The sequence below is a fragment of the Acinetobacter sp. TYF_19 genome (assembly GCF_043105125.1).
Lineage (GTDB): Bacteria > Pseudomonadota > Gammaproteobacteria > Pseudomonadales > Moraxellaceae > Acinetobacter > Acinetobacter johnsonii.
Map to the genome: position 1 here is coordinate 1 of NZ_JBICLH010000062.1, position 57671 is coordinate 57671.

Consider the following 57671-nt stretch of genomic DNA (forward strand, 5'->3'; position numbering starts at 1 on the left):
GCTCAATTAGGGGTGCTTTGCATTTCAAATCTTTGTGCAACAAAGCCAGTTATACATAAAAATTAAAAACTGAGTGTGTATATTTTCTTTGAATCATCCTATTTTAGAATATGTTTTAACCTCAATTCTTTTGGCTTTAATTCCCTCAATTCACATAAAAAACGAATATGATTTAAATCCTATTTTTAAATAGTTTAACGTCAGACCACCCAAGACTTGATCATAAAAAGCACCATTAGCTCCCCTATGCACTTGTTTTGGTGCAACTCTAAAAACACTTAGAATCACTCAATTAAACTAAATTATTATTCTCAACAAATTGATTTATAACAATTATAACCAAAGATAAATCAAATTGATTAGATTGGCATAGATTCTGCTTTTTGTATTCCATCATGTATACAAGTTGGAATGCAAAAAATGAGTCAGAACAAATGCATTGGCTGGACACTTCAAGAATGGCAAACCGCTTATCTCGACCAAGATATTCATCTTGAAGATTTAATCGACTATGTAGCACAATTACCACAACCTGATCATGCATGGATTTCAATTGCTACGACAGAAATACTTTCCCAACAAATTGAAGCCTTAAAGCAAAAAGCAGATCAAGCCACAGACCTCAGCAAAGAATTTCCTTTATACGGCATTCCGTTTGCAGTGAAAGATAACATCGATGTTGCTGGATTTATCACCACGGCCGCATGCAAGGCCCTGACAACTGTTGCTACGCAAGATGCCGAAACCATTCGCCTGCTTAAAAATGCAGGGGCCATTGTTGTGGGAAAAACCAATTTAGACCAGTTTGCAACGGGGCTTGTCGGGACACGCTCTCCTTTTGGTGCAGTCAGTAACACGTTTAACGCTGACTATGTCAGTGGTGGCTCTAGCTCTGGTTCAGCCAGTGTTGTAGCTCGTGGCTTGGTGCCCTTTGCACTCGGAACAGATACTGCAGGCTCTGGCCGTGTTCCTGCTGCATTTAACAATATTATTGGACTAAAACCGACTAAAGGCCGTTTTTCAAATCGTGGTTTATTACCAGCTTGTAAAAGCTTGGACTGTATTTCGATTTTCGCATTAACTGTAACAGACGCCGACACCATTGCCCAAATGATAGAACACTACGATGCGCTAGATAGCTATTCACGCCAGCATCCAAAGACTACACCTGCGAAACTCTCGGCTAAACCGCATTTTGCTATTCCCCAAAAACTGGAATTCTTTGGAGATGACCAAGCTAAGTATGCCTTCCAACTGGCTGTAGAACAGTTAAAAGTTCTCGGTGCTGAAATTACTGAAATTGATTTTTCGGCTTTTGAACAATTAGCAGCCCAACTCTATCAAGGCTCATGGGTGGCAGAACGTACGGCGGCGGTTGCCGAATTATTGGCTCAGCAGCCTGAGGTTTTCGATCCGACAGTGCGCACAATCATTCAAAAAGGTCATGATTTTAGTGCAGTTGATGCCTATAACGCAGAGTACTTAAAGCAAGACTTGACCCGAAAAATTCAAGATACTTTGGCCCAATTTGATGCATTGATTGTTCCTACCTCCCCAACCATTCATACCCTTGTAGAAATGGAACAATCACCGATTAGTCTGAACTCTGAGTTTGGGACTTATACCAATTTTACCAACCTCGCCGATTTAAGTGCTCTCGCCCTACCCGCAGGTTTCCGCACCGACGGTTTACCTTTCGGCATCAGCCTAATTGCACCTGCATGGTATGACCAAGCTCTGATTGAATTCGGAAAAATTTGGCAGACGCATTTGAACTTAAAGCTGGGGGCTTTAGACCGCTATGCACCCATTCCAAGGCTACAGAACTCAGTCTCTCCACATCATATCCGTGTTGCGGTGGTTGGAGCACACTTGACTGGAATGCCGTTGAACTTCCAATTGCTCACACGTGATGCTGTGCTTGTGGAAACCACGTATACCGCTGAGCACTATGCCCTGTTTGCACTGAATGGCACGATCCCACCTAAACCCGGTCTAGCCCGAGTCGATGAACACGGTCAGCAGATCATTGTTGAACTGTGGGATGTACCCACCGCTCGCTTTGGAGAATTTGTCGCAGAGATTCCGACACCACTGGGCATGGGCAATGTCGAACTGGCAGACGGTCGATGGGTTAAAGGTTTCATTTGCGAACCTTATGGCTTGAACGATGCCGAAAATATCAGTCACTTTGGCGGTTGGCGCACCTATATCCAACACTGTAACAATTCAAAAGTAGAACAAGCTTAGTCAAATTTAGGAATTATAAAATGTTTAAAACTGTATTGATTGCAAACCGTGGCGAAATTGCCGTACGTGCAATTCGCACTTTAAAAAAACTGGGGCTGACCAGTGTAGCGGTATATTCAGATAGTGACCGTTACGCACAACATGTCAAAGATGCAGACATTGCCATTGCTTTAGACGGCTTAAAACCATCCGACACTTATTTAAGCATTGAAAAATTGATTGAAGCTGCACAAAAAACGGGGGCAGAAGCTATTTTCCCAGGCTATGGCTTTTTATCAGAAAGTGCTGAATTTTCAGAGGCTTGTGAAAAAAATAATATTGCTTTTATGGGGCCAACCGCGACACAAATTTTAGAGTTTGGTTTAAAACACCGTGCGCGTGAACTGGCGGCGGCTGCACAGGTTCCTATGACACCGGGTACAGGCTTACTTGAAAGCTTAGATGAGGCAATTTCTGCAGCTACAGAGATTGGTTATCCCATCATGCTGAAAAGTACCGCAGGCGGTGGTGGTATTGGTCTCACCCGCTGTGATAACGAACAAGCCTTAGTTGAAGCTTATGAAAGCGTCAAACGTTTAGGCGCACAATTTTTTAAAGATTCGGGCGTATTTTTAGAACGATTTATTGACCGTGCACGCCATGTCGAAGTTCAGATTTTTGGTGATGGTCAAGGTCAAGTGGTTGCATTGGGCGAACGCGACTGTTCATTGCAACGTCGTAACCAAAAGGTAGTGGAAGAAACCCCTGCGGCTCATCTGCCCGAAGCCACACGTCAAAAACTACACCAAGCAGCAGTTGAACTAGGCAAATCGGTCAATTACCGCAGCGCAGGTACGGTCGAATTTATTTATGATGCTGCACGTGATGAATTTTACTTCCTTGAGGTCAATACCCGACTACAAGTAGAACATCCTGTCACTGAGATGGTAACGGGTTTAGACCTGATTGAATGCATGCTTAAAGTCGCTGCGGGCGATGCACTGGATTGGACTGCGCTTAGCAACATCCAACCGCAAGGTGCGGCGATTGAAGTGCGTATTTATGCAGAAGATCCAGTTAAGAACTTCCAACCCAGCCCAGGTGTACTGACCGAAGTTGTATTTCCAGACAATTGTCGTGTTGATACATGGGTTTCAACAGGAACAGAAATTTCGCAATATTTTGACCCGATGATTGCCAAAATCATCGTACATGCGGACACCCGTGAACAAGCCATTGAGCAACTAAAAAGTGTGCTCTCTCAAACTCGTTTAAATGGCATCAGCACCAATTTAGACTATGCACATAGCGTGATCTCTGATGAACGCTTTGCACAAATGCAAATCTGGACACGCTTGCTAGATGACTTTGACTACGTACCGAATGTGATTGAAGTACTCCAAGCTGGCACACAAAGCTCGATTCAGGACTTTCCGGGACGTGTTGGCTATTGGGATATTGGTGTACCACCATCGGGTCCTATGGATGACTATGCTTTTCAATTGGCCAATCAAATTGTAGGGAATGATGCTAGCGCAGCAGGTTTCGAGTTCACCCTGCAAGGCCCAAGCCTCAAGTTCCACCAAGACAGTGTGATTGCACTGACAGGTGCACCATGCCCTGCGCAACTGGATGATAAGCCCGTGACCTTTTGGCAGCCGATTCACATTCGCGCAGGTCAAGTACTCAGCTTAGGACAAGTCGAATCTGGTTGCCGTAGCTATTTAGCCGTTCGTCATGGACTCGATGTCCCCCTATATTTGGGCAGTCGTTCGACTTTTGCTTTAGGTAACTTTGGCGGGCATGCAGGACGTGTACTTCGTGCAGGTGACATGATCAAACTCGTCAACACAACCCATCCAAATAGCGATACACCTTTAGCCACGCAAGAACCACAAGCTCTATCTCCTGCACTCATTCCAAGCTACGGCAGAGAATGGAAAATTGGCGTTCTGTATGGACCACATGGTGCACCTGACTTTTTTAAACCCGAATATATTGAAGATTTTTTTGCTTCCGAATGGACCGTACACTTCAATTCCAACCGTCTAGGCATCCGACTGTCAGGGCCAACACCAAGCTGGGCACGTGAAAATGGAGGTGAAGCAGGACTCCACCCATCCAATGTCCATGACTGTGAATATGCCATTGGTGCAATTAACTTCACAGGTGACTTCCCTGTCATTTTAGCCAAAGATGGGCCAAGTCTGGGGGGCTTCGTTTGCCCTGTAACCATTGCCAAAGCTGAACTTTGGAAAGTGGGTCAACTTAAAGCCGATGATAAAATCAGCTTTTATCCTTTAACCGTTGAACAAGCCAATACCTTAGAACAACAACAAATTGAACGGATCGAAAATTTTGCTCATGCAGCCCTTAATTCTGAGCCACCAAGCAGTAACATTCCACCATCCGCAATTCTTGCCAGCTTAGAGGCAACTGATGTGTCCCCACGCACGGTATACCGCCAAGCAGGTGACAGTTATATCTTACTGGAGTACGGTGACAACGTTTTAGACTTGGCGCTACGCTTACGCGTTCATCAGCTCATGCAACTCATTCGCGCAGCCAATATTAAAGGCATATTGGAGCTGTCTCCCGGTGTACGTTCGCTGCAAATCAAATACGATGGACTCACGCTTCCACAGCATCAATTGATCGAATTTCTACTCAAGCTTGAACAGCAAATGGGTGATTTAAGCCAAATCAAGATTCCGTCACGGATCATTCATCTCCCAATGGCATTTGAAGACAGTGCAACTTTAGGTGCTGTTGAACGCTATCAAGAAAGTGTCTGTGCCAAAGCACCTTGGCTACCAAACAATGTCGATTTTATTCAACGCATAAATGGTTTAGACAGCCGTGAGCAAGTCAAAGAAATTATTTTCAATGCCCATTACCTCATTTTAGGCCTTGGTGATGTCTACCTCACCGCTCCATGTGCAGTACCGATTGACCCACGCCACCGCCTATTAAGCTCGAAATACAACCCTGCACGTACTTTTACCGCTGAAGGCACCGTAGGCATTGGCGGCATGTATATGTGTATATACGGTATGGATTCCCCAGGCGGCTACCAATTGGTTGGGCGCACCCTACCCATCTGGAATAAATTTAAAAAGAACAAACAGTTTGGTGACAAACAATGGTTCCTAAACTTCTTTGATCAAATCAAATACTTCCCCGTATCTGAGTCAGAGTTAGAGCAATGGCGTGCCGATTTTGAAAATGGTCAAGCACAAATTCGCATTGAAGACACTGAATTTGACTATGCAGCGTATTTACAACTACTTGAAGATGAAAAAGACAGCATTGCCGAGTTTAGAGCACAACAACAACACGCTTTCAGTGCTGAAGTCGGCTTATGGAAAGAAAGTGTTGATCATCAAGAACATCTGATTGCAGAAATACCTGATGAGACTGACTACAGCGCCTATGCAGCACTACATGCTTCGATGACCGGTAATATTTGGAAAATATTAGTAGAACAAGGTCAGATTGTGAAAAAAGGGGAAACCATTGCTATTATTGAAGCCATGAAAATGGAATTACCGGTGTACGCTGCGGATGATGGTACTGTCAAAGCCATTATTTGTCGGGCTGGACAAACCGTTCATAGCGGTGAGCCTTTGGTTTATATGGAATAACGCATGCCCAATACGACACGTGCAGGTTCAAGTTCAGACAATTTGTCTGAACTGGTTTACCAGCAAATAAAAAACGATATTTTTGATTTCAAATTGATGCCAGGTGAACGTTTTACCGAATCGGAAATCGCCTTAAACTATCAGGTCAGTCGTACGCCTGCACGGCAGGCGCTATATCGATTGCAACAAGAAGGCTATGTAGAGGTGGCATTTCGTAGTGGCTGGACTGTCCGTCCGTTGAACTTGCAATACTACGATGAGCTGTATGAGTTACGCATCATGATTGAGCAGTATGCAATTCGAAAGTTATGCAGCAGTGCATCTCAGCCATCGAAGGAAATGAAACACCTACACAAAATTTGGATGGTTGCACCGGAGCAGTATCTGTCAAGTTTAAAAGCCATGGCAAAAATTGATGAAGATTTTCACTGTGCATTGGTTCGTGCCATTGGCAATCAAGAAATGATCAAAATTCACCAAGAGATCAGTGAAAAAATTCGCATTATTCGTCGCCTCGATTTTTCAAAAACAGATCGGATTGCAGCCACCTATGCGGAGCATCAAGCCATTTTGAATTATATAGCACAGCAACAGACAGAGCTTGCCGTTGAAAAGATCAGCGCTCACATTCAACAAAGTCGGGATGAAGTAAAAAAAATTACCTTAGGTATGCTCAGTCAGCATGCTGTTGTGAAAGCAAGTCGCTAAGCACTCGATCAACATTCCACACTCAAATAAAAAAGGCGCTTCATGCGCCTTTTCTTCAACCTTTTAACTTAAGCAGGAATACGTAGGACTTGGCCTGGGAAAATATCATCTGCATCTTTCAATAGCGGACGGTTGGCCTCAAAAATTTTATTGTACTGGTTGGCATCACCATAAAATGTTTTGGAAATTTTCGATAAGTTATCCCCCGATTTAACCGTGTAGAACTTACTTTCAGGTTCAGGGCTCGCCACAGTGAGTTGATCATCGACTTGCGCCACATGGTCAATATTACCGACGGCTAAAACAATCTTTTCTTTGTCGGCTTGAGTCTGAACTTGCCCTTTCACGGTCGCCAAATCCGTGGTGGAGTTATAGCTGACTGAAAGTCCCGTCACAGGTAAGCCCAATGCTTTGATATGACCCAATAACTTGTTGGCAATTTCTTGAGCCGATGGCTCTGCTGGTGTGCTTGGTGCGGCTTGAGGCTCGGCTGCGGCTGTGTTTTTCTTACCAATGCCTTTAACAAAATCAAAAAGACCCATGTGTATGCTCCATCTTGTTATATCAGTGTTGTTATATTGAATGCTCAAAAATGAGACACCCTTTTTTATACCCAAAAAAGACAACAGATTTGGTAGCGAATAGTCCTCTTAAAGTAAAACTTTGTAAGTTACCCCAGTAAATAAAAGATTTTAAAGATGGGTTAAGCACTTTGCGTTTTTTGAAAGGCATAAAAAAGCCACCCAAATGGGTGGCTTTTCCATTCAGCAAAGCTGAAACAATATGTATTAACCTAGTTTCTTAGAAACGTAGTCAATCGCAGATTGTACAGTTGTGATTTCGTTAGAATCTTCATCTGGGATTGTGATGTCAAAGTCGTTTTCGAAAGACATAACAAGCTCAACAAGGTCTAAAGAGTCAGCACCCAAGTCATCCATGAAAGATGCTTCGTTTTTGATTTCTTCAGCCTTAAGACCAAGTTGTTCTGCAACTGCTTGCTTGATGCGTTGTTCGATATCGCTCACAGGAATTCTCCTCATTGCTTGTGGCGTTTTTAATGCCGTTAGTTTAATTGAATCTTTAAAATTTTGAAAGTTTATCCATCAGCCAATTAGCTCATGTATAGACCACCATTTACATGCATTACCGTACCAGTAATGTAATTCGCTTTGTCTGATGCCAAGAAGCTCACCGCATTTGCAATATCTTGTGGATCACCTAAACGGTTTAAGGCCACTTGATCGCTCATTTTTTTACGGATGTCTTCGCTTAATTGCTCAGTCATTTCTGTTGCAATAAAACCAGGCGCCACTGAGTTTACAGTGATTTGACGGCTGCCCATTTCTTTTGCAAGGCTGCGGCTAAATGCTTCAATACCAGCTTTCGCTGCTGAATAGTTGGCCTGACCTGGGTTGGCAAAATGCGCAACCACAGAACTAATATTAATAATTCGTCCAAAACGCGCTTTGGTCATACCTTTTAAAACGCGTTTCGACAAACGGTAAACTGCTTTTAAATGGATATTTAAAATGTCATCCCAGTCATCTTCTGACATACGAAGTAACAAATTATCTTTGGTAATCCCAGCATTGTTCACCAAAACCAACACAGGACCATAGTTTTGTTCAATGTCAGTGACCAGCGCATCAATGGCAGCACCATCACGAACATCGAGCACTTTACCTGCACCGTGTTCACCGAAGCTTACAGCAAGTTTTTCTGCACCTGACTCAGATGTCGCAGTACCCACAACAAAATAACCGTCTTGAATAAGTTGCTGAGCGATGGCAGCACCAATCCCTCGACTTGCACCTGTCACGAGTGCAATTTTGCGTTCCTGTGTCATGCAATTTTTCCTTCAGCCACTAAAATGGCATTTAGTGCATCTTCCAAGCGTGATTTACTATCGAGTGGAAATGCTTTTTCAATATTAGGTAGACGTTTTGCCAAGTTTGCCAAAACATTGCCTGGACCACACTCTGCAACATATTGGATCCCTTGATCCTGAATAAACTGCATTGTTTTGGTCCACTGTACAGACTCATATAACTGAGCGGTAAGTGCTTGGCGGACTTGTGCTACATCTGTAGCAATTTCCGCGCCCACATTTTGTATTACAGGTATGCTAGGCAGCTCAATGGCAGTTTGTTCCAAAGCTTGTGCGAACTGTTCTGCAGCAGGCTTCATCAATGAACAATGCGATGGAACAGAAACTGGGAGTGCAATCGCTTTGCCGCTGTTTTCTTTGGCTAAAGCCATCACTGCTTCAACTGCTGCTTTTTCACCAGCAATCACCACTTGACCTTGAGCATTGTAGTTAGCCGCTTCAACTGAACCTTCAGCTTGATTCGAAACTTGTTGGCATAAAGCAACAACTTGCGCATCATCTAAACCTAAGATGGCTGCCATTGCACCCTTACCTTGAGGTACAGCACTTTGCATCAACTTACCACGCAAATTTACCAGCTTGACTGCATCACCTAAGCTTAGGCTTCCTGCTGCAACCAACGCACTGTATTCACCAAGTGAGTGTCCCGCCAAATACTTCGGTGCAACACCACCAAGTTCTAACCATACACGCCACAAAGCAATACTGGCAGTTAACAATACTGGTTGGGTAAATTCAGTTTGGTCTAAACCTTCACCAGATTGTGCAATGTGCCACAAATCGAATCCAACCGCTTTAGAGGCTTCTGCAAATGTTGCTTCAACACTGGCAAATTGTTCTGCCAATTCAGCCAACATGCCAACCTTTTGTGAACCCTGACCGGGAAATACAAAAGCTGTTTTTGTTGCCTGAGCGACTTGATCAAGTTGTTTCGCAGACATAAAAAAGTCCTTTCTTGTCTTTGCTCTCGTTTATGGAGCGAAAATTTAACACTTAATTTAGGTCGATGTAATTGCCAAATACAACAAAAACAGCAGCGATAAAAATTCGACAACAAAAAAAGGGAGCTTTACGCTCCCCTTTTTTCGACTAAGCTCTAAGCTTAATGCTTCGACAATTATTCAGCAGATGCTTTAGCGAATAATTGACGACCACGGTAGATACCATCTTTAGATACATGGTGACGACGGTGAGTCTCGCCAGTAGCTTGGTCTACAGTTAATGCATTCTCGGTTAAAGCGTCATGTGAACGGCGCATGTCACGGCGAGAGCGACTTTTACGGTTTTGCTGAACGGCCATGATGGCTCCTTACAAATCGAAAAATATGGATCAGAACAAATTCAGTTGTCTTATACGGAAGAGTATAACACAAAAATTAGTTAAGTTTACCCTTCAAACTTGCCAAAACATCAAACGGATTATCCCGCTTTTCTTCAACAAGTTCTTCAACGGCAGGTTGGTGCTTATGTTCACAAGCGTCATGCTTAGCAGACAAAGGCATCAACAATAACAATTCATCTTCTATCAGAGACAGTAAATCAGCCGTCGCAGGCGCATCATAGCTACCTTTCGTCGTTGCTTCACTTTCACCTAAGACGATGAAATCAGCATCCTCATCCAAGCGCTCTATCAGTGACTCATCATCCACTAGAGCTAGATGAAAATCTGAAACGAGTTCAATGTTTACCGTGCCTAAACAGCGCTGGCATTCCATTGGAACGTTCGTTTCAACGTGACCATCTAGCCATACAATACGATGATACGCATCCATTGATAGCTTACAGTCTATGTTAATCAATTGATCATCAATTGATCCAACAGCTTCACGGGCTATACGAGCAAAGCGAGACAATGGCAGTGTTCCTGACCATGTAAAGCCTTGTTCGGCCCATTTAAACGGCTCAATCTGTGCCGGAAAGGTATTTGCTGACATAATTAAGGCGGCAATTCTACAAATTCATCAGTACTCTGTCAAAGATTAAGATACAATTTTGTACTTATTTAGACAGACCATTTGGGTAACTTAAGTCATGCATCTGTTGCAGCCGCAAACAGAAGTGAGTATTTCATCACTTGTGAGCACAATTTCAACTGTCGATTCTGACATTTCAAACCGCCAAGTGCAACTCTCGACGTGGGAGAATTTGTGTACAGAAGCAGAACAAGTTGATTGGCTCATCTTACACTTTAATCGTTGGTTTTCCCACCTGAATGTCAACTTGGTTAAAGGTGACTTTGAACCTGAATATTTTCCCGCGATAGACAGCACCCCTGCACGCATCCAATTTGCCCATGGTTTTTTTAATAGCGCCTTGCATGAAATCAGCCATTGGAGCATCGCAGGAGACCAACGCCGTCTACTCCCCGACTTAGGCTACTGGTATGCACCCGATGGTCGTACGGCTGAGCAACAAGCTTTATTTGAGCAGGTTGAAATTAAACCGCAAGCCATTGAATGGTTATTTGCCACAGCTTTTGGTCGGAAGTTCCGTGTTTCCTTAGACAATCTGACTGGTGAAGGTGGTGACGGCAACCGCTTCAAAGACCATGTTTTCGCTCAAGTTCAGGCTTATTTTTCAGGCCAAGCTCAATTGCCACGTGATGCGAAACACTTCATTGACTGTATTTGCCTATGTACTCGTGCTGGCAAAACATTACAGAGCGATGAATTTCAAAGAGAAATGCTCGACTAAATTTCACACGATTCACATTTTGGTCATTGAACATCACCGAGATAAAGCGCGATAATGTTGAAAAAACCATCAGGAGATAAAAACGATGCTTCATTTAAGAGTCCATCCTGATAACCCTCAAGCACGCTCCATCAGCCAAGCAGTAGAACGGATTCGTGCAGGCGATGTGGTGGTATACCCGACCGATGCCGCTTATGCCATTGGCTGCCAGATTGGGAATAAAAATGCCATGGAGCGGATTGCTCAAATTCGCGGCCTTGGGGCCAAACATCAATATGCCATCATTTGTGCAGATCTGTCCGATATTGCCACTTATGCCAAAGTGGACAATGCTATGTATCGTTTACTGAAAAACAATACACCAGCCGTGACCACCTTCATTTTGCCTGCAACCAGTGAAGTTCCAAAACGCTTGATGCATCCGAAGAAAAAAACCATTGGTCTACGTATTCCAAGTAACCCTGTGTGCCAAATGTTACTCAAAGAGTTGGGTGAACCACTACTAACCAGTACTTTAATCCTGCCGAATCAGGAAGAACCACTGGATGATCCCTATGATATAGAAATGCAACTATCAAAACGAATTGATGTGTTTATCGACAGCGGGCTGGGTACCTTGAGCACCACCAGTATTGTCGACTTATCAGGTGATCACCCTGAAGTGATTCGCCGTGGGCTTGGCGATGTCAGCGCATTTGAGTGATGCGCTGCATTTATTCGCTAGGGAAACTGAATCTCACATTCTCAAGAGATCAACATGACCCTGTTTATGGTTTTGCTCAATCTCAACCAATTTCCCGAGCAACATAATTTATATGTGCAGCGTCCTTGGACGCTTGAGTCCGAGACTTTGGTGCAACGCCATAGCTCAATCAACTGCATTATGTGGGAAAAGAATCTGTACAACTATTTCCTACCGATCTCGACCATCCAACAATATTTCAAATACCTCGAACCCAAAAATCTCTGCCTACAAGACAGCTGTCAGCGCATCATTGAATTTGCGCTACAAGCACCTGAGTAAATCTTTTCTTTGGCGTCAACTGACATTAACTTGAGCTTCATCGACTCTCTTCACTCTTTCAAACCATTTATAAAATTAAAACGTTGTCCATCACTACTCTAATCTCAATAAATCTGTATCACCCATCTAACTATCTGCAGCAAATCGATTATTTTGCAAACTACAGGACTATGCCCTAAGTGTGCCAAGTTCTCTCAAATCCACCCCATTTCTACAAATTTAGCTACGACATCAGTGGATAAAAAGCATCACAAAAATAAATACTCTCTATTTATTTACAGCTTTTTTTGTTATTTGGTCGGTTAAATCATGTATTCACACCGCAATTTGTTTTACACTAAGCCCTATTAAAATTATGTATTTTTTAAATCACCTCTACTTTTTCTCCTAAGTACTGATTCGAAAAAACATAATCATGCCTTTGAAAATTCGCGTGGCCAATAACTGTAATGAATCAATCCGTCCATAATGCCATGGAAGATCTTCCACAAATCCGTGTTATGGATGAGTGGCATGACTCCATCCCCGAGGATTTATATATTCCTCCCGCTGCATTTGAAATTCTTTTAGAGCATTTTGAAGGACCACTCGACTTTCTGATTTACCTGATTCAAAAAAACGGCTTTGACTTATTACAGTTAGATATTGCCCCGATTGCAGCGCAATACCTGTCTTATATGGATGCCATGAAGTCGCTGAACATTGAGCTGACAGCAGACTATATGGTGATGGCTGCGCTATTGGCTGATTTAAAGTCACGTTTGCTATTGCCAAAAGCACCCAATGCAATCCAAATTGAAAAAGACCCAAAACAAGAGCTGATTGACCGTTTAGAAACTTATCTCCGTATTAAACAAGCGGCTGAACGCTTGGGGCAAATGCCTATATTAGAGCGAGACACCTTCTCAACCAATGTCAGCTTAGGCCAAACTCTAGATAATAATGACGGTCATGATGTGCAACAGCTGCGTGATGCATTGTTCTGCGTGTTTAACCGACCTGAGCCGATTACCCATCAAATTGCACAAGAACCAGTTTTACTTGAAGAACGCATGGCTTTTATTGAAAGCAAAGTCGCTTCAGGTGAAGTTTTAGTTTTTGAATCTTTGCTGCGTCCCATCCAAGGTCGCATGGGCATGGTCGTGACGTTTATGGCCATTTTAGAGTTAACTCGTCAGCAACGTATTCAAATTGTGAGTTCAGGTGTTGAAGCACCACTTTCGATACAAGGAGTCAAAAAATAATGTTAGAACAAACCGCTCCTGTAACGAATGAAGACAACTTGCATGAAGTGTTGATGCAATTAGAAGCAATTATTTTTGCCAGTGATGCGCCTGTTTCACTTGCGCGATTGAAAGAATCGTTCCAAAATCAATATAGCAAACAAGATTTACGCCAGTTTTTACAACAACTTGCCATGCTACAACATGGTCGTTCGATTGAACTGATTGAAACTGCTCAAGGTTTTCGTTTTCAGGTTCGAGCAAAATACCGTCAAATCGTTGCACAAACGTGGCCAGAGCGACCAACTCGTCTCTCGCCATCGCTACTCGAAATGTTGGCCGTGGTTGCCTATCATCAACCCGTCACTCGAGCAGATATAGAACAAATTCGAGGAGTCTCAAATAACAGTCAACTGTTACGAACGTTATTTGATTGGAACTGGATTAAAGAATCTGGTTTTCGTGAACTCCCAGGAAGACCTGCGTTGTTAGTTACGACGCCCCAATTTTTAAATGCATTTGGCCTAAATTCTTTAGGTCAGTTGCCTCCCCTGCAGGATGCCAAGGAAGCTTTTATGGCGCTCGATGCGAATGCACCGAAGTCGTAAATAGGTGAACTGTTGATGATAATTTCTAAGGTTATGCTGTCATGAGTGAAAAGTTGCAAAAGGTACTCGCACGAGTTGGTTTGGGTTCTCGCCGTTATATGGAAGAAGTCATTGCCGCTGGTCGTGTGAGTGTCAACGGCCAAGTTGCCCAAGTAGGCGAACGTATTGAACCAGGTGATGAGCTTCGCATCGATGGTCGTAAAGTATCGTTCCAAATTGAAGATGAAATTCGTCGTCGTGTTCTGATTTACTATAAACCAGAAGGCGAAATTTGTTCACGTAACGACCCTGAGTCACGTCCAACGGTATTTGATCAATTACCTGCAATCGCGAATGATCGCTGGGTGATGGTGGGTCGTCTGGATATTAACTCAACAGGTCTACTATTGTTCACAAATGATGGCGAACTCGCGAATCGCTTGATGCACCCATCAAATGAAGTTGAACGTGAGTATGCTGTACGTGTTATGGGTGAAGTGACGCCTCAAATTAAGAACAACATGCTCAAAGGTGTGGTGTTAGATGATGGCCCAGCGAAGTTTGAGTCATTCTCTGAAATTGGCGGTGAAGGGATTAACCGTTGGTATCAAGTGGTGGTAAAAGAAGGTCGTAACCGCGAAGTACGTCGTATTTTTGAATCGCAAGGTTTAAAAGTCAGCCGTTTACTCCGTACACGTTATGGCACGGTTATTTTACCGCGTGAATTACGTACGGGCCGTTGGATGGAGCTGGACAAAAACGACATCGACAACTTAACCAAAGCGGTTGAGTTAAAACCACGTCAAGGCACAGGTTTGTACGGCATGGCAAAACGTCGTACTGAACGTATGCAAGAAAAACCAATGGCTGCACGTCGTGGTGGTTTCTTACGTCAACAGCGCCGTGACAATGAAGATGAAGGCCAACAACAAGCGAAGCCAGCTTTCAACCGTGAACGTCGTGAAAATCCAAATGGACATAGCCAGCGCCGTCAGGACAATGCACAAACAGGTTATGGTCAACGTGAACCACGCCAAAACTCAGGCTATGCACAACGTGACAGCCGTCCAGAGAACTTTGGCAACAAAGGCACCTATGGTCAACGCGACGCGCGTGATGAAAATGCGCCACGTAAACCTTTTGGAAATAAAAGCTTTAAGAAGTTTTAATTTTTAAAGTCCAAATTTGAGCCACTTTCGAGTGGCTCTTTTTATATGTGTTTACACTGCACAATAAGCCCTCTTTCTGTTCTAGATCAGAAAAAACTGCAAGCTCCTTATAAAAAACGCCCAACTTATTGAGCGTTTTTATTCCCCCGCCAACAGCAGCCCATTCATGCCACACTTTGCGGAATGGCGCTAAGTAAGCATTTGGTATATTCATGCTGTGGAGACTGGTACAAATCATCTGAATTGGCTATTTCCACCAAATCACCATGATTCATCACCATGATTTGATCTGAAATATATTTCACCACTGATAAATCATGTGAAATAAAGATATAACTCAGTCCAAATTCATCCTGTAAATCTTGCAGTAAATTCAGTACTTGGGCTTGTACCGAAACATCCAATGCTGATACCGACTCATCACAAATCAAAACCTCAGGTTTTAAGGTTAAGCAGCGGGCAATGGCAATACGTTGACGCTGTCCGCCTGAAAACTCATGTGGATAACGATAAAAAGCCTGTGCAGGTAAGCTCACGCGTTCCAACAAGTCCAAAGCCATCTGTTTACGTTCAGCATCATTCGCGCCGATATGATGCACCTGCATCGGTTCCATCAAAATCTGCCCGACAGTAAAACGAGGATTGAGTGATGCATAGGGATTTTGGAAAATGATTTGAATCTTGCGTTGATACCGAGCAAACTCTTTCTCTGACATGGTCAAAATATCTTGACCTTCAAACAGCGCTTTCCCCCCTGTTGCCTCCTGTAAGCGCATCAGCAATAATCCGATGGTGGTTTTCCCTGAACCAGACTCACCCACCAAGCCCAAAGTCTTGCCTTTTGCCAGTTGGAAACTCACGCCTTTGACCGCTTGAAACTCCTCTTTGCCGAATAATCCTTTACGACTATAAAATGACTTTTTAAGGTCACGCACATCTAAAATGATCTCTTCTTGGCCAGTTAAGCCGCGAGATCTTTGTTGAAGTGACTCGACATCGATGCTATGCGTTTCAATATAGTCATCACCCTTTTGCTGCATGAAATCACTGATCATGGGCAAACGCATGGGACGTTTGGACAATTGTGGACGGCAGTGTAACAACGCTTTGGTATAGACATCTTGAGGACGTTCAAGTACAGCTTTAACCCAGCCTTGTTCACGAATTTGACCATGCCGCATCACGATTACCTGATCGGCAATTTCCCCGACCAAAGCCAAATCATGGGTAATAAACAGCATCGACATTTGATGCTTCTTCCGCAAAGACTCCAACAAATCTAAAATTTGCTTTTGAATAGTGACATCCAACGCTGTCGTCGGTTCATCGGCAATCAATAGTTTTGGCTTACACGCAATTGCCATAGCAATCATGACCCGCTGCTGCTGACCACCCGACAACTGCCCTGGATAAGCATCAATCTTGGTTTCAGCAGATGGAATCCCAACTTCTATCAATAGTTCCAAAGCACGTGCACGCGCCTGCTTACGACTCATGCCCAAATGTAACTGCAAAATTTCTGCAATTTGTGAACCTACCGTAAACACAGGATTTAAGGATGACATCGGTTCCTGAAAAATCATGGCAATATCTTTACCACACTTTTTCCGCATTTCACGGCGTGGTAAATCGAGTAGGTTTTTCCCCTCAAACAAAATTTTACTGTCCGAAGCAATTTGACTGCTTTCAGTAGGTAACAGCCCCATGGTGGCTAGCGATGTAACCGACTTTCCACTCCCTGACTCCCCAACCAAGGCTACAGTGGTATTCACTGGAATACTAAAACTGATGCCTTTGACCGTTTCAATGTACTGCTTTTCTTCATTTTTAAAGCTAACACGCAAGTTTTCCACCTGAAGTAAGGCTGGCGCTGTCATATGATTAAGTTCAGACATTCTCATGCTCCTATTTCAGTTTTGGGTCTAATGCATCACGCAGTGCATCGGTAAACATTGAAAATGCAGTGACCAGAATAGCCATCGCCACAGAAGCGGCCGCTAACTGCCACCACTTACCTAAAATCAACTCACTTTGTGCTTCATTCAACATGCTGCCCCATGACACCACACCGACAGGGACACCAAAACCAAGGAAGCTCAAAATCACTTCTGACTTAATAAAGGCCACCACCAAAATTGACATTTGAACCAGTGCGATATGACTGACATTGGGAAATATATGCACAAAAATACGTCGGCTATGACTCACCCCAATTGCTTTTGCCGCCAACACATATTCCCGCGAAGTATGCTTCATATATTCGGCACGAATTAAACGATATACTCCCGTCCACCCCGTTAAACCCAAAATCAAAACAATCGATAAAACGCCTTTTTGTTGCAGTACCGCAGCAATCGCTAGCACCAAAAGCAAATAAGGAATCGAGGTGAAAATGTTATAAAACCAGTTCAAGACATCATCGACCCAGCCACCAAAGTAGCCCGAAATAGCACCTAAAACTGTGCCAATCACCACGGCAAGAAAAGCTGCGACCAAGCCAACAATAATTGATGTTTCTGCACCTTTAATGGTTTTCAGTAAAACACTTTGTCCCCATTTGTCGGCACCTAAAACCAAGCTTTGCTTGAGTTCCGCTTGCTGATCCAACAAATGCCCATCCAACGCTTGATCAATCGCTTTCATATCTTCGGCTAAAGGATCAACAACCCCATAGTAATCAATTGCCCCCCCCACACCCTGTTCAGCAGCAATTTCTGTGTTGAGCTCACGAATCACATCTTTTAAAGGATCAACAGGGTTCTCAGGCACAGCCGCTTCGACTTTTCGTGTTTCACTTTGCGTAGCAGGTATCGCTGCTGCACCGATAAACGTAGGTGGTGCATAACTCACAGCGACTTCTTTATTCCAGTCTTTTGCAATCAATCCTGTAGATGACAAAATTAACAGCACCAAATAAAACAGTACGATTAGGAGAGAAAACATGGCGATTCGATCGCGTTTTAAACGGCGCATGGCGAGTTGCCATAGTCCTGTAGACGCTGTTGTAGGTTCAGCAGTATCTGGTTTTCTTTTAGTGAGAACACTGAGCATAATTCACCTACTTCAACTGTACACGTGGATCGACCCATTTATAAATCAAATCGGCAATCAAGTTGAAAAACATCGTTGCGAGGGCAACGTACACGGTAATGGCTTTAATTACGGGAAAATCACTACGCTCTACCGCAATAATTACTTCACGACCAATGCCCGGAATACCAAAGAAACGCTCAATCAAAAATGCACCAATCAACAAAGCAGGTAAACTTGCCATCACGTCTGTAATAATCGGGATTGAGGCATTACGTAGCACATGCACGCCTAAAATGCGCCGTTCACCCATCCCTTTGGCACGTGCAGTACGAACATAGTCTTGATTGACTTCATCCAAAACAAAACTACGATACAACCGTAAAGTCGGGGCAATACTGACCACTAACATGATCAGAATAGGTAATAAAGCATACTTAAACAGGTTCTCACTAAAGCTATCGCTCCAGCCTTGTACTGGAAACCAGCTCAGCTGATAGGCAAAGACATACTGAAAAACAATGATATACACCAAGATACTGATCGACATGCCAATCGTACACAGCATCATCACCATACGATCTGTTAAACTGCCACGCACCGCTGCCACCGCCAAAGCCAAAATAATAGAAATAATGGTTTGTAAGATCGTCAGTGGAATGAGCAAAGTCAGTGAAGGCCCAAGTCGTGTCATGATGATTTGCGATACTGACTCCCCTGTACTCCAACTCAGCCCATAATCAAAAGTCAGAATCTGTTTGATGAAAATCCACAGTTGCACATAATAGGGCTGATCGACCCCAAGCTGCTGTCGGATATTTTCAATCTGTTCAGGGTTCGACATTTTCCCTGCCAAAATATAGGCAGGGTCGCCACCGACCCAGTTAAACAAGAAGAAAATCAGCAGCACCACCCCAAGCATGGTCGGGATCATTTGCCAAATTCGACGAATAATATATGCCAGCATAAAAATGCCCCTTATTTCACCCGTTGACCAGTAATTTCATCGAAAAAGGCTTTGTTATCAGGTTCACGACCCAAAAAGTCTTTGACCAATGCTTTGGCAGGTTTTTGACCGCCTTGGGACAAAATCGTTTGACGATAGTGCTGTCCCACTTCAGGGTTATTTAAGTTATCACCAAAGGCTGAAAGCATGTCCAACGCCATCACTTCTGACCACATATAGCCGTAGTACCCCACTTGATAACCACCCATGATGTGACCAAACTGCCCTGGAAACTCGGTGGTTGGAACATAGCCCAAGGCCGTTGCGACTTCCATTTTTTCCCAAACCTTTAAGGGCTGAACCTCTCGTGCATCACTGCCATGTAGCGCCATGTCATACTGTGCATACAACGTCTGACGAGCATAATGCAAACCGCGCCCATAACTATGCACGGCATTGAGTTTAGTAATCAATGCATCATCCACGCGTGGACAGTCAGGTTTACAGTAATCTGCCACCTTTGACAAAGTCTCTTTACGTCGTGCCCATTCTTCATACATTTGTGACGGTGCTTCGACAAAGTCTCGCTCAACTGAAGTTCCTGACTGAGACGAAAAGCGTGTGTTGGATAAAATGCCATGCAGTGCATGACCAAACTCATGTACAAAAGTTTCTAACTCATCGCTATTTAAACCATTGCGGTTAAAGTTAGTGACCAGTGCTGAAATCGGTTTGCGTCCAGTTAGGCTACTGCCGCCATAAACACCCCACACAGCAGCATGTCCATATTTACCTTTACGTGGAAATTTATCCATATATAAGCCGCCGAGCAGTTGCCCTGTTTTGGCATCGGTCACATCGTAATATTCCACTTCATCTTGCCAAACCTCGACTTTGGCAGGCTTAAACTTGATGCCATACAGGTTTTCAGAAATGGCAAATAGCCAGTCTTGAGAGGCTTGCGTTGGAAAATACTGTCGTAGCTGTTCTTGGTCGACCTGATACTTGGCTTTGCGTAATTTTTCACTCCAATATGCTTCGCTCCAACGCTCAATACTGGCTTGCTCAACAGGGATATTCAAACTTTGCGCTTTAAACTCGCGTAGAGTTTGGACTTCCTTTTTCTCTAGGGGTGCTACGGTAGCATGTACCTCTGCCAAGAATTTATTCACGGTTTCAGGCGTTTTCGCCATCCGGCTTTGCAGTACCCATTCGGCATAACTGGACTTACCAAACAGTTGTGCTAACTCATAACGTAAGTCCATGGCTTGCTTCAGCAGCGCCAGATTTTTCTCGCCACCACGTCGGGTAAATGCAATTTGATAACGCTTACGTGCGTCATCGTTATCTGCCAACTCCATAAAAGGACGATAATCGGGATACTCAAAACCGAGTAAATAATTGCCTTTATCATTTTTCTTTAAGCCATCGATATAACTTTGTGGCAGGCCTTTTAGCTCATCAGGGGTAAATTCGAGTTTTTCAGGATTATCACGGACATTACGCGCATACTCTTGTTCAATTTTTGCCAGTTCATCAAAAATCGCTTTTAAGCGTGCTTGTTTATCTGCTGAAAGCTGTATCCCTGTTTTTTCAAAACCCTCCAAAATATCTTCACGGAACTTGGCTTCAATTGGATCAGCAATTTTTATTTTCTTAATTTGTTGATATAGCTTTGGATTCTGATAAACATCGGTTTGGAATTGGCTAATTTTAATTTCACAGTCTTCAGCCGCTTTACGCAGTGCTTCATCTGGGTCAACATTGCTATACAGACCAATCGGGCCGTAAAAATCTTCAAATGATGCAAAAATACGATCCCATTCAGCCAATACAGGCGCTGCTGCCGTTTCGTTTTTAAGGGGCTTATTTTCAAACGTTTTAAGTTGCTTTTTCACATCAGCAATTTTGGCATTACACATTGCAGGGATGTCTTTGGCTTGAAAGCTGGGTAATGTTTGGCGCTGTGCTGTTTCCGCCAAAGCCATCTGACTCATCCCTAGGCCCAACATGCACAATGCGGTGAATTTAAAATGTTGCTTTTTCATCATGACTCCAGTTTTGTTTAATTTCTATTTCTTCAAATCAATATCGATATACATCCACTCTGCGGGCAGTATGGGATGCTTTTTAAAACCAATTACACGCGGTTGTGCCAAGATATTGCGGTAACGCGCCCCAATCACTTGTACAGGCATATACACCTCTAGCAAACGTGACATTTTGGCGTAGATTACATCGCGCTCTGGACTCGGTATCATCTTTTGGGCTTGTTCATATAGGCGGTCATATTCAGGAATTTTGGCGCAGCCATTGTTAGTAATCTTGATGTTCTTGCCATAAAACAGCTGCATAAAGTTATCTGCATCTGGGTAGTCTGCAATCCATGCCGATGTCTTAAACATGGTTTTACATTGTTTTTCTAATTTCAAAGCCTCAGCAAAAGGCATCGCCTTGGTGGTCATTCTGATTTTGATACTGTCTAAAGTTTTCTTCCAAAACTCGGCCTGTTGTTGACTGCGTAAATTATTGCCCGAAAGCGTCATCTCAATCACCAAAGGTTTCCCATTCGGCTGAGTACGCCAACCATCTGCAGCTACTTTATAGTGATAACGATCTAACAATAAATTTGCCGCTTTGACTGAGTAAGGAATACTGCTTCGATAATTGGGATCATAGCCCACCACACCACTTGGAATCGGTGCTTGCAGTTTTTGCGAATCGCCTTTTTGTAAAATATTGATGTAGTTATCGGCTGAAAATGCCATCGCCATGGCACGGCGCAGGGCGATTTTATCTTTACTCAAACCACCAACGACTGGGTTTTGCATATTCCAATAATGATAGTCAATCGAAGGATCGGTAATCCGTGACAGCTGTACACCTTTCTTAACCAATTCAGGTTTTAACTTTCCATCTTGCAAGGCTTGAACCGTCAGCTCACCATCTAAGGCAAACAAATCCACTTCATCTTTAATAAAGGACAACCAGCGTGATTGCCCCTCTTCCATTACCTGAATATCAATCTCGCCAATTTGCGGCATTTTTTTGCCTTGCATGGCTTTGACGATCTTTTGATCCTCAGGCGTACTGGCCTTAAAGTTCCAAACAAAACTTCGGAAATCAGGGTTGGCCTTTAAAATGATCCGCGAACCCGGCGTCCAACGACTGAGCATATACGGCCCCGTTCCTATTGGATGCCCCATCACAAAACCCGCTTTGTCACGATATTTTTCGATGACTTCCCGTGCAACTGCACCTGCAGGCTGATGCGCAAGCAACATTGGAAAGTTCTGATCAGGGTTGGTCAGGCGAATAACCAAGGTATAACGGTCTGGTGTTTGCAAGCCCGCGACAGATTGGTCGTAATTGAATTTTCCCGTTTTCTGTGCCTGTTTCAGCAAAGCCTCCATCCCTAAGATTCGCCCATCGAGCAGCCAACTGTTGGGTGAACGCAAGCTCGGATCCAGTAAGCGTTTAAAGGTATACACATAATCAGTCGAGGTCAGCTCACGCTTTTTACCTTTAAACACTGGGTCAACAGCAAAATAAATCCCCTTTTGCAAACGAATGGTGTAGGTCAATCCATCCGCACTCACCTCGGGTAAAGCCGCAGCTGTTCGTGGCACCAATTTCGCAGGTGAGGCCAAATAATCATAGGTAAACAAAGTTTCAAAAATCGAACCATTGACATGGGCTGAGTACAAGTCATGCACGCCCGCAGGATCAAAGCCTGTTTCAGCCACAGGAAAAACATAACGTAAAACTTTTTTCGGGTCGGCAGGACTTTGCGCAAAACTGGAAACTGAACTACTCAGCAGAATGCTGCCTGCCAAAATTCCCAAACCCCATCGTTTCAATTTCTGATTTAGATCTCTCATTATGTTCTACATCTCAATTATTTTTTATGGGCTGAATATCCAAATACTGCCAATTGGTGTTCATCATCGGATGTGCTTTAAAACCCTGAACTTGTGGATGTAACAACCAATTTCGAATGCGACTGTTATGAATAATCCATGGATTATCGGCTTCAATTTGACGACTGAGTTTTTCATAAAATGGCAAACGCTGAGGCGGTGGGAGCGCCATTGCTTGTGTATAAAGTGCATCATAGGCTTTGGACTGGTAGCAACTGAGATTACCCTGAGCCGAATTGGGCCCATACAGCAGTTGGGCAAAGTTTTCCCCTTCAGGATAGTCCGCAATCCAAGCCCCGCCCCAAATCATATATTTACATTGCATCGCTGCTTTTAAATTGTCAGCAAAGTTACTCACCACAAAATCGGCACGCAGACCAATCGCATCTAAATTTTTCTTCCACAGTTCAGATTGAATCACCGAACTGGAACTGTTTTCAGTCATAAACTTGAGCGTTAAAGGCTGACCATTCGGTAGTCGACGGTAACCATCTCCCCCCTTTTTATAACCGAAACGATCCAGTAATTTATTCGCCAAGAGCGGGTTATAGGCCACACTACTCCGGTAGTTGGGATTAAAGCCTTGTACCCCCTCAGGCACCAACATCTCCGACTTCACCGCCTGCCCTTTATACAGTTGTTTAATGGCTTCTGCTTGGTTATAAGCCAGACTAATCGCACGTCTTAATGCAACTTTTTCAAGCCCAAAACCGCCCACTGTAGGGTCTTGCATATTAAACATGGTAAAGGTGATTTCAGCATCTTTATTGGGGAAATGTTGAATGCCTTGCTTGACCAGTTCCGGTTTGAGTTGATTACCATTTAAAGCCTGCGGTACTGCATTGGAAGTCAGTTTGTCAAAATCGAGTTGTCCCGATTTGAACGCGAGCCAGCGAGACTGTTCTTCTTCAATAATACTGACGCTGACTTTGCCGATTTGCGGCATTTTTTTGCCTTGCATCTCCTTGACCAGACGGTTGTCCCAACTCGAACCTGTAGATTTAAAATTCCATGTAAAACCACGATATTTCGGGTTGGCCACCAGTTCAATACGACTCCGCGGTACATATTTGCTCAGTTGATAAGGCCCTGTCCCCACTGGATGCTGCGCGATTCGGTCCCCATAAAACTCCACCACTTCCCGCGCTGTTCCGCTAAATGTGGCGTAAGCCAAGATATACGGGAAATTATAGTCAGGACGGGTTAATGTGATTTGTAGTGTGTATTTATCGAGGGCTTTTAAACCCGGAATCGCGGCATCATAATTAAACTGGCCTGTTTTCTTGGCCTGAGCAATAGCAGCATCGCCACCGACAATTTTGCCCTCAATAAATGAATAGGTCGGTGAGCGATTTTTCGGATCCATAATCCGCATCATGGAATAAATATAATCCTGCGCCACCAACTCTCGCGACTTGCCTTTGAAGGCAGTGTCATCGCTAAAATAAATATTGGGCTGAATTTTAAAGGTATAGACTTTGCCCTCTTGTTCTATTTTTGGCATCGACACTGCTGTGTTTGGAACCAATTGAGCGGGGCGTGCCAAATAATCGTATTTTAAAAGCGGTTCAAAAATGGCTTGGGCAATACTGCCACTATAAAAATTATAGGTTTTAACCGTATCAAAACCATCATCAGGCGCTTCATAAGCGATATTTAATACTTTGTTTGGATCTGCAGGCGACTTTGCATAGGCAGAAAAGCCAAAACCCATCGCAAGGGATAAAGCAGCAAGCTTCAGTTTTTTTGAATTCAAGTTCATACCTATACACATCTTTTTTTTAAGCAAGGTGATCTCATGCCATCCATGTTCAATGTCAGTGTTTTATTTTTCAGACAACACTGACAAAAACTTAAAACATAAACCCATGTTTTATAAATTAAATTTTAATTATCAAAATTTAAAAAACGGTCATGGGCAAATATTCACCTCTGCAACAAAGCGAATATCATGCCACGCCTATTTTTTTATCATTCTAATTTAACATTTTGTAAGAAAAATATATGGATATTAATTAGTTATAAATGAGAGGCTCAACTCACATCGGAACATTTTGCCAATTAGTAGCTATTTTTAAACATTCAGTTTAAATAAACTATTGCACAGATTTAATACACCAATGATTCAAATTCGAACACCTAAAGAAATACAAAAAACCAAATAAAATATCTCAAGTATTTATTTATTAAAGATAAAAATTAATATTTCAGTATAATTACTAATAAGATTTTGTATTAAAAATTCAAAAATTCACGACTCATTTTTGATCACTTATTATATGAATAATCATTTTATGATTATTTTTTAATCAATTTATAAGTAATTTTTTGCCATTTTAAATTTTTAAATTCTAGAAAAATGAAAACAAGTTACTCAAATCCATCTAAATAATAAAATAAAACAATATTTTCCAATAACTTAATTCACAGTCTTTTGTCTATCCCTGAAAGTTGGCATTTGCCTTGCACTCCCTCAGCACAGCAATACCGCTAAATATAGAAAAAGAAGGGTTGAATTTACGATGCAAAAAAACAAACTTGTTCGATCTATGGGGACCCCAACCATCAGCAAATCAATACTTAAACTAAGTACCCTGACTTTAAGTATGATGTGTTTGTCTTTAGCTCATGCAGAAGAAACAGAAAGCTCAGTCTCAGCAGAACCAACTAAAAAAGTTGCTAAAGTGACTGTCACTGGCTCCTCTATCAAAGGAGTTGCAGCTCAAAGTTCTTCACCCATTACCGTCATTAAAGTTGAAGAGCTTGCGCAACAAGGCGTCACAACTGCCGAAGAAGCCTTAACCAAAATCAGTGCCAACCAAGCGGGTTACACAACCGCGCAAAACGTGGGGGCAAGTAATACCTCTGGTTCAACAGCCAACTTACGTGGCCTAGGTCCAGACAAAACCTTAGTATTATTAAATGGTCGCCGTTTGGCTTATAGCCCTTTTAGTACCTCTGAAACCAACCTCAATACGATTCCTCTAGCAATGGTTGAACGCATTGAAGTCCTCCGAGATGGTGCATCCGCAGTATATGGCGCAGATGCCATTGCTGGGGTGATTAACTTCATCACCAAAAAACAATATGAAGGTTTCGGTATCAGCAGCGGTGTACTCAAACCCGAAGAAAAAGGGGGGGAAGAATACGATGTCTCTATCTTTGGTGGCTATGGCGACTTAGACGAACAAGGTTTTAACGTATATGGCGCAATCAGCTACCAAAAGTCTAAAGAAATTATGGCCAAAGACCGTAAAGTTAGCCGTCGTGGTGGGCTTTTACCTGAATTAGGGATCGATGCTGGCTCTGCGAATGGTTTTCCTGCTAACTTCTATGACCCAACCAGTGGTGTATTAGCCAACCCTTACGGTAATGCCAACTGTAATAACACTCCTAATGTTGTTGCGGAAGATGGTCTGTGTTTTTTAAACACTCAAGCCTTGATTGGTATTCAACCCGAAACAGAAGACTTATCGGCCCTAGGGCGTGCAACGTTCAAACTCAGTGACCAATTCAACGCCATTGCTGAATATGTATATGCAAAAAATGAAGTCACTACCTCAATCGCACCCGATGTCTATAGCCGATCTGTGACGCTTCCCAAAGGAAGCCAATATTATCCAGGTGAAGGTATTACTCCTGCTGTTCCCGGTTTAAGTGATGACCCTTTACAACTCTATCTCCGCTCACAAGCGGGTAACCGTGTTTCTAAGACAACCAATGAATCACATCGTATTTTTGCAGGGATTGAAGGTGAAGCATATGGCTGGAACATCGACAGCGGCGTGACCTATGCAAAAGGTAAAGCAAAGGACAGTTTCGTTAGTGGCTATTTAAATCGTAGTCAACTGCAAGAAGGGCTAGATAACGGTACCATTAACCCCTTTGGTCCTTCAGCGGATTCAAGTGTTTGGAATTCATTAGAAGTCAGCGGTACGACCAATGATGCGACCTTAGACTCCACCACCTTTGACTTTACGATCAGCCGTCCAATTTTCACCCTTCCTGCGGGTGACGTGGGTTTTGCCTTCGGCGGTAGCTTTACCACGCAAGACTGGGAAGCAAGGGTAAACTCAGACCTTGTTCGACTTGTCCCAGGTAGTGGCATTGACCCTGACAAACCTATCAGTAAGGGTGACCGTGACATTACAGCCGTTTTCTCAGAGCTACAAATTCCGATTACTTCCACTTTAGAAGCGCAACTTGCAGCACGTTATGATGACTACAGTGACTTTGGCGACACCTTCAACCCGAAAGTGGGTTTACGCTGGGAGCCTTTAAAACAATTAATGTTCCGAAGTACTTACAGTACAGGTTTCCGTGCACCAAGCTTATATGAAATTAATGCGCCGCAAAGCCAAACTTACACGGGGGCAAAATACGATGACCCTGTGCTCTGTCCAGGTGGCGTAGCAACTTCACCTCAATATCAAACAGAATGTAATACCCAGTTTAAGCGTATGCAAGGTGGTAACTCTGAGCTTCAACCCGAAGAATCAACCACATTTACAGCAGGCTTTGTTTTTGAGCCCCTTAAGAACCTAGTCTTAGCAGTCGATTACTACAATATCGAAATTGAGAATCTTATTGGCTTAACGGGTGAAACTTCCATTTTCGAAGATCCAACCAAATATGCAGATCGCTTTGTGCGAGATGCAGACGGCCGTATCCAATACATCAATACCACTTTAATGAATACAGGTGGCATCAAAACCGAAGGGATCGACATTAGCTTAGATTACCTCACTCCTATGACATCAACAGGTCGGTTTGGCTTTGGAATTAATGGAACTTATGTCATCAAAAATGACTACCAAGAAGAAAAAGATGGAGACTGGGAGGGTTTAGTGGGCGTTTATGATGACCCTGCTGTACTGCGCTGGAAACATACCGCAAACATCAACTGGAGCTATGAAGACTGGAAATTGGTCTTTGAACAGCAATTTTTCCGAGGTTATCACGACCAAAATGCAACAGGTGAAGAAGGCTTTGATAACCACAAAGTTCCAGACTATACCCTCTACAACATTGCAGGCACCTATAAAGGTTTCAAAAACTTAACCCTAACGGGTGGCATCAAAAACCTATTTGATGAAGAACCTGCTGCATCGAATGTTCTCGATAACTTCCAATACGGCTATGACCCACGTTACAGCGACCCAACAGGACGTACTTTCTACGTAAGAGGTACATATACGTTCTAAGCGGATCTGAGCCACAGATTGAAGTATTCAATCTGTGGTGATGTTTATACATGCTCAACTTTAACCAGATATATATGGATTTTCCCAAGTGCAATCCAATGCTTTTAAAAAGTAGATTTGGCTTAAATTTTAGGAGTAATTATGGGCACTACATTTGAAGATTTAGAAAAAAACTCCGCCAAAAAACTCACAGGTATTGGCGTTGTGATTTTCTTACATGTTCTTGTTGGCTTGGTGCTAATGGCGGGCTTGGCAAAAGATATTGTCAAACCCTCAACCGAACCTGTGGAATTGGTCATTCTGCAAGATATCAAGCCACCTGAGCCTGAACCACCTAAAGAAGTTCCACCAGAGCCACCAAAAATGGTGGAAAAAGTAGCGCAGCAGCCTGACCCTAAACCTGTAGAAAAAGTAGTCCCAGTGCAAAAAACAGTTGCTACACCCGTCACTAAACCGACGATAAGCACGCCGACGCCAGTTGCATCATCGCCTTCTCCAAGCCCATCTCCAACCCCAACACCGACTGCCGCTGCTCCATCACCTGCACCCAAACCCACAGGTGTTACACGTGGAGTATCGGAAGGTGAAGTTGGATGCAAAGCTCCAAGCTATCCACGCGAAGCAGAGATGAGTGGTATTTCAGGCACCGTACTGATTTCGGTCTTTGTCGATACCAATGGTAAGGCGCAAGAAGTCAAAGTGAAACGCTCAACAGGTGACCGTACTTTAGACCGAGCAGCAACGAAAGCGTATAGCTTGTGCACATTTAAACCTGCAATGAAAGATGGCGTAGCTCAAAGCGCTTGGTTCGACATCCCATACGAATTTGTTCTCGAATAATTGAAAAAGATCAGCCGACATTAGGAGTTACACAATGCAAAAATTAAAAAACTTTACCGCAGCAAGCCTACTTGGAATGAGCACATTACTTCCTCTACAAGCTGTTTTTGCAGAAGAAACCGCTGCGCCCACTACAGCACTAACTACACCAGTCACCACGACTGAAAAAGCAGCAACACCTGTTCCCCCACCCTTAGCTGAAAAAGCACCTACTGCTTCAGAAAAAGTACATAACCCTTATGGCTTAGAAGCAATGTGGAAAGAAGGTGATCTGGTGTCTAAAGTGACGCTGTTTATTTTGGTGATTATGTCGATTGGGACATGGTACATCATCATCACCAAGTGCTTACAGCAAGGCAAAATCCGCAAACAAGGCCAACATGCCGATAAAAACTTTTGGGAAGCAACCTCTCTCGATACTGCAACTGAGGGTTTAGATGATGCCAGTGTGTATCGCTTTATTGCTGAAAAAGGCATTAAATCCACAAAAAATCATGGTGGAACATTATTAGAACGGATCGACTTTAATACTTGGGTCACTATCTCGATTCAACGTGCTATCGACAAAATTCACAGCCATTTAAGTGGTGGGCTGGCTTTTCTAGCAACTGTAGGTTCAACCGCACCTTTCGTGGGTTTATTCGGTACCGTTTGGGGAATTTACCATGCGTTAACCGCGATTGGGGTATCGGGTCAAGCATCTATTGATAAAGTCGCAGGCCCTGTGGGTGAAGCCTTAATTATGACTGCAATTGGTTTAGCCGTGGCTGTTCCAGCAGTGCTTGGTTACAACTGGTTAACCCGCCGGAATAAAGCCGTGATGGAAGAAGTCCGTACCTTTGGTTCAGACCTGCATGCGGTGCTGTTAAGTGGTGAAATCAGCACCAACAATCCTGTTAACCGTGACATGAAATAAGAACATGAGGAATCAGCCATGGGAATGACGGTAAATTCAAATGACAGCGATGATGATGTAATCGGAACCATTAATACCACACCATTGGTTGATATTATGTTGGTTTTGCTAATTATTTTTCTCATTACAGTGCCTGTTGCAGTTCATACCGTACCAGTCAATTTGCCTGAAGAAAAGAATGTGCCTTATGAAACCAAACCTGAAAATATTCAACTTGCAGTCAATAAAAATGGCGATATTTTCTGGAATGAAAGTTACATTGCCGATAAAGCAACATTACTCTCTCGTTTACAGACAGAGGCACAAAAGAGACCTCAGCCCGATGTACACATTCGTGGTGACCAACTTACGCCATACGATGCGATTGACCAAGTCATTACCACCACGCAGCAAGCGGGGATTGGCAAAATTGCCTTTGTCACCACACCACCCTCTTCACCTTAATCAAAGAAGGATTCAGCTATGGGTATGAATGTTGGTTCCAACCAAGATGATGAAGATGTGATGCTTGATGTCAACATGACGCCTTTGATTGATGTCATGTTGGTATTACTGATTATGTTCATTATCACGATTCCATTGCCAAACAACGCCATTAATATCAACCTCCCGAATGGCACACCACCACCAGTTCAGGAAAAACCACCTGAAATCGTGGAACTACGCTTAGATGCTCAAGGCAAAATGTTTTGGAATGAACAAGCTGTGGAGTCCAAACAAGCGCTCGAAGCCTTGTTTCGAACCGTTGCTCAAAAAGCAGATCAAGACCAAATTAAACTCAAAGCTGACCGCGCAACGGAATATAAATACATTGCGATGGTCATGGCCGCAGCCCAACGCCTTGATGTGAAAAAAATTGGAGTCGTGAGTAATCAATAAATAAAACCGTCAAAAAAACCGCTGACAGCTTTTGCTGTTAGCGGTTTTTTTATTTTTTTAGGGACTCTGCGAATTACTTCAACACGGGGATGTCCATCCACAAGGCTTGCGGAAAATGTGCTGCCAAATAAGCTTTTAAATAGCTCGCAGTATCTTTAGAAATGAGTTCATCTTGTGACTCATCATTTAAGTTATAGGCTAAAGCATAGAGCTCCAAACCACGACTTTTCAGTGCTTCTAAACTTAAAATGGTATGGTTAATACTGCCCAAACGCCCCGAACTCACCAAAATTACAGGCAGTTGCTTGGCTGCAATATAGTCAATACTGAGCAAATCTGTGGTTAAAGGCACCATCAAACCACCCGCACCTTCTAACAACACCACCTCATATTTTTCAGCCAGCTGCTGAGTAGCACGCTCGATTTTTGCAAAATCAATCTCACGACCATCAATTTTAGTCGCCAAATGTGGCGATGCAGGATAACTAAAAATTTCAGGCATGGTCAGCTTACTGTCATCTTCAGGAAACCAACCCATACCCATAATTTTACGGTGCTGTTCAATGTCTTCAGAAACATCAACATTGCCCGTTTGTACTAGCTTTTGGGTAATGGTTTTTTGGCCTTGCTCATTCCAAAGCTTGGCTAAGTAGCCCGTGGTATAGGTTTTCCCAATGCCTGTATCGATTCCACTGATAAAGTAAACTGATCCAGTCATGGCATTCTCCGTGCAATACAATAAATAGGGTGATAACTCAGGTAATAATGAATCTGACCTGATGTATCGAGTTGTGAAAATTGTTGATAATCTTGATAAAAGCATTCGAGCGAGTGCTTGGTCCAACGAAAGCTCGATGCAGTTGCCGTGACACCTGTGGCTTTTAAATGTTGCAGTACCTGTTTCGGTGTCGCAAAGTCTAAGTACTCAATCTGTTCAGACAAATGCAGAACTTCAAAGCCTTGGTTTTGCAATTTTTCCCGTAGTTGATCGAGGCTGACATAATCTAAACCTTGTCCCGTTAAGGTCTTAATCTCTTGTAAATTTCGCTCCCCAAAAGTGGAAAAACAAAACAACCCTTGTGCAAGCAGACTGTCATTCGCTTTCTGAAAAACAGCATCAAGATCCGTCATCCACTGCAACGCAGAGGTCGATACGATCAGTTCTAAATGAGCTGGAAAAACAAGCTGTTCAATATCGCCCAATAACCAGTCTATATTCGAATAACCCTGAAAGTGCTGCTGCACCTCGGCATATAAGTCATTCAGTAAATAGTGCTGAATTTGGAAATCTTTCAGCAATAAATGGCTTAAATTGCCTGAACCACAACCAATTTCAAACACCCGCTCAAATTGCGTTTTAGTGGTATAACCTTGGATTAAATTAAAAAGCTGGCGTGCAATTTGCTTTTGCACAACCGCATGCTCACTGTAGCTTTGTCCTGCCTGAGCAAAGCGCAATGCGACTTGTGCTTTATCAATCTCTAAATTCTTCACGACTCACTCACAACAACTGAATCAACTGATCTAAATCAGTATGGCGAACTTGAGCGGTCAAGGAAATACGTAGTCTGGAACTATGCTGCGGCACAGTCGGTGGTCGTACAGGCATAATATAAAAACCTGCTTGTTGCAAAGCTTTCGCCTTCTCCACCGTTTTGCTTGAATCACCGATGATCACAGGGACAATTTGCGAAGTTGAAGGACAATCAAAACCTTTGGCCTGAACTGCTTGCTGTAAACGCTGACTGATACTGTGTAAATGCTGACGTGAATTATTTAACTGCAAAACTTGTTGCAAGATAAAGTTACTCCACGCCATGCAGATTGGCGGTTGTGCCGTACTAAAAATCAGTGGGCGCATCGTATTGATGAGATAGTCTCGAATCACAGGATGACAAATCAGATAGCCACCAATTGAAGCCATTGCCTTACCCAAAGCGCCAACCAAAAAGTCGATCTCATCAATCACTTGGTATTGCTCGGCACAGCCCAAGCCTTGCTCACCACGCACACCGATGCCATGTGCTTCGTCGACATAGAGCATGACTTTTTCAAACTGTTTTTTGATGCGGACCAGTTCAGCCAAATCGGTTTCATCACCATCCATACTAAAAATGGACTCGGTCACCACAATGATCCGCTCAAAAGCATCATCGGTATGATACTTTTGTAAAAGTTGGGTTAAATGTGCCAAATCATTATGGCGATAACGTACAAACTTTGCTGTCGATAAACGAATACCATCAATCATGCTGGCATGGATTAATTTATCAGCCAGAATTAGGGTTTTACTGTCAGCTAGCGCAGGTAAAATACCAATATTCATGTGATAGCCGCTGTTGAATACCAAAGCCGCTCGACCATGAAAAGCTTGACTTAGGCTGGCCTCAAACTGTTCATATTCAGGAAAATTACCTGTCAATAAGCGTGAAGAGGCTGAACTCATCCAACGCTGTGTATTCGGTGTTTCATCGAAAAACTGTTCTCGTAATTCTATATTTGCAGCCAATCCTAGATAATCATTCGATGCCAAATTCAACATCTCATGATCATTGATTCGAATCATCCGCCCTTGCTGTACATTGGACGTAAATCGGCGCAAATTGCCCTGCTGTTTAAGGATATCCAACTGCTTTGCAAAATGCTCTACATGCTTCATACAACAGGCTCCTGCATCTGCACCACCACTTCAACCAATTGCTCAAGCAAAGTCTTGAGTTCCTGTGAGGTAATCACATAAGGGGGCATCACATAAACCAGTTTTCCAAAGGGTCGCACCCAAATACCACGGCGGACAAACTCTTGTTGTAAGGTCTTCATATCCACATTAAACGTCAGTTCAACTACACCGATGGCCCCCAGTACACGAACGTCATGGACATATTCAAGTGACTGTAAAGGTGTCAAAGCGGTACGAAGTTGTGTTTCGATGTGTTGAATATTGCTTTGCCAATCTTGTGAAATGAGGAGTTCTGTACTTTTCGCCGCCACCGCACACGCCAAGGGATTGGCCATAAACGTTGGACCATGCATAAATACGCCCGCTTCGCCTCGACTGATGGTTTCAGCAATATGCTTTGTGGTTAAGGTTGCAGACAAGGTCATATAGCCGCCTGTTAAACCTTTACCCATACACATAATGTCAGGTTCGACCTGTGCATGCTCCCAAGCAAAGAGTTTCCCCGTACGCCCAAAACCCGTCGCAATTTCATCAAAAATCAGTAAAACACCATATTTTTCACAGAGCAATTTAGCCTGTCGTAAGTACTCAGGATGATAAAAACGCATCCCGCCTGCACCCTGAACAATCGGCTCAATAATCAGCGCGGCGATACTTTCATGCTGTTTTGCTAAGGTGTTTTCAAGCTCACGAATGTCCTTCTGATCCCATGCTGCATCAAAGGCAACTTGCGGTGCAGGAACAAAAATACGATTGGGTAAACTTGAGCCAAAGATTTGATGCATGCCTGTGACAGGGTCACAGACCGACATCGCATTCCATGTATCACCATGGTAGCCCGAACGCGGAGTGACAAAATTGGTTTTGTCTTGTTTCCCAAGCGACGTCCAATATTGAACTGCCATCTTTAACGCCACTTCAACCGCAACAGAACCCGAGTCTGCATAGAAAATTTTATCTAAACTTGGCGGGGTAATTTGCAACAGTAATTTGCCCAGTTGAATGGCGGGATCATGGCTAAAACCACCAAACATAATATGCGACATGTTTTGCAGTTGATCCGTCACAGCCTGATTCAGTTCAGGATGATTATAGCCATGTATGGTGCACCACCACGAAGACATTCCATCAATCAACTGACGACCATCTTCTAATTCAATGGTTGAACCGAAAGCTTTTTTAACTTTAAAGGTGGGGAGCGGATTGGTCATCGAGGTATAAGGATGCCAAATATGTTCCCGATCAAATGCTAAGTCATCCAACTCAGCATCAAATTTGGCATTGATCTCAGTCATCCTTAACTCCATATCTACGACAGTTACAGCAAAATTTCAATTTGACTGATCTTAAACCTGCGCGCATCAAAAAGAAATTGCGATATTCACCACTCAGTGAATTGTTTAATCCATTTTTTGTAAATATTGGCAGATTTGGTCAGTTACCTCATCGGTATGAAAAACTGGAAGTCCATGTGAACCAGTTAAAAGCATCGCATCTAAAAAAAATGCACCTAAAGTTTTTAAATTATCCAAGACTTTGTAGCTAACTAAAAAATCTTGTTTAGCCAGCAGATGGAGTTGATGTCCCGTATAATTTTGTAAGATCTCAACCGTATTTAAATGCTCTAAGCAATTGAGTCCCTGTTTTAGCAGATCTAAAGATTGAGGCTGAATCAAACTTTGCAACTGCAAAAAATCTTGCTTGGTGGTTGCCGTCCCTTGGCATACCATAAATCCAAATTTCTTTAAGGTTGCAATTGCATCTGCTTCGAAGGATTGTTTAAAGCTTTGAAATGTCGCTGGACTCATCGCAGTTGGCCAGTTTTCATGCGCCACAAAGCACGGATTTGAAGCCAGAGTGATTAACACTTTTTGCTGTTGATACTGCTGTTCAACAGCCGCGACCAATAAAGTTGCCAGTTGCCCCCCCAAAGACCAACCGATAATGACATCAAAATCTTTGGCTTGTTCAGCATGTTGCTGCAATGCCTGTGTATCCAATCCATTAAAAATATTGATCAGCTCAACCGAATGGCCTTTATGCTGCAAAGCATGAGACAAAGGTTGCAGTAACTTGGTCCCACCACCCCAGCCCGTGATGAGTAAAATACGTTGATTCAATGCAGACTCTAAAACTGTAAATTTCAAACAGTATAAAACCTCAGACTCCGTTGCAAAGCAAGCCCTTTGAATGAACAGTAAATTTAAATAAATAATTCAGATTTAGACACCAGAATCTCAGCACTTTAGTGCCTTAAAATTTGCTAAGATCAATGAAATACATTTCTGGACAGCCTACACAATGAAAATAATGCAAATGGCAACGATTAGCTTAATTTCGCTAGGTAGTTTCTGTGCCATCAGTAATGCCACTTATGCAGCACCAGCTTTTTCAAGCGCTTCATCAGACCAAAAGCAATGGGTAGGCAAGCCCGCACCGAGTTTTAAGTTACAAGATCAAAATGCCAAATGGCATGAGCTCAAACAATATCAAGGCAAATGGATCGTTCTGTATTTTTATCCGAAGGATGACTCGCCGGGCTGCACCCAAGAAGCCAATCAGTTCAAAGCACTCTATCCACAATTTAGCAAAAATAATGCGGTTGTCTTAGGCGTGAGTTTGGACGATGTACAGTCACATCAAAAATTTTCTAAAAAATTAGGGCTGAATTTCCCTATTTTGGCTGATCACAATCATCAACTGGCAAATCAACTCGGCATCGTGCGCAACTTGGGCATCGCGAAAATTGCGAAACGTGAAACTTTTCTGATTGACCCACAAGGTACGGTGGTCTATCACTACAGCAGTGTGAATACCCAAACCCATGCAGGACAAGTATTGGTAGATATTCAAAAGTTCTCTAAAAAATAACCCATACAAAAAAGCCTTCGGACATTGATTCGAAGGCTTTTTGATTACTCAGTAGGTAAATGCAAAAGCCACCTTTACATCAAGTGGCAGGCATCTCTTACATTTGAGACTGAATGTAGTTTTGCAGACCAATCAACTCAATTAAACGTAATTGTTTTTCTAACCAGTAGGTGTGGTCTTCTTCAGTATCTGACATTTGCTGACGTAACATGTCACGGGTAATGTAATCACCCTTTTCTTCACACAATTTTACGCCTTGCGCTAATTTTTCACGTACATGATATTCAAGCTTTAAATCGGCTTTTAAGCATGAAACGACATCTTCACCAATTTCAACGTCATCACGTTGCATATTCGGTGTGCCTTCCAAAAACAAAACCCGGCGAATGATCGCATCCGCATGCTGTGCTTCTTCTTGCATTTCATGATCGATACGTTCAAAGATTTTGCTCAAACCCCAATCTTCATACATACGTGAATGAATGAGATATTGATCGCGTGCAGCCAATTCTCCACCGATCAACATATTTAAGTAGTCTACGACTTCAGGATTGCCACGCATTTCAAAATCTCCATTCTCTAATGCAACTATTATGGACACATTTAATTCACTTTGCAAAAGATAAATTATGTAAGTTTATGATTTTTATAAAATTAAAATGAGAAACATACGCATTTGCAGTATGAATCATCAAAATAATAGTTATAAAATAAGCCTTTGCAAAACTTCATCGCTTTTGCAAAGGCTTTTTAGGCTTGAACAGCCCTATGCTTCATTTTGTAACCATTAAAAATGCTTCTTATTTCAGCCTTGGAACAGTATTCATTCTTTCACTTATTCTGAGCAACGGACCAAAGAGAACCCACTTCTGCGGACTGGACTCGGGCCTGAGCTTGGCGATAAAAACGGAAAAATAACCCTGCAAAAAGAAGAGCAAAGACGTCAACCCACCATAAAGAGGAAGAAGATGACCATAGCCCAATCTCAGGTAAGAGCAGTGCGATAGCAGAAGTCAAAGGCATGAGCAGTAAAACAATCACAATCGACAGCAATAACGTTGGGAATGCTCGTGCTGCGCCCAGTACGAAGCTCAGCATTAAACTGAAGATAAAAATCGCATAATAGATATACATAAACCATGCGTTGATACTGTGTAGTTCAGGACTGAGTACATAGGCCCAGCGCCCGATCAACATACTCATAACAATGCCAAAGACCGCTCCCAAACATGCGCCTATGGTTAAGTTTGCGATGAATTGCACATCCTTACGCTGTGCAGGTGGTGCTAAATTTGGATTTTTTTGTCGCTTTACACGCGATTCAATCCATAGAATATTGCCTGAGTAAAATAAAAATGCTCCGCCCAGACCCAAGGCCAAATACAACCAACGGGTAAAATCTCCACCATAGTTACCAAAGTGCAAACTGAACATCGATCGAATCAGTTGATCTAGACCAGAACTTTGGGTATTTAAATTGGCTGTACTATAAGGTGCAGGCTGATAAGGATTGAAAAACATCACGTCGAAGTTATCACCACGTAACATCTGGTCAGGGCTGTATAAACTCACGCGTGCCGATGCCTTAGCGGGTTGGTCTAGATTGTTAAAGCTTACAGACGAGACCTCATAGCCCTGTGCTTGTTGCTGTACCTGTAAGAGTATTTTTTCAACATCCAGTTGAGGAACTGGATCTACAATCTGCACCGCAGCGGGACGTTCAAACAGTGGTTTACCTTTGGACACCAACTGCCCCAAGCCATCATAAAAGAGATCATGAAATGCAAAAACAATTACCGTCACACTAATCAAAATATGAAACGGTAAACTGGTAATGCCAATCACATTATGCGCATCGAGCCAAAAGCGTTTTTTGTTCTTACCTTGCCGTATCGCAAAATAGTCTTTGACCAACGTCGGCAAGTGGATGATCAAACCTGTCATTAGCGCTAAAAAGTATAAGACGGATACCACACCCATCACATAAACACCGAGTGTATGGTGCCCAAGCATCCCTGGAATGCCTGCCGTTTCGTGCAGTTGTTCAATCAACCAACCCAGTTTAGATAAGTTTTCTTGTTCAACCTGTAAAGTGCCATCTGGTTTCAGTGTCGCCAACATCGCGCTTTGATCGGTATCAAAGGCATGATCATCATGTGCTTGACTTTGCGCAGGTTGCCACTGAATCGGGGCATAATGAAACTCTTTGGAGTTTAAATTGATCTGGAAACTTTTTTACGCTTCAGGATACTGCTGCTGTACCTGTGACACCAAATCGTTGTACTGATGGAGTTCAACCGTATTTAGACTTTGTTGCGGCGGCGTTACCCACTTACTCAAATCATGCTGAAACATACTCAGCCCACCTGCAAAAAAGCAAATGAACAAGAGAATGCCTGCACAAATCCCCACCCATGTATGTAACTCTTTGGCCAGTCGGAGAATATCTGTACGTACCTTCATGCCCTATTCTCCTATGAGCCAAAATATGAGTGTGTAAGCCACAACATTGAAAAACAGATAAATCACAATTGACTGCCATCCGCGTGGAATAAAATAGGCCACGAAAAAGAGTGGTAGCCAAATCCAAGGAATCGACCACATACCTAACTGTGGAGCAAGACTACGATACTCAGATTGCAGTCCCCACATTGTGATTAATGCAGCTAAAGCGAAAGCTAGGCTGAGTCCAAGAACTGCTCCTGCAAAGCTTTTCGTCCACCAGTCAGGTTGTATCTTTTGATCGCGTAGTAACCTCATGCGTCAAAGCCCCATGTAATAAAGGAAGAAATGGTAGTACTGACCACAACACCAATGGCATCAGTAACCACATCAACACCGCCACCAGTTTTGGTAATACAGTCAGTAAAAGAACCAATGCCAAAACAAAACCAATCCACCCGACCCAACGATACTTTTTCGCCACAGTCTGTTTAAGAACCGTTTGGTTAGGATGGGTCAAATACAGCAGCACACAACCACCACAGCACAGGAGTAAACCGAGAAATTTCATCATTGCGTTCAACTTAAATGAGGCAGCATTCAGACATAAAAAAGCCCACTGCATCGCAATGGGCTGATCATAAAAATTAGAAATCGAAAGTGACGCCAAGTTTATAGGTACGTGCACCACCAACCGTTGCATAGTAAGAGTTGAACACACCTTCCCAATATTTTTTATTAGTCACGTTATCTACATTGGCTAAGAAAGTCGTGTTTACACCACCAATTTTTGTCGCATATTTAGCCCCCAAATCTAAAATCGTGTAATCAGGCAACTCTAAACTATTATCCGTATTTAAGTATTGTTCACTCACATAAGATGCACGAGCATTTACACTCAAACCGTCAACGACAGGAATTTTATAGTCCATACCCAAACCAGCAGTAAAATCAGGCGTACCAATTACAGTATTACCTACTTGAGATGCTGTCCCCGATTTAACATATTCAGCATCAATATAAGCTAAGTTCGCCATCAAACTTAAGTCTTCGGTTAGCTGTCCTGCTGTTGAAAACTCGATACCACGTGAGCGGGTCTCTGCATCATCTTTAACTTCTAGGCTTGTTGAGTCTTGATAGGCTTCAGGCTTTTCAATTTGGTAAAGTGCCAAAGTATTAAGCCAAGAACCCACTTGGTATTTTGTCCCTAGTTCATATTGCTTGGTTTGATAAGGGGCTAATGTCTCACCCTTATTTGTTGCAGTTGGATAAGTCATATCTGAAACTGTTACCCCTTCAGATAGCCCTTCGACATAACTTGCATAGAAAGATAGGTCCTCACCAAATGGTTTAACGACGAGACCTAAGCTTGGGGAAAGTTTATCTGATGAATATTTCGTCTTTTTATACAAGTTTTGAGTATCAATATCTTGGTACCGTGCACCTAAAATGACTTGTAATTTATCGTCTAACATCGACATTTGATCGGTTAAGTTATAGCTGACATAGCGGTTATCGGCATAAGGTACGATAGTTGGATATGACGTAGGCATTTGTTCAGATGCATCTACAATTGGATTATAAAGGTTAGTATCAAATGCATTTGATGTTGCTGCCGAATGCTGCCAATAATTGCGTGTCAGATAATCGGCGCGTAAGCCAAGTGTATGTTGGATGGCACCTGTATCAAACTTACCTTCTAACCCAAGATTAGCCGCGACAGCATGTTCTTGATAACCCACCCGATAATATTGTGAACTGGCAGCACCTGTATTTGTGTTATTAACGATTAAACGTGTACCAAAGATATGTCCTGAATATTCTTTTTCGTTATAACCTACACCCGCAAATACTTTTAAATCAGGGCTAAGTTTATATTCGCCTGATACTCCCAAGTATTGACTGCTTTGCTCACCGTGAATGTTTGGGAAGAAATTACTATCCCCACTCGGTGCATCTATTAATTTATATGGTGTAGTACATTGGGATGCCTTTAACTTAGGTGTACATGGAATAAATCCAACCATCGCAGGTGAACCATTATCACGTTTATCTCGTACCGCATAAGCGTCAAAGTTTAGTTTCAACTTATCCGTTGTATAGTCAAGTGCCACGACCCCTGTTGAATTTGTATCATCCATGCCATCAATGATATGTTCACCTTGCCCATAAGAGCCACCGACACGTACACCAAATTCCTTGTTGTTACCTAAACGTCTTGCAACATCAAAGCCTGATTTATAATAACCATCGTCTTCATAGCTTGCACTTACACGTGTCAGGTCTTGGTTAGCGCGCTTCGTTTGCGCCATGACCACACCACCGACACTCCCAGCCGGTGCCATGCCCGCCACTAGAGCATTAGGACCTTTAAGCACAGTGACCGAATCAATAATATCTGTTGGAATACGTCCAGTTGGCGCCATGCCATATAGACCATTCATGTTGTAGTCTTCAAAACCTACAGAAAAACCACGGATCTGAATGTTTTCATTTAAATGACCTGAATTGGTCGTTTCACGAATACTTGGATCATTTTTAAGAGCTTCAGAAACCGTCGCAGCTTGATTATCAGAAATTGTTTTTGCAGTATATGTCGTGACACTAAAAGGGGTATCAATGACAGACTTATTACCCAAGGCGCCTAACTTAGCTTCTTTGGCTAACTTACCATCTGCATAGTTTTGTTGTTGTGCCTGCGCTTCTGATTTTAAGGAAGGTAAAACAGAAAGCTCCTCTGCAAAAGCAAGCTGTAAACAGCCTCCACCCATCATCAAAAGCCCAACAGAGCTTGCAAGAATTTTTTTAGAGAAGGATTTCATTTTAAACAACACTTATTTTAATGAGAATCATTATTATATGTAAAATAATTATCATTATTTATTGTATTTTATCATTTGACTTATCTATCTGATCTAAAATACAAATTTAAGCTTACTGCGAAAAAATACGTTTTACTCGCTCATTTTCAATACAGTCTGGTGCAATATTATAAAATGACGCATAAGTCAGACACCTGTTCACCCCATAGGCAAAGACTTTCATGGCATTCACGTTTACACTAAGCCAATACTTAAAACAACAATGGGTAATCTATGACAAACTTAGCAACACAAGCACCGGTACTGGTTACAGGTGCATCGGGTTATATTGCCAGTTGGGTGATTCAAAAATTATTAACCCAAGGGTATACCGTTCATGCCACTGTACGTGACCTGAACAAAACCCAAAGCTTCGCGCATTTATCTAAAATTGCAGACAGCAGTGCTGGAACACTGAAACTCTTTAAAGCCAATTTGCTCGAGCCCAATTCCTTTAAAGAAGCGATGCAAGGCTGTGAAATTGTCTTTCATATGGCCTCTCCTTTCGTCGTTACTAACTATAAAGATGCGGTGAAAGACATCATTGAACCTGCTGTTTTGGGTACAGAAAATGTCTTAAACACCGTAAATGCAACCGAGTCCGTTAAACGCGTCATTGTCACTTCGAGTATTGCTTCGACCTATGGCGATGCCATTGATATTTTAAAAACAGATCATAATACTTTTGATGAAAGTCACTGGAACACCAGCAGTTCCGAGACCCATCAGCCTTATCCATATTCTAAAGTGATGGCTGAGCGTAAAGCTTGGGAAATGGCTGAGGCACAAGATCGTTGGCAGTTGGTATGCATTAACCCTGCGTTGGTCTTTGGTCGTTCATTGACACCAAATACACAGTCAGGCTCAATTGAGGTCTTACAACAGTTTACCAATGGTTTGACTTTAGCGGGTGTCCCACCTATGTGGAATGGTGTGGTCGATGTTCAAGATGTTGCTGAAGCGCACTTACAAGCAGCATTCACCCCAGAAGCAACAGGTCGTTACATTGTAAGTGGTGGAACTTTAAGTCTGCTTGAAATCGGTCAATTGCTTAAAGCTCATTTTGGTTGGAAGTTTCCATTTCCACGAAATGAACTCCCTAAAGCTGCCTTTAAGGTGATTGGTCCATTCATTGGCTTTAGCCGCGAGTTTGTTGAGCTGAATATGGGTTATCCGATTTATTTTGATGCAAACAAGAGCCAAAAAGAATTGGGCTTACACTACCGAGATGTCAAAGAAAGCCTCGTTGAACACTTCCAACAATTGCTCGATGACGGTGTCATTAAGCAATATATTCCTTGAAATAAACAACCTAATTTTGACTTAAATATTTCTCCAGCTTATTGAAGAAATGATCTTGGCGGAGTCTTATCAAGTTCTCACCCCATTTCATCATTAGCCTGCAGCTGGCCCTACTTTTGTTTCGGCAAAAGTAGGCAAAACCATTGTCATCTGCAAAACCTGACCACTTTTTGATGTATCAGAAATATGTCGCAGAAACATTAGCTTTTTTACACCACGCAGGTTGCAGATGACGTGCCCAAGTATCATATTTCTGATTTAACCTGAGTCAACAATCTAAACCGCTAATTGTCCATAATCTTTCATCAGTTGAATAAACTCAGCTTCATTAATCACAGCAATCCCAAGCTTCTCTGCTTTATCCAGCTTTGAACCTGCTTTTTCACCTGCAACAACACACTTGGTTTTACTCGACACACTACCACTCACACGTGCACCCAGTGCTTGTAGGAGCTGCGTTGCTTCATCACGCCCCATCGTACTGAGTGTACCCGTCACGACCCAACTTTCTCCATTTAGAGGCTGGCGACTTGGTGCCACAGGCGCATCCCAGTGAATACCTGCCGCCAATAATCGGTCTAAAACTTCAAGGTTATGCGGCGCTTGGAAAAAGTCGACAATCCACTCTGCCGTGATATCCCCCACATCTGGGGTTTTCTTTAAAGCTTCAATGTCTGCGACACGTAACGCATCTAAAGTTTGGAAAGTATTTGCCAACATACGTGCTGTGGTTTCACCCACGCCACGAATCCCCAATGCATAAATAAATGCAGCCAAGGTAGTCTTCTTGCTATTTTCAATCGAATCAATCAAGTTCTGAACGGACTTCTCACCCATTTTTTCAATGGTTAATAGCTTTTCTCGGTGCTCATGTAGGTGATAAATATCAGCCACATCTTTAAGCAAATCAAGATGTAACAGTGATTCGACCCAACGATCCCCCAAACCTTCAATATCAAGCGCTTTACGTGACACGAAGTGGCGAATTGCCTCAATACGCTGTGCAGCACAATACAAACCACCAGAGCAACGTGCTAAAGCTTCACCTTCGGGCATCACCACTGGCGATTCACACACAGGACATTGGCTCGGGAGTTCAACTTCAGTCGCATCGACAGGACGGAACTCAGGCCACACTTTTTCCACTTTGGGAATCACATCACCACTACGGTAAACACTGACAGTATCGCCAATTCGCACATCTAGGCGGTGAATCTCCCCAATATTATGCAAGGTCACATTTGAAACGGTCACGCCGCCCACAGCAACAGGATTCAAACGCGCCACAGGTGTGAGTGTACCTGTACGCCCCACTTGCCAGTCAATATTTTCAACCGTGGTGAGCGCAGCCACCGCAGGGAATTTATAAGCCGTTGCCCAACGCGGTTCACGACTTAAAAAACCGAGCTGTTGCTGTTGTTTGAGACTGTTGACCTTAATCACCATGCCGTCAATTTCCACACTCAATTGTGGTCGTTCCGCATTGATTTGTTCATAAACCGCTTGAACTTCTTGAATACTATCGCAGACAAAATGACGCTCACCAACTGCAAAGCCAAACTGTTGCAACCACTCTAGACTTTCCGACATGGTGCTTTGACCATGATTGGGTTCACACTGCGCAATACCATAAGCATAAAATGCGAGTGGACGCGAAGCCGCAATATTCGGGTCTAACTGACGTAGACTTCCAGCTGCGGCGTTACGTGGGTTGGCAAAAGTCTTCTCCCCTTTGGCTTCATTTTCGGCATTGAGCTTTTCAAAACCTGCTTTAGGCATCAAAACTTCGCCACGAACTTCCAGTAGCGTAGGTACTTCACCCTGATCTGTACTCAACACCTTCGGCAAGTTCCGAATAGTTTTGACGTTTTGAGTAATGTCTTCCCCTGTCTCACCATCACCACGCGTCACCCCACGCACCAGCACACCTTGTTCATACCACAGTGAGATGGCAAGACCATCAAACTTCAGTTCGACATCATATTGAATCGTTTGATTCGGCAAACGTTCTTCTGCTCGGCGTGCAAAGGCAAACAGTTCGTCTTGATTAAATACATTGCCTAAAGACAACATCGGTACCACATGGGTCACGCTCGTAAACTTCGCCAAAGGTTTACCACCGACTTTATTGATCGGGCTATCTGGCTGAATATACTCAGGGTATTGTTCTTCTAAAGCTTTCAGTTGATGAAAGAGCTGATCATATTCACTGTCTAAAATGGTCGGCTGATCCATCACATAATAAGCATGATTATGCTGTGCCAAAATTTGGATCAGTTGACGCATTTGCGCAACGACAGTCGAAGTTTGAGTCATAATTTCACCATAAAAAAGGGCGGTCTTTGTTCCGCCCTAAAAATTGTATTTCTACTGTCTATTATAGAAATCGTTACCGCTGCTTTCAATCAGATTAAGCGTCGATTGCTTGTCCAGCACGGTAATCAATCGCCAAGTGGCGCCAATGCTCACGCAGTTGTGGCGTGAACTCTTGGTTATTTTGATCATAAACCGTTCCATCGATTTCACGAGCAATTAAACGTGAAATACTGTCCATGGTGTCAAAGGCATTTTGGACATCACGGTGTGGTAAGGCCAAGAAAAATGCCAAGCCTTTAATTGGATCGGTCGACAGATTTTCCAAGTCAAAACCATCCATGCCTGTATCAGTAATTTGCAACACAGAGAACAGTAACTTAGTTCCATCTTCGTTATAACGGTGGAAACATGACATTTCACCAAAACGTAAACCATACTTCATTAAAACTTTTAAAGTTTTCTCACCAGACAATGCACGACGTTCAGGATAAACATTCAGGGCAATAAACGACTCTGCTGTGGCTAAGGCACTTTCATCATCGACAATTTTCTGCTCATACAAATGTGCATCTAAAATACTACTTTCATCGTCAAACTCTGAAATTTCGGCTTTTTCGACATTGGCATTTAAACTAAATTCAGCTTTATCCGCTTTTGCTTGGTCATCAACAAGCGAGGAGCTTGCGCTTTCAGTCGTTAATTCCGTTGCATCTGCTATAGCATTTTCAGGAGCGACTGAGTTTACTGCTTTATTTTCTACCTCAGCTGACGCATCCAAACTTGGTTCAGTACTGCTGCTTTCGAGCACACTGTCTGCATCCAAAGCTTTCGGTTCGGCTTTTTCAGACAGTGTCTCTTCTACAGAGTTTTCGTTTAAAGTCGGCTCTTGACGTTCAGCCTCTTCAACTGATGCCGTTTGCAGTTGATCACGTACGTGACGCGGGATAATCGGTTTTTGACTGTCCGCATCGATATGCAATGCGGACTCAAGTGAAGGCGCTGCATCTGCCGGCTTTCGAAAAATCATTCGAACCCCAAACAGCATAATGATCACTGCTATGACGATACCAATAATTGTTGTGTATTCCATCTTATTAGGCCTCCGCGACTAAACCGTATTCTTTTGCCTGTTCTAAATTTACAGTCACTAATTTTGATGTTCCCGGTTCAGGCATCGTAACACCTAACAAGTCGGTCGCCATCGTCATTGCGAGTTTATTATGGGTAATGTAAATGAATTGCACCTGTTCAGAAAGCTCTTTTACAAGATTACAAAATCTTCCCACGTTCGCATCATCCAAAGGCGCATCAACTTCATCCAAAACACAAAATGGCGATGGATTGAGACGGAAAATCGCAAATACCAAGGCCAATGCGGTCAGGGCTTTTTCTCCCCCTGAAAGTAGCGCCAATGAGCTATTGCGTTTGCCTGGTGGACGGGCCATGAGTTTAACCCCAGACTGCCAGTCATCTTCTAAAGTCAGACTCGCTTCTCCACCATTGAAAACTTTCGGGAACAGATCTTGTAGTTCGGTATTGACCCGATCAAAAGTGCTCATGAACAGTTTACGGGTTTCTTGGTCAATACTTTTCATTGCAGCACGCAACTGCTCAACGGTATTTTCCAAATCTTGAATTTGATGGCTCAACTCTTCAAAACGTTTAGACACTTCTTCATATTCTTCTGAAGCCGCCAAATTGACTGCGCCCAATTTCTCAAACTGCTGCTGTGCTTTTTCCAAAATCTGTTGATGGCTACTGATATCAATGCTTAAACCCACAACAACTTCAACATTCATTTCTTTGAGCTGTTCAGAATAATGTTGTAAGTCTGACTTTGCCGCTTGCCACGCCAACCGTTTCTCTTCTAACTGGGTTCTCAGCTTTTCATCTTGTTGTTGCTGTTGATGACGGTGTTCGGTCAAACTTTGCTGACGTTCTTGCACCGCATTCAGCTCAACTTGCCATTCAGACCATGTTTTTTGTAGCTTTTCAGTGATCTGTGCTTGTTCGCTGAACTGGCTTTCCAAGGCAGGCAGCTCAAGTTGTACAGGATCAATAAACTTTTTGGCCTGCTCCATCTGTGACAATATTTGCTGATACTGCGCTTTTAAGAAAGTACTGTCTTTCTCTAACAGTTCAATCTGCTGTGTGGTTTGCACCGCCTGACGACGCACCATTTCAAGTGCTTGCCAAACCTGCTGCGACTGCTGCTGGCTATCATCCAGTTGCTCAGTCAAAGACTCCACTTGGAACTGCATGCTTTTGTAGTTTGGCAAGTTTTGCTCTAGCTTAATATTCAATGCATGCAAATCAATCTCTAGATCATCTTTTTGCATAGCATCTTCTTCAAGCTGACTGTCTAGCTGCGCCAGTTGATTGGCCAATTGTTGCTTTTGCACTTCAAAAGCTTGGTTAGTACTTTGCACTTTGGCAATATTCACATCAATCTGCTGCGTCGCTTGAGCTTCTTTTTTCAACAGTTGTTGATCCGCTTTTAACTGCTCATCCACCGCTTGTACTTGAGTACGAAGCTCGGTAGTTTTCGTTTCAAGCTGAGTCAGCAGTTCCGTTTTTTCAGTAAGGGTCTGTTCAATTTCATCTAAACGAATTCGATGACTTAGCGCACCCTGTCCAGCTTGGCTCGCTTCGTCATAATCCAAACCAATCACCCAGTCCATGCCGACATGATAACCGTCTAAACTCAGAAGAGACTGACCATCTTTCAATTGCTTTTGCAGAGCCAAGGCTTGTTTTAAGTTGGTGGTCACCCCCACCTGCTGCCACAAAGAGGATTGTGGCGATTCAATCCAACTGGCTAGGCTATCGCAACCTGCAATTTCGATCAGTTCAACATGCGGCTGAGGCGTTAACTGACGTGCAACGGCATCGGTGAATGCATCGCTGTTGTCCAAACAGTGCGCTGAAAGCCATTTGGCTAAGAATTTTTCGACCAGCGCGGCATGGGTTTTAGCCGCATCTTTAAGCTGCAGCACATGCATCAACTGTGGATGATCACTATTTTTTAAGGCACTAACTTTAACCAACAACTGCTTAAGATGCTTCTGTTCGGCACTTAAGACCTGTATATCTGCTTTGTGCTGATTCAGCTCAGTTTGAGCAGCTTGGTGTTGGATACGCAAATCATCCAGCTGCAACTGCACCTCAATGATACTTTGCTCACGTTGTAACTGCTGTGCCTCGGCGTCTTGCTTGGCATGTAACAGTTGATCAATCGCATCCAACTGGCTTTGGTTTTGAATTTGCGCTGCTTGCTGCTCTAAAATCTGCTTTTGTTGTTCAAAGCGTAAAATGTTTTTGGCCAACTGTTCACTTTGTGCCAACATTTGCGTTTTTTGTTGCTGCTGTTTTTCAACCAAACTTTTGACTTGTTCAAACTGTTGAAGCAACTGTTGCTGCTGTGCTTTTAAATCCATTAAACCTTGGCTTTGCTGTTGGTTTTGACTTTCTTGCTGTTGTAACTGTTCGGTATGAAGCTCATTTTGTTCGTGCAAACTTTCCAGTTGCAGCTCGATCAGTTGCATACGTTCTTTGGTTTGCGCCTTCTGCTGTTCAAGCTGTGCCAAAGTGGTCGTGTTTTGCTGGAACAGTGTCTGCTTTTGTTCCAAAGTCATTTTCAACTCAGCCAGCTTTTTCTCTGCCTGTTGCCACTCACTCTGTAGTGGCGTGGACTGCTGAATCAGGCGTTGAAATAGTTCACTGGTTGACGTCAAATCATGCTCTAAAGTGGTTAACTCTGAACGGACTAACTTGAACTGATCGCCCAAATCATTCATGTGCAACGTATATTCTTGCTGTAAACGGCTGCTTTGTTCACATTGAAAAGATAAAACTTCGACTTTAATGGTGCGAATTTGGCTTTCCAGTGTTTTGTACTGAATTGCGGTTTCAGCCTGACGTTTTAAAGTTTTTAACTGTGATCTTAACTCGGAGGCAATATCTTCTAAACGCGATAAATTTTGCGTAGTGTGATCCAAATGCAATAAAGTTTCACGGCGACGTGCTTGATAACGCGAAACTCCTGCCGCTTCCTCAATAAAAACCCGCATTTCTTCAGGTTTTGCATCGACCAAACGGTTGATCATGCCCTGTTCAATAATCGAATAAGAACGTGGCCCTAAACCTGTGCCCAAGAAAATATCGGTAATGTCCCGACGACGGCATTTGGTGCCATTTAAAAAGTATTCAGACTTGCCATCGCGGTTGACCTGACGTTTGACCGCCAGTTCTGTATAGGCATTATAGCTACCGCCTAACTTGCCATAAGTGTTGTCAAAACGCAGTTCTACACTGGCGACACTGACGGGTTTACGCTTTGCCGTACCGGTAAAAATGACATCCTGCATACTGCCACCACGCAACTGACGCGCACTGGATTCGCCCATGACCCAGCGAATTGCATCGATCACATTGGATTTACCACAACCGTTCGGCCCAACGACTGCAGTACGGTTATCTTTAAAGTGTAATGTGGTACTGTCGGCAAAAGATTTGAAGCCGGAAAGTTTTAAACTGCTTAAACGCATAATGTCCTGACTAACGTCGTGAGCGTCTCGCCCACGCAAGTTCAATTTGTTTCATTCGGGTCAGAGATTCCAACACCAAGTTACGTAAGTGTCGACAAAAATCTTCCATAAATAAAGTAGCTTGTTGTGATTTTCTGATTAAAACAGCATCAGTCACCAGTTTAAATAAATCATAAGATTCTTGTAACTCTCTACGCGAAGTATTTAAGGTTAAAAAATAGCTCCGTCGTATCGAGGGTAACAGTTCTTGGTAAAACTTCATCAAATAAGCATTGCCCACCATTTCATGCTGGCGCGCCAATCCTTCAAAAATCAAATCATAAAATTTTTCGATACTGCCCTGTTTCAGCTGATTCCCCAACTCATCCAATAACAGCTGTAAACGTTCCGCTTCATAGCTACGCCATGTTTCCGCAATGCGTTGCACAATTTGCCCCAATAGCAGACTGCTGGTGTCAAACAAGGCACGCACTTGCTGAGCGGACATTTCAGAAACGATAGCGCCGCGGCGCGGGTAGATTTCAATCAGATGTGTACGTTCAAGCAGTAACAAAGCCTCACGCACCGAGCCGCGACTCACATCCAGTTCAGCGGCAATACGTAATTCTTGTATGCGCTCACCTTCGACCAACTCACCGCGAATGATTTGTTCACTGATGTGCTTGGCAATTTGTTCGGACAAACTCTCTGTATCATGTGCTTGCATACTGTTCCTAACTTGTTTTTATAAGATGCAATCCATGGTCTTTAGTGACCTATTTTTAGGTTTTACCCGATCTTAAACGCTAAACACTATGTCATTGTCTAACAATTTTACCGTCTATAATGCCAATCAACAGCAACGCACACAACATTGTCAAAGAAATTAAGAACTAAAACCTTGATAAATAAAATATAAACCAACTACCACCAACAAACCAGCAAAACACTTTTTCAACATCGCAGGCGATAAAAGATGCGCCACTTTCGCACCAAACTTTGCGGTGATAAAACTCATGACCGCAATCCCGAAAAATGCATAGACATGAATATAACCAATGGTATTTGGTACATTCACTTCAGCCCGATGCCCGAACCACATAAAACCTATAGCGCCAGCCACTGCAATTGGTAAGCCACAAGCAGCTGACGTCGCCACCGCTTTTTGCATAACCACACCATGACGGTTTAAGTACGGCACTGTCAAACTGCCCCCACCAATGCCAAAGATCGCAGAAGCCACACCAATGCCTGCACCGACAAATAACTGTTTGCCTGTAGAGGGCAACTGACGCGATGGATCGACCTCAACATGTGCGCCACTAAACATTTTGTACGCCACCCACACCGCAAAAAAACCGATCAACAGTTGTAAGCCATGTCCTGACATATAGTCTGCAATGCCCGCACCTAAAAAAGCGCCCATAACTAAACCCGGTGCCAAATTGCGAAACACAGGCCACAACACGGCCCCACGTTTATGATGCGCACTCACTGAACTCATTGACGTGACAATGATGGTCGCCAATGATGTACCAACAGCCATATGCATAATGACACTCGGGTCATAGTTCAGATGAGTAAACACCACATATAAAATCGGGATGATAATGAGTCCACCACCGACCCCAAATAGCCCCGCAGCAAAACCAGCGATTGCGCCAATCAGTAAATATATGATTAACTCCATGATCATTTTTCACTTTTCTCAGATTCATATGGATTTAGAGACACGCCAATTACAACAGCTTCTCGCTGAAGCACAGCAACTTCCTGAAGTTTTATTGCTTAAGCCAGTTACCACATCCACCAATGATGATGTGCGTGAAATTGCGCAAAAAGGGATTCAGAGCGTTTTGGTCTGCAGTACACGACAAACTCAAGGTCGTGGACAGCGCCAACGACAATGGGTTTCTCCTGAAGGAAACATCTATTTAAGCACATTGCTACAAACCAAAACACCTATAGATGGGCGCTTGGCTTTAGAAATTGCGTTAAATATCTTGCAAATGCCGAGTTTGCAAGGCCTTGCTCTGCAAGTGAAATGGCCAAATGACCTTTACAGTGCTCAAGGTAAATGGGGAGGAATTTTAGTTGAACCACTGTCAAGCCACCAAGCGATTATTGGAGTAGGTATCAATATCAACCAAATCGAAGATACCCAGCTTGATCAAGCCACCAGCTCACTTGAACAGCTGGGTTTAGCCCAAGCAGAGCGAATTCGCTTAATGGCAGAACTGTATCTGGCGATTCAACAGGCAGGCCTATGGTTCACCCATAACAGTGCAAATTTGGCTTCTCGTTTCAATCATTACGCAGCATTTATGCAGCAACAGGTCGAATTTGAACATATGAAAGGTCTGTCTCAAGGCATCTTTTTAGGCATTCAAGATGATGGTGCAGTACAAATTCAGACCGCCAATGGTGTGGAAAGCTTTTATCAAGGCCGTTTACGCCCAATGATCCCTGTTTAAATGATTGAGCATCATCATGAAAAATTTATGGTTAGATATTGGTAATACTCGTCTGAAGTATTGGATTACGCAGGAAGATCAAATTTTGGAACAAGGGGCTGAGTTACATTTGCAATCCCCTGCCGATTTACTTTTAGGTCTAATTCAGCATTTTAAAAACTTAAACATCCAACAAATTGGCGTTTCTTCGGTTCAGGACAAAAAAAATAATGACCGAATCCGTAGACTTTTAAAAAGTTTAAATGTGCCGATCACCTTTGCTCAAGTACAGGCCAACTATGCTGGCTTACAATGTGGCTATGAACAGCCTGAACAACTCGGAATTGACCGTTGGCTGCAAGTGTTGGCCGTCGCACGTAATCCTGAGCAGAACTATTGTGTGATTAGCTGTGGCACGGCGCTGACCATCGACTTGGCGGATGGTTTACAGCATTTGGGCGGCTATATTTTACCCAACCTCTACTTACAACGAGACTCGCTGATCCAAAACACCAAAGGCATTAAAATTCCAGATGCCGCTTTTGATGAACTGGGGCCCGGTCGTAATACCATCGACGCAGTGCATCATGGGATTTTGCTCGGCTTGGTCAGTACCATTGAAAAAGTCTTGCAACAATCTCCACGCCAACTGATTTTAACTGGCGGTGATGCGCCTGTATTTGCGCGCTATTTGGCAGAGTATGCACCATGCATTGAAAATGATTTATTACTTAAAGGGCTACAATATTATATTCAGCATCAACCCTGAGCCACCGCCTGCTGTTGTAAAAGGGGTTTTAAGGTATTGAGCAGTAGCTCAAATTCAGCATAGCCATTTTCACGCATAAAATGCCCTGCACGTTTCACCTCCAGTACCTCTGCACTCAAGAAGTGCCCAAAGGTAAGGGCCAAAGGCGGTGGAACATAAGGGTCATTATTGGAAAACATCACCACACGTGAAGCGATGTGAGAGTGGAGTATACCGCTGTCCAACTTCGCTTGCGCAATAAAGCCACTTAACTCAGGTAAGCTTTTTAAAGCCGCTTTAAAGCCCGCAATACAAAAGATCGCTTTGATTCGACGTTCACGCAGTTTACTACTGAGATAATGTAAAGTCGCCAGACACCCCAAACTATGCGCAATGATGATGGTATGTTCATCCAAAGTGGTCATCTGCAGGGCCAAAGCCTGCTGCCACTCTTCGAAATGTGGTGCATCGCTGTGCGGGAGCACTAAGCGTTTTACTTTAGCATGCAGATCCATCTGACTGAGTTTTTGACTTAGCCATGGAAACCAATGGTCATTGGGCGATGCTTGATAGCCATGCACAATATAGATATGTTGTTTTGATCCATTCATTTTCAACTTCTTATTATAATGTTTGAAAAGAATAAATTTTACGCAACTTTCAAGCCATAAACAGTGCGTTTTTGTTATTGATTGAGGGTATTGAAAATACACATAATATTTTCCATGACTCACAAAACAACATAAAAAAGGCGCTCAACGCGCCTTTTTCTGAAATGGTAAGAAGTAGATTACTTCTTATCGTTGCCACCAAATAATGGCCCCATTCCGCCGCCGCCACCAAACTGTTTTTGCATACCGCTTAATGATTTCATCATTTTTGCCATACCCGATGGATTGGCAAATTTCTTCATCATTTTCGCCATTTGCGCATGTTGTTTAATCAACTTATTGACTTCAACGACATCCATACCACAGCCTGCTGCAATGCGCTTTTTACGGCTTGGGTTCATGAGGTCCGGATTGCGGCGCTCTTTGATGGTCATCGATTGAATAATCGCTTCCATCTTTTTCACTTGCTTTTCAGGGTTCGCTTGCGCCAACGCATCTTGAATCCCTGCATTGCTCATGCCAGGCAACTTATCCAAGAAGCCCATCATGCCACCCATTTTATTCATTTGCTCAAACTGCATTAGCATATCTTCAAAGTTGAAGCTGCCGCCTTTTTGCAGTTTTTTCGCCATTTTTTCGGCTTTTTCTTTGTCGACTTTACGCTCAAGCTCTTCGACTAAAGAAAGTACGTCACCCATACCCAAGATACGCTGTGCAACACGTTCAGGATGGAATGGCTCTAAGGCATCGAGCTTTTCACCCATACCTAAGAATTTGATTGGCTTACCTGTGATTGCACGTACTGAAAGCGCCGCACCACCGCGCGCATCACCATCAGTTTTGGTCAGAATCACACCCGTTAATGGCAGTGCATCATTGAAGGCTTTGGCTGTATTTGCCGCATCCTGACCGGTCATTGCATCGACCACGAACAAAGTTTCAGTTGGCTTAATCGCCGCGTGAAGTTCTTTGATCTCGTCCATCATTTCATCGTCTACGTGTAGACGACCTGCAGTATCGACAATCAAGACATCCGCAAACTGAATTTTGGCTTGTTCAATTGCACGCGTTGCAATGGTAATTGGTTTTTCGTCTGCACTCGATTCAAAGAAAATCGCGCCAACTTCACCTGCAACGGTTTGTAGCTGTTTAATTGCTGCTGGACGGTAAACGTCGGCAGATACCATCGCTACTTTTTTCTTTTGGCGTTCTTGTAAGAAGCGAGCAAGTTTTGCAGCCGTTGTTGTTTTACCTGCACCTTGTAAGCCCGCGAGTAGGACTACAACAGGAGGTTTTGCTGCAAGATCAAGGCTTTCATTTGCCTCGCCCATCATTTTCGTTAATTCGTCATGCACGATTTTAACAAATGCTTGGCCTGGCGATAATTGAGTCATGACTTCTTGACCCAACGCCTCTTCCTTAACTTTCGCGATAAATTCACGAGTTACAGGAAGTGCAACATCGGCTTCAAGAAGTGCCATACGTACTTCACGTAGGGTATCTTTAATATTGTCTTCGGTTAGCTGCCCAGAGCCAGTAACATTTCTTAAACTCTGCGTGAGTCGTTCCGTTAAGGTATCAAACATTGCAAAATCCGCTTAAAATTGCTAGTTGCAAAAAAATCTTTCTTAAAATAGAAAATTTATGCATAGAATGCTATAGGATACTGTAGTTCGCACCGAATTTATATAAATGAATATTCATCATCCTGAAAAAGGTTTGACATGATTAGCCTGCCCTTGGTTTACACCATCTTAGCATTAGTCGCTTATACCACCTCTTTTTGGTATTTGTTTCTCAAATTAATGGCTAAACGTGATCCAAACCATTGGTTTATTGGCATTATTTTAGGCTTAGGCTTATTGCTACATGCCACTGTTTTGTACCATGACATGCTCACACCGATGGGAGTGAATTATGACGTTTTTGTCTTAATGTCATTTACATCTGGGCTCATGCTATTACTTAGTCTGCTCTATAGCACTTATCGTCCAATTCTAGCTTTGAATCTGATTGGCATTCCTGTGGCTGCTACAGGACTTATTTTAGGTTTTGCCTTTAGCCAGTCTACCCAATTTATTGAACAACGCTCATTGGGCCTAGATATTCATATTATTTTGTCGCTGTCGGCCTATGCAGTGCTACTCATGGCGACCATACAAGCCGTGATTTTATGGTTCCAAGATCGTGAGTTAAAAAACAAACAAAAGAAACGCTTTTGGGTCAACTTACTGCCCTCTTTTCAAGCCATGGAATCTTTACTGTTTGACTTGATTAAAACGGGTTTTATTTTACTGACCGTGGCGTTGGTGTTTGGTTTCTTTACCATCGATAACTTTTTTGCCCAACATCTGGCACATAAAACCGCTTTTAGTATTATTTCTTGGTTTGTGTATGGGGCTTTGCTCATCGGACATTACCGTTTTGGTTGGCGCGGTCAAAAAGCGATTCGTTTTACCTTAATTGGATTCTTCTTGTTGGCTGTCGGTTTTATCGGATCTAAGTTTGTGTTGGAAATGATTTTAGGTCGATAAAGTCTTTTTTAGTTTGACTAGGTGTTTAGTCCCGGCATTTGATGGATCGGATCAATCTTAAAAAGTTCAGGTTCATCTATCCACTGTTTGCAGATGAATTCGTAGGGAGTCAGGCCCCTGAGTGTTTTGAGTCTGCGGCCGAAGTTGTATGCAGCAATAAAATCAGCAAGGTGAATGCATAGCTGAGTGTGATCGTCGTAATGGAACCGTTTAACAGTAGCTTCTTTAATCGTTCGGTTCATCCTCTCGACCTGTCCATTGGTCCATGGATGCTTAACCTTGGTAAGACGATGTTCAATGCCACATTCAGTACAAACCCGATCAAAGATGTGCTCAGAGGCGTAGCGATCACAGGTGCGGTTCGTGAACTGGATGCCGTTATCTGTTAGCACCGTATGGATTCTATAGGGCACAGCCTTAACCAGATTGCACAGGAACTCCGCGGCTGCCATCTTACTGGCTTTAGTATGCAATTCTGTGAACGCGAACTTGGAAGTGCGATCAATGGCAACGAAGAAATAAAGCTTACCCTGTGCTGTTTGCATCTCAGCGATGTCGATATGAAAGTAACCAATGGGGTAGCTCTTGAAGCGCTTCCTGACAGGGCGATCACCTTGTACCTCAGGCAGCCGTGAAATACCATGCCGCTGCAAGCAGCGGTGTAACGACGAGCGTGTCAGATAAGGAATACTCGGCTGCAATACATAAAGGCAATCGTCTAGCGGCAACAAAGTGCGTTTTTGAAAAGCAACAATTGTCGCCTCATCTTCAGGCGATAACACGCTTGAGCGAGGATTCTTTGGACTGGTTGTAAGATCATCTACTGAAGTACGTTTCTTCCATTTTGCGACGGTCTTTTGATTGATGCCGTAACGCTTGGCTAGCCTTCTTAAGCTCTCTTGACTATTTTGTATTGCTCGACGCACTGCCTGTGTCGTTGTGGCACTGCTGTGTAGAACTTGTCCCATAGTGCTTCCTTCCATTTATCTGAGAATATTGCACCATTAAAATCTGAGACTAAACACACAGGCTATTTGAGATTTTACAGGGACGGTTATTTTAGTTTCACATGATGACGCCTTTGTCGAGGAGACACAGATTCAAAGCTATTTCGCTTTAACCCAAACACCTTAGACTAGACAGCGTGATCGGATTTGCGTATAACACCGTTTTTCTATTTGACTGGTGACACCGCTGTGAAACTCATTCTTGCACCGATGGAAGGCTTAACCGACCCAATCATGCGTGATGTGCTCACGTCTGTAGGTAGCTTCGACTGGTGTGTGACCGAGTTTATCCGTGTGACCAATTCGGTCTTACCCGATCATATTTTTCATCAGTATTGCCCTGAATTACTGAATGATGGAAAAACGGCAGCGGGAACACCCGTGCATGTTCAATTTTTAGGCAATGACCCTGAAATGCT

General features: G+C 43.1%; 49 protein-coding genes and 1 pseudogene (1 of these 50 running past the window's edge). 20 read left to right on the plus strand and 30 right to left on the minus strand.

All coding sequences use genetic code 11. From position 1 onward, the window contains the following. The first annotated feature begins 420 nt into the window (after positions 1-420). From atzF to ACF8FD_RS08505, 3 genes are read left to right on the plus strand one after another with little or no spacing between them, the layout of a single operon-like run. The gene (gene atzF / locus ACF8FD_RS08495) at positions 421-2250 is read left to right on the plus strand and encodes an allophanate hydrolase (protein ID WP_234304593.1); all 1830 of its coding nucleotides are present in this window, start codon (positions 421-423) and stop codon (positions 2248-2250) included. Between the two features lie 20 nt (positions 2251-2270). Continuing rightward, positions 2271-5873 (plus strand): urea carboxylase, encoded by a 3603-nt coding sequence (gene uca / locus ACF8FD_RS08500; RefSeq protein WP_234304592.1) that lies wholly within the window; start codon positions 2271-2273, stop codon positions 5871-5873. Between the two features lie 3 nt (positions 5874-5876). Then, positions 5877-6581 carry a GntR family transcriptional regulator gene (locus ACF8FD_RS08505; protein WP_094148254.1) on the plus strand — a complete coding sequence of 235 codons (705 nt, stop codon included), beginning with the start codon at positions 5877-5879 and terminating at the stop codon, positions 6579-6581. A gap of 68 nt (positions 6582-6649) precedes the next feature. Here the strand turns inward: ACF8FD_RS08505 and lysM are convergent, their stop codons facing one another. The 6 genes from lysM to ACF8FD_RS08535 form a co-directional block, all read right to left on the minus strand. Beyond that, positions 6650-7123 (minus strand): peptidoglycan-binding protein LysM, encoded by a 474-nt coding sequence (lysM, locus tag ACF8FD_RS08510; protein ID WP_004695352.1) that lies wholly within the window; start codon positions 7121-7123, stop codon positions 6650-6652. 246 nt (positions 7124-7369) lie between these two features. Then, complete coding sequence (gene acpP / locus ACF8FD_RS08515) at positions 7370-7606, minus strand: acyl carrier protein (RefSeq protein ID WP_004695351.1); 237 nt, start codon at positions 7604-7606, stop codon at positions 7370-7372. Between the two features lie 86 nt (positions 7607-7692). Beyond that, positions 7693-8427: a 3-oxoacyl-ACP reductase FabG gene (fabG, locus tag ACF8FD_RS08520; protein ID WP_062034057.1), complete on the minus strand. Its 735-nt coding sequence runs from the start codon at positions 8425-8427 to the stop codon at positions 7693-7695. Continuing rightward, positions 8424-9410, minus strand: a complete 987-nt coding sequence (fabD, locus tag ACF8FD_RS08525) for an ACP S-malonyltransferase (RefSeq protein WP_279679278.1) — start codon at positions 9408-9410, stop codon at positions 8424-8426. The genes fabG and fabD overlap by 4 nt, the downstream gene beginning before the upstream one ends. Positions 9411-9586: 176 nt before the next feature. Further along, positions 9587-9769, minus strand: a complete 183-nt coding sequence (gene rpmF / locus ACF8FD_RS08530; RefSeq protein WP_004279227.1) for a 50S ribosomal protein L32 — start codon at positions 9767-9769, stop codon at positions 9587-9589. 76 nt (positions 9770-9845) lie between these two features. Continuing rightward, complete coding sequence (locus ACF8FD_RS08535) at positions 9846-10403, minus strand: DUF177 domain-containing protein (protein WP_004982945.1); 558 nt, start codon at positions 10401-10403, stop codon at positions 9846-9848. Between the two features lie 97 nt (positions 10404-10500). On the opposite strand from ACF8FD_RS08535, the gene ACF8FD_RS08540 reads away from it, so the two are divergent. The 6 genes from ACF8FD_RS08540 (at position 10501) to rluB (ending at position 15166) form a co-directional block, all read left to right on the plus strand. Further along, positions 10501-11163 (plus strand): elongation factor P hydroxylase, encoded by a 663-nt coding sequence (locus ACF8FD_RS08540; RefSeq protein ID WP_058870158.1) that lies wholly within the window; start codon positions 10501-10503, stop codon positions 11161-11163. An 85-nt stretch (positions 11164-11248) separates the two neighbouring features. Beyond that, positions 11249-11866 carry an L-threonylcarbamoyladenylate synthase gene (locus tag ACF8FD_RS08545; protein ID WP_004695345.1) on the plus strand — a complete coding sequence of 206 codons (618 nt, stop codon included), beginning with the start codon at positions 11249-11251 and terminating at the stop codon, positions 11864-11866. 54 nt (positions 11867-11920) lie between these two features. Beyond that, entirely contained in the window at positions 11921-12187 is a 267-nt protein-coding gene (locus ACF8FD_RS08550) for a hypothetical protein (protein WP_010327369.1), read from the plus strand. 449 nt (positions 12188-12636) lie between these two features. Then, on the plus strand, positions 12637-13431 hold the full coding sequence (locus tag ACF8FD_RS08555) for a ScpA family protein (RefSeq protein ID WP_005400316.1): 795 nt from the start codon (positions 12637-12639) through the stop codon (positions 13429-13431). Further along, a complete protein-coding gene (gene scpB, locus ACF8FD_RS08560; RefSeq protein ID WP_010327370.1) occupies positions 13431-14018 on the plus strand; it encodes an SMC-Scp complex subunit ScpB in 588 nt (195 codons plus the stop codon). Before ACF8FD_RS08555 ends, scpB begins: the two co-directional genes overlap by 1 nt. Before the next feature lie 41 nt (positions 14019-14059). Beyond that, on the plus strand, positions 14060-15166 hold the full coding sequence (gene rluB, locus ACF8FD_RS08565) for a 23S rRNA pseudouridine(2605) synthase RluB (RefSeq protein WP_004695341.1): 1107 nt from the start codon (positions 14060-14062) through the stop codon (positions 15164-15166). A gap of 164 nt (positions 15167-15330) precedes the next feature. Here rluB and ACF8FD_RS08570 read toward each other — a convergent pair whose 3' ends face one another. The 6 genes from ACF8FD_RS08570 to ACF8FD_RS08595 are packed head-to-tail and all read right to left on the minus strand — an operon-like array spanning position 15331 to position 24830. Further along, positions 15331-17061 (minus strand): ABC transporter ATP-binding protein, encoded by a 1731-nt coding sequence (locus ACF8FD_RS08570; RefSeq protein ID WP_234304589.1) that lies wholly within the window; start codon positions 17059-17061, stop codon positions 15331-15333. Between the two features lie 10 nt (positions 17062-17071). Next, positions 17072-18217, minus strand: coding sequence for an ABC transporter permease (locus ACF8FD_RS08575; RefSeq protein ID WP_234304588.1), 1146 nt, complete (start codon positions 18215-18217; stop codon positions 17072-17074). 7 nt (positions 18218-18224) lie between these two features. After that, complete coding sequence (locus ACF8FD_RS08580; protein WP_205667666.1) at positions 18225-19163, minus strand: ABC transporter permease; 939 nt, start codon at positions 19161-19163, stop codon at positions 18225-18227. Positions 19164-19174: 11 nt separating this feature from the next. Further along, entirely contained in the window at positions 19175-21190 is a 2016-nt protein-coding gene (locus ACF8FD_RS08585; RefSeq protein WP_279679276.1) for a Zn-dependent oligopeptidase, read from the minus strand. Positions 21191-21214: 24 nt separating this feature from the next. Then, a complete protein-coding gene (locus ACF8FD_RS08590) occupies positions 21215-23023 on the minus strand; it encodes an ABC transporter substrate-binding protein (protein ID WP_279679275.1) in 1809 nt (602 codons plus the stop codon). A 13-nt stretch (positions 23024-23036) separates the two neighbouring features. Then, positions 23037-24830, minus strand: coding sequence for an ABC transporter substrate-binding protein (locus tag ACF8FD_RS08595; protein WP_279679281.1), 1794 nt, complete (start codon positions 24828-24830; stop codon positions 23037-23039). Between the two features lie 754 nt (positions 24831-25584). Here ACF8FD_RS08595 and ACF8FD_RS08600 point away from each other — a divergent pair. From ACF8FD_RS08600 to ACF8FD_RS08620, 5 genes are all read left to right on the plus strand, one after another. Further along, positions 25585-28266: a TonB-dependent receptor gene (locus ACF8FD_RS08600; protein ID WP_234304585.1), complete on the plus strand. Its 2682-nt coding sequence runs from the start codon at positions 25585-25587 to the stop codon at positions 28264-28266. Between the two features lie 141 nt (positions 28267-28407). Beyond that, positions 28408-29106 carry an energy transducer TonB gene (locus ACF8FD_RS08605; RefSeq protein WP_279679197.1) on the plus strand — a complete coding sequence of 233 codons (699 nt, stop codon included), beginning with the start codon at positions 28408-28410 and terminating at the stop codon, positions 29104-29106. A 34-nt stretch (positions 29107-29140) separates the two neighbouring features. Further along, positions 29141-30022, plus strand: a complete 882-nt coding sequence (locus ACF8FD_RS08610; RefSeq protein WP_234304584.1) for a MotA/TolQ/ExbB proton channel family protein — start codon at positions 29141-29143, stop codon at positions 30020-30022. Between the two features lie 18 nt (positions 30023-30040). After that, positions 30041-30466 carry a biopolymer transporter ExbD gene (locus ACF8FD_RS08615; protein WP_234304583.1) on the plus strand — a complete coding sequence of 142 codons (426 nt, stop codon included), beginning with the start codon at positions 30041-30043 and terminating at the stop codon, positions 30464-30466. An 18-nt stretch (positions 30467-30484) separates the two neighbouring features. After that, positions 30485-30901 (plus strand): biopolymer transporter ExbD, encoded by a 417-nt coding sequence (locus ACF8FD_RS08620; protein WP_234304582.1) that lies wholly within the window; start codon positions 30485-30487, stop codon positions 30899-30901. 73 nt (positions 30902-30974) lie between these two features. On the opposite strand, the gene bioD is transcribed toward ACF8FD_RS08620, so the two are convergent. The 5 genes from bioD to ACF8FD_RS08645 all read right to left on the minus strand — a co-directional run bounded on the left by bioD (position 30975) and on the right by ACF8FD_RS08645 (position 35728). After that, positions 30975-31619 (minus strand): dethiobiotin synthase, encoded by a 645-nt coding sequence (bioD, locus tag ACF8FD_RS08625; RefSeq protein WP_234304581.1) that lies wholly within the window; start codon positions 31617-31619, stop codon positions 30975-30977. Beyond that, entirely contained in the window at positions 31616-32395 is a 780-nt protein-coding gene (gene bioC / locus ACF8FD_RS08630) for a malonyl-ACP O-methyltransferase BioC (protein ID WP_279679198.1), read from the minus strand. The genes bioD and bioC overlap by 4 nt, the downstream gene beginning before the upstream one ends. A 7-nt stretch (positions 32396-32402) precedes the next feature. Continuing rightward, positions 32403-33560 (minus strand): 8-amino-7-oxononanoate synthase, encoded by a 1158-nt coding sequence (locus ACF8FD_RS08635; protein WP_279679199.1) that lies wholly within the window; start codon positions 33558-33560, stop codon positions 32403-32405. Further along, on the minus strand, positions 33557-34876 hold the full coding sequence (bioA, locus tag ACF8FD_RS08640; protein ID WP_279679200.1) for an adenosylmethionine--8-amino-7-oxononanoate transaminase: 1320 nt from the start codon (positions 34874-34876) through the stop codon (positions 33557-33559). Before bioA ends, ACF8FD_RS08635 begins: the two co-directional genes overlap by 4 nt. Positions 34877-34981: 105 nt before the next feature. Next, entirely contained in the window at positions 34982-35728 is a 747-nt protein-coding gene (locus tag ACF8FD_RS08645) for a hydrolase (RefSeq protein WP_392453326.1), read from the minus strand. Positions 35729-35882: 154 nt separating this feature from the next. Between ACF8FD_RS08645 and ACF8FD_RS08650 the strand changes: the two genes are divergently transcribed. Next, positions 35883-36452 (plus strand): peroxiredoxin, encoded by a 570-nt coding sequence (locus tag ACF8FD_RS08650; RefSeq protein ID WP_234304577.1) that lies wholly within the window; start codon positions 35883-35885, stop codon positions 36450-36452. 97 nt (positions 36453-36549) lie between these two features. Here the strand turns inward: ACF8FD_RS08650 and bfr are convergent, their stop codons facing one another. The 5 genes and pseudogenes from bfr to ACF8FD_RS08675 form a co-directional block, all read right to left on the minus strand. Beyond that, positions 36550-37014: a bacterioferritin gene (bfr, locus tag ACF8FD_RS08655; RefSeq protein WP_004695301.1), complete on the minus strand. Its 465-nt coding sequence runs from the start codon at positions 37012-37014 to the stop codon at positions 36550-36552. Positions 37015-37283: 269 nt separating this feature from the next. Next, a pseudogene (locus tag ACF8FD_RS08660) lies at positions 37284-38915 on the minus strand (PepSY-associated TM helix domain-containing protein). Between the two features lie 3 nt (positions 38916-38918). Continuing rightward, the gene (locus ACF8FD_RS08665) at positions 38919-39212 is read right to left on the minus strand and encodes a hypothetical protein (protein WP_279679202.1); all 294 of its coding nucleotides are present in this window, start codon (positions 39210-39212) and stop codon (positions 38919-38921) included. After that, a complete protein-coding gene (locus ACF8FD_RS08670) occupies positions 39178-39468 on the minus strand; it encodes a hypothetical protein (protein ID WP_234304576.1) in 291 nt (96 codons plus the stop codon). Before ACF8FD_RS08670 ends, ACF8FD_RS08665 begins: the two co-directional genes overlap by 35 nt. A 73-nt stretch (positions 39469-39541) precedes the next feature. Then, complete coding sequence (locus ACF8FD_RS08675) at positions 39542-41716, minus strand: TonB-dependent siderophore receptor (RefSeq protein WP_279679203.1); 2175 nt, start codon at positions 41714-41716, stop codon at positions 39542-39544. 273 nt (positions 41717-41989) lie between these two features. Between ACF8FD_RS08675 and ACF8FD_RS08680 the strand changes: the two genes are divergently transcribed. Further along, complete coding sequence (locus ACF8FD_RS08680; protein ID WP_234304574.1) at positions 41990-43057, plus strand: aldehyde reductase; 1068 nt, start codon at positions 41990-41992, stop codon at positions 43055-43057. A gap of 276 nt (positions 43058-43333) precedes the next feature. Here the strand turns inward: ACF8FD_RS08680 and ligA are convergent, their stop codons facing one another. The 5 genes from ligA to ACF8FD_RS08705 all read right to left on the minus strand — a co-directional run bounded on the left by ligA (position 43334) and on the right by ACF8FD_RS08705 (position 51589). Then, positions 43334-45373 carry an NAD-dependent DNA ligase LigA gene (gene ligA / locus ACF8FD_RS08685; protein ID WP_234304573.1) on the minus strand — a complete coding sequence of 680 codons (2040 nt, stop codon included), beginning with the start codon at positions 45371-45373 and terminating at the stop codon, positions 43334-43336. A gap of 94 nt (positions 45374-45467) precedes the next feature. Next, positions 45468-46463 carry a cell division protein ZipA C-terminal FtsZ-binding domain-containing protein gene (locus ACF8FD_RS08690; RefSeq protein WP_205667653.1) on the minus strand — a complete coding sequence of 332 codons (996 nt, stop codon included), beginning with the start codon at positions 46461-46463 and terminating at the stop codon, positions 45468-45470. Between the two features lie 4 nt (positions 46464-46467). Further along, complete coding sequence (gene smc, locus ACF8FD_RS08695; RefSeq protein WP_234305073.1) at positions 46468-49920, minus strand: chromosome segregation protein SMC; 3453 nt, start codon at positions 49918-49920, stop codon at positions 46468-46470. A 10-nt stretch (positions 49921-49930) separates the two neighbouring features. Then, the gene (locus ACF8FD_RS08700; RefSeq protein WP_004983028.1) at positions 49931-50626 is read right to left on the minus strand and encodes a GntR family transcriptional regulator; all 696 of its coding nucleotides are present in this window, start codon (positions 50624-50626) and stop codon (positions 49931-49933) included. A 159-nt stretch (positions 50627-50785) separates the two neighbouring features. Beyond that, positions 50786-51589, minus strand: coding sequence for a sulfite exporter TauE/SafE family protein (locus ACF8FD_RS08705; RefSeq protein ID WP_205667651.1), 804 nt, complete (start codon positions 51587-51589; stop codon positions 50786-50788). A 28-nt stretch (positions 51590-51617) separates the two neighbouring features. Between ACF8FD_RS08705 and ACF8FD_RS08710 the strand changes: the two genes are divergently transcribed. After that, positions 51618-52373, plus strand: a complete 756-nt coding sequence (locus tag ACF8FD_RS08710) for a biotin--[acetyl-CoA-carboxylase] ligase (protein ID WP_279679205.1) — start codon at positions 51618-51620, stop codon at positions 52371-52373. A 16-nt stretch (positions 52374-52389) separates the two neighbouring features. Next, positions 52390-53121 carry a type III pantothenate kinase gene (locus ACF8FD_RS08715; protein WP_151835768.1) on the plus strand — a complete coding sequence of 244 codons (732 nt, stop codon included), beginning with the start codon at positions 52390-52392 and terminating at the stop codon, positions 53119-53121. On the opposite strand, the gene ACF8FD_RS08720 is transcribed toward ACF8FD_RS08715, so the two are convergent. Both ACF8FD_RS08720 and ffh read right to left on the minus strand, forming a co-directional pair. Continuing rightward, a complete protein-coding gene (locus ACF8FD_RS08720) occupies positions 53112-53711 on the minus strand; it encodes an alpha/beta hydrolase (RefSeq protein WP_058870184.1) in 600 nt (199 codons plus the stop codon). The two genes, ACF8FD_RS08715 and ACF8FD_RS08720, sit on opposite strands and share 10 nt — an antisense overlap. A 179-nt stretch (positions 53712-53890) precedes the next feature. Further along, a complete protein-coding gene (gene ffh, locus ACF8FD_RS08725; RefSeq protein WP_010327404.1) occupies positions 53891-55297 on the minus strand; it encodes a signal recognition particle protein in 1407 nt (468 codons plus the stop codon). 138 nt (positions 55298-55435) lie between these two features. Between ffh and ACF8FD_RS08730 the strand changes: the two genes are divergently transcribed. Further along, positions 55436-56245 carry an inner membrane protein YpjD gene (locus ACF8FD_RS08730; protein ID WP_087528146.1) on the plus strand — a complete coding sequence of 270 codons (810 nt, stop codon included), beginning with the start codon at positions 55436-55438 and terminating at the stop codon, positions 56243-56245. Positions 56246-56262: 17 nt separating this feature from the next. On the opposite strand, the gene ACF8FD_RS08735 is transcribed toward ACF8FD_RS08730, so the two are convergent. Then, positions 56263-57213 (minus strand): IS481 family transposase, encoded by a 951-nt coding sequence (locus ACF8FD_RS08735; RefSeq protein ID WP_234304570.1) that lies wholly within the window; start codon positions 57211-57213, stop codon positions 56263-56265. Between the two features lie 228 nt (positions 57214-57441). Here ACF8FD_RS08735 and ACF8FD_RS08740 point away from each other — a divergent pair, with 228 nt between their 5' ends. After that, positions 57442-57671, plus strand: partial view of a tRNA-dihydrouridine synthase gene (locus ACF8FD_RS08740; protein WP_234304569.1) — the 5' portion only. The gene runs 706 nt beyond the window's last position; the window shows 230 of its 936 coding nt (coding positions 1-230); the start codon lies at positions 57442-57444; its stop codon lies beyond the right edge, outside the window.

Excerpts from the sequence above, each read along its gene's own strand:
- atzF (WP_234304593.1), top strand. The coding sequence starts at position 421 with ATGAGTCAGAACAAATGCATTGGCTGGACACTTCAAGAATGGCAAACC.
- uca (WP_234304592.1), top strand. The coding sequence starts at position 2,271 with ATGTTTAAAACTGTATTGATTGCAAACCGTGGCGAAATTGCCGTACGT.
- ACF8FD_RS08505 (WP_094148254.1), top strand. The coding sequence starts at position 5,877 with ATGCCCAATACGACACGTGCAGGTTCAAGTTCAGACAATTTGTCTGAA.
- lysM (WP_004695352.1), bottom strand. The coding sequence starts at position 7,123 with ATGGGTCTTTTTGATTTTGTTAAAGGCATTGGTAAGAAAAACACAGCC.
- fabG (WP_062034057.1), bottom strand. The coding sequence starts at position 8,427 with ATGACACAGGAACGCAAAATTGCACTCGTGACAGGTGCAAGTCGAGGG.
- fabD (WP_279679278.1), bottom strand. The coding sequence starts at position 9,410 with ATGTCTGCGAAACAACTTGATCAAGTCGCTCAGGCAACAAAAACAGCT.
- rpmF (WP_004279227.1), bottom strand. The coding sequence starts at position 9,769 with ATGGCCGTTCAGCAAAACCGTAAAAGTCGCTCTCGCCGTGACATGCGC.
- ACF8FD_RS08535 (WP_004982945.1), bottom strand. The coding sequence starts at position 10,403 with ATGTCAGCAAATACCTTTCCGGCACAGATTGAGCCGTTTAAATGGGCC.
- ACF8FD_RS08540 (WP_058870158.1), top strand. The coding sequence starts at position 10,501 with ATGCATCTGTTGCAGCCGCAAACAGAAGTGAGTATTTCATCACTTGTG.
- ACF8FD_RS08545 (WP_004695345.1), top strand. The coding sequence starts at position 11,249 with ATGCTTCATTTAAGAGTCCATCCTGATAACCCTCAAGCACGCTCCATC.
- ACF8FD_RS08550 (WP_010327369.1), top strand. The coding sequence starts at position 11,921 with ATGACCCTGTTTATGGTTTTGCTCAATCTCAACCAATTTCCCGAGCAA.
- ACF8FD_RS08555 (WP_005400316.1), top strand. The coding sequence starts at position 12,637 with ATGAATCAATCCGTCCATAATGCCATGGAAGATCTTCCACAAATCCGT.
- scpB (WP_010327370.1), top strand. The coding sequence starts at position 13,431 with ATGTTAGAACAAACCGCTCCTGTAACGAATGAAGACAACTTGCATGAA.
- rluB (WP_004695341.1), top strand. The coding sequence starts at position 14,060 with ATGAGTGAAAAGTTGCAAAAGGTACTCGCACGAGTTGGTTTGGGTTCT.
- ACF8FD_RS08570 (WP_234304589.1), bottom strand. The coding sequence starts at position 17,061 with ATGTCTGAACTTAATCATATGACAGCGCCAGCCTTACTTCAGGTGGAA.
- ACF8FD_RS08575 (WP_234304588.1), bottom strand. The coding sequence starts at position 18,217 with ATGCTCAGTGTTCTCACTAAAAGAAAACCAGATACTGCTGAACCTACA.
- ACF8FD_RS08580 (WP_205667666.1), bottom strand. The coding sequence starts at position 19,163 with ATGCTGGCATATATTATTCGTCGAATTTGGCAAATGATCCCGACCATG.
- ACF8FD_RS08585 (WP_279679276.1), bottom strand. The coding sequence starts at position 21,190 with ATGAAAAAGCAACATTTTAAATTCACCGCATTGTGCATGTTGGGCCTA.
- ACF8FD_RS08590 (WP_279679275.1), bottom strand. The coding sequence starts at position 23,023 with ATGAGAGATCTAAATCAGAAATTGAAACGATGGGGTTTGGGAATTTTG.
- ACF8FD_RS08600 (WP_234304585.1), top strand. The coding sequence starts at position 25,585 with ATGCAAAAAAACAAACTTGTTCGATCTATGGGGACCCCAACCATCAGC.
- ACF8FD_RS08605 (WP_279679197.1), top strand. The coding sequence starts at position 28,408 with ATGGGCACTACATTTGAAGATTTAGAAAAAAACTCCGCCAAAAAACTC.
- ACF8FD_RS08610 (WP_234304584.1), top strand. The coding sequence starts at position 29,141 with ATGCAAAAATTAAAAAACTTTACCGCAGCAAGCCTACTTGGAATGAGC.
- ACF8FD_RS08615 (WP_234304583.1), top strand. The coding sequence starts at position 30,041 with ATGGGAATGACGGTAAATTCAAATGACAGCGATGATGATGTAATCGGA.
- ACF8FD_RS08620 (WP_234304582.1), top strand. The coding sequence starts at position 30,485 with ATGGGTATGAATGTTGGTTCCAACCAAGATGATGAAGATGTGATGCTT.
- bioD (WP_234304581.1), bottom strand. The coding sequence starts at position 31,619 with ATGACTGGATCAGTTTACTTTATCAGTGGAATCGATACAGGCATTGGG.
- ACF8FD_RS08635 (WP_279679199.1), bottom strand. The coding sequence starts at position 33,560 with ATGAAGCATGTAGAGCATTTTGCAAAGCAGTTGGATATCCTTAAACAG.
- bioA (WP_279679200.1), bottom strand. The coding sequence starts at position 34,876 with ATGACTGAGATCAATGCCAAATTTGATGCTGAGTTGGATGACTTAGCA.
- ACF8FD_RS08650 (WP_234304577.1), top strand. The coding sequence starts at position 35,883 with ATGAAAATAATGCAAATGGCAACGATTAGCTTAATTTCGCTAGGTAGT.
- bfr (WP_004695301.1), bottom strand. The coding sequence starts at position 37,014 with ATGCGTGGCAATCCTGAAGTCGTAGACTACTTAAATATGTTGATCGGT.
- ACF8FD_RS08665 (WP_279679202.1), bottom strand. The coding sequence starts at position 39,212 with ATGAGGTTACTACGCGATCAAAAGATACAACCTGACTGGTGGACGAAA.
- ACF8FD_RS08670 (WP_234304576.1), bottom strand. The coding sequence starts at position 39,468 with ATGATGAAATTTCTCGGTTTACTCCTGTGCTGTGGTGGTTGTGTGCTG.
- ACF8FD_RS08675 (WP_279679203.1), bottom strand. The coding sequence starts at position 41,716 with ATGAAATCCTTCTCTAAAAAAATTCTTGCAAGCTCTGTTGGGCTTTTG.
- ACF8FD_RS08680 (WP_234304574.1), top strand. The coding sequence starts at position 41,990 with ATGACAAACTTAGCAACACAAGCACCGGTACTGGTTACAGGTGCATCG.
- ligA (WP_234304573.1), bottom strand. The coding sequence starts at position 45,373 with ATGACTCAAACTTCGACTGTCGTTGCGCAAATGCGTCAACTGATCCAA.
- ACF8FD_RS08690 (WP_205667653.1), bottom strand. The coding sequence starts at position 46,463 with ATGGAATACACAACAATTATTGGTATCGTCATAGCAGTGATCATTATG.
- smc (WP_234305073.1), bottom strand. The coding sequence starts at position 49,920 with ATGCGTTTAAGCAGTTTAAAACTTTCCGGCTTCAAATCTTTTGCCGAC.
- ACF8FD_RS08700 (WP_004983028.1), bottom strand. The coding sequence starts at position 50,626 with ATGCAAGCACATGATACAGAGAGTTTGTCCGAACAAATTGCCAAGCAC.
- ACF8FD_RS08705 (WP_205667651.1), bottom strand. The coding sequence starts at position 51,589 with ATGGAGTTAATCATATATTTACTGATTGGCGCAATCGCTGGTTTTGCT.
- ACF8FD_RS08710 (WP_279679205.1), top strand. The coding sequence starts at position 51,618 with ATGGATTTAGAGACACGCCAATTACAACAGCTTCTCGCTGAAGCACAG.
- ACF8FD_RS08715 (WP_151835768.1), top strand. The coding sequence starts at position 52,390 with ATGAAAAATTTATGGTTAGATATTGGTAATACTCGTCTGAAGTATTGG.
- ACF8FD_RS08720 (WP_058870184.1), bottom strand. The coding sequence starts at position 53,711 with ATGAATGGATCAAAACAACATATCTATATTGTGCATGGCTATCAAGCA.
- ffh (WP_010327404.1), bottom strand. The coding sequence starts at position 55,297 with ATGTTTGATACCTTAACGGAACGACTCACGCAGAGTTTAAGAAATGTT.
- ACF8FD_RS08730 (WP_087528146.1), top strand. The coding sequence starts at position 55,436 with ATGATTAGCCTGCCCTTGGTTTACACCATCTTAGCATTAGTCGCTTAT.
- ACF8FD_RS08735 (WP_234304570.1), bottom strand. The coding sequence starts at position 57,213 with ATGGGACAAGTTCTACACAGCAGTGCCACAACGACACAGGCAGTGCGT.